This window comes from Pasteurella sp. P03HT (genome assembly GCF_054052285.1).
Genome location: NZ_JBSIUM010000004.1, coordinates 1 through 57,671, shown reverse-complemented (window position 1 = coordinate 57,671; position 57,671 = coordinate 1). Strand labels below are relative to the sequence as shown.

The window sequence follows — 57,671 nt, the reverse complement described above, 5'->3', positions numbered from 1 at the left end:
TGAAAAAGGCATAAAAGGAGTGGTGATCACACGTGTTGCAGCAAAATCTATCGCAGAGCAACGTGGCTTGAAAAAAGACGATATTATTATCGGTGTGAATCGTCAGAAAGTCGAAAATTTAGGTCAATTACGTAAAATCCTTGATACAAAACCGTCTGCTATTGCATTGAATATTATTCGCGGTGAAAATAATTTCTACTTACTTATTCAATAAAGAGTAAATCATAAAATGGGGAGGCATTTGCTTCCCCATTCTTGTACATCAATCATCCATCAAAATAGACTGTACATTCAACAAATTAATATCCCATTCCGAATAAAAATAAAACAATCATCATTAATACTTGTTCTTCAGGAATCTCTTGCCCATTCAATTTCAACGCATTATTTTCAAGCAATAAGGCTAAATTCAGTGATTGTTCATTGGAAACCAATACCCCGTTTTGAATTGCCTCTGCAAATAAAAGTGCAATCGTTTGTTCCGCTGAGACACTGGCTTGTTCTTTTGTCATACCATTTGCTTGGTTTAGCACTGTAAACAAGCGAACTAATGCCTGCTTCTCTAAATGAATATTCATTGCCAATTGCTTGAATAACGCCAAAACTTTGCCTTGTTCTAACAAATTCCAATTACCATTTGCTATTTCAACAATCATATTCCCAGTCAACTCTCCCGCTTCTGAAGTCAATTTCAACGGTTCAATTTGCAATAAAGGATGATTGTCTAAAATGGTTTTAGATAATGCCTCGAGTTGTTCTTCAAAGGCAATGCTCTCAACCTGCTCATTTTCAATTAACTTGAGAAGCTTATTCATTGATGAGCCTTCTATATGTGCTAAGGTAATGTTAGCATCTAGCTGACCAAGCAATTGACCATTTACTAACATTTCAGGTATTTTCGTTACAAGCTCATAGTTTACAAATTGTTCCGTTTTTTTAGTACTCGAGTCCAAAAAAAGATTTCGATATTCCAAATTAAAATCACGACGATTCGGATCCTTTAAAGAAACACGCATATTATCAATCTGCGCGACCTGTTTACCGACAGGAATCCGTTCCCATTCTGATGTCTGCAAATCACTCTCGATTTTAATATTATTCAATGTGATTAACGAGTTGGATGGTTGTTGCTTGGCACGAATCGCGACATTCAACTCATTGATCATCATTTGCGATTTGCCTATCCCCTCATCAGTTAATTGGTCAAAATGTAAGTCAATCCCTTTCCACATTATCTCCGCATCAGCCAACGCCAATTTAGCGGGTGCAATCTGTGCTTTTCCAGTAAACGTCGAATCATAGTGAATCTTAATTTGGCTTTCAAAAGGAAGTTGACCTTGCGCATAATCAAACCATGGTTGTGTTGTTGCATTTTGTACCACACGATCATGACTTGATAACAAGACTGGCATGATGTCAAATTGACGTAAACGATCTAATGGAATTGGACCGTGATAAAGCGTACTTTCAAATGGCACAGTAAATGCTGTATCAGAAAAAGTCCCAACCAACTCATAAGTCACTTTAGAGCTAAACACTCCACGCTCAACATGCAATTTGTCAAACTTAATTTGCTGTTCAGAAGCATCAAGCTCCGCTAACTTTGCATTGACCAACGTTAAACGTTCTTGAATTTTTTCCTCAATAACTTTACCCGTATACCAGCTCGCCCCAGTCCAAACTGCCGCTAGTGCACCAATGACGCTTAACGCCACAAATGATTTTTTCATAAAAAGATCCTAAATAAAATGAAATTAGCATGTGCAATGTACCACAAATCAAGCATAGTATAAAATCTATTCTTTTTTGCTGATGGCCTGGATATCATTCGCTTTCGTCAGCAATGAAATTTTTTTATTTCCCCCCTTGAACTTCCCAACTTTAGCCTCATTTACTACAACACAAACAACTTGACCAAAAATGACCGCACCTCAAGTTACTTATGGAAAATAAAACAAAAATTTTATTTTTAATACTTGAAATGCAAAATTTCGTCCTCATTTTTGAAAAACAAATCGAATTAACGAATTTATAAATTTACTAGGAGAAACAAAATGGGAAAAATTATTGGTATTGACTTAGGTACAACAAACTCTTGTGTAGCCGTAATGGACGGTGGCGCACCACGCGTTATTGAGAATGCCGAGGGTGATCGTACAACTCCGTCAATCATTGCTTATACTCAAGATAACGAAACATTAGTGGGTCAACCTGCAAAACGTCAAGCAGTCACTAACCCGAAAAATACGTTATTCGCAATCAAACGTTTAATCGGTCGTCGTTTCCAAGATGAAGAAGTACAACGCGACGTAAGCATTATGCCATTCGACATCGTTGCAGCTGACAACGGCGATGCTTGGGTTGGTGTAAAAGGCGAAAAAATGGCACCACCACAAATTTCTGCTGAAGTATTGAAAAAAATGAAAAAAACTGCAGAAGATTTCTTAGGTGAGCCAGTAACTGAAGCGGTCATTACCGTACCTGCATACTTCAACGATGCGCAACGTCAAGCAACTAAAGATGCTGGTCGTATCGCGGGCTTAGAAGTTAAACGTATCATCAACGAACCAACAGCAGCAGCACTTGCTTATGGTTTAGATAAAGGTCAAGGCAACAAAACTATCGCAGTTTACGACTTGGGTGGTGGTACATTCGACTTATCAATCATTGAAATCGATGAAGTGGGTGGCGAAAAAACTTTCGAAGTATTAGCAACTAACGGTGATACTCACTTAGGTGGTGAAGACTTCGATAACCGTGTAATTAATTACTTAGTTGAAGAATTCAAAAAAGAACAAGGTGTTGATTTACGTAACGACCCATTAGCAATGCAACGTTTGAAAGAAGCGGGTGAGAAAGCGAAAATTGAACTTTCCTCTGCACAACAAACTGATGTAAATCTTCCATACATCACGGCAGATGCAACTGGTCCAAAACACTTAAACATTAAATTAACACGTGCGAAATTAGAATCACTTGTTGAAGATTTAGTGGCTCGTTCATTAGAACCCGTTAAAGTTGCACTAGCAGATGCAGGTTTAAGCGTATCACAAGTTGATGACGTAATCCTTGTAGGTGGTCAAACTCGTATGCCACTTGTACAACAAAAAGTAGAAGCATTCTTTGGTAAAGCACCTCGTAAAGACGTGAACCCAGATGAAGCAGTTGCTATCGGTGCAGCAGTACAAGGCGGTGTATTAGCAGGTGATGTGAAAGACGTATTGTTATTAGACGTAACCCCACTTTCATTAGGTATCGAAACGATGGGTGGAGTGATGACAACCTTAATTGAGAAAAACACTACGATTCCTACTAAGAAATCACAAGTGTTCTCAACTGCGGAAGACAACCAAAGTGCGGTAACTATTCACGTACTTCAAGGTGAACGTAAACGTGCAGCAGACAACAAATCTTTAGGTCAATTCAACCTAGAAGGTATTAACCCTGCGCCACGTGGTATGCCACAAATTGAAGTGACTTTCGATATCGATGCGGACGGTATTATCCACGTATCTGCGAAAGATAAAGGTACTAACAAAGAGCAAAAAATCACAATTAAAGCATCTTCTGGTTTATCAGATGAAGAAATTCAACAAATGGTACGTGACGCAGAAGCGAACGCTGAAGCAGACCGTAAATTTGAAGAATTAGTTCAAGCGCGTAACCAAGCAGATCATTTAGTTCACAGCACACGTAAACAGTTAACTGAAGTGGGTGACAAATTATCAGCTGATGACAAAGCACCAATCGAAAAAGCGGTATCTGACTTAGAAGCAGCGGCGAAAGGTGAAGATAAAGCGGAAATCGAAGCGAAGGTTCAAGCATTAATTCAAGTATCTGAAAAATTAATGCAAGCATCTCAGCCACAACCTGATGCGCAACCGCAACAAGCACAAAGCGGAAAACCAAATGATGATGTGGTTGATGCTGAATTTGAAGAAGTGAAAGACAACAAATAATTTCACTTTCATAAAAATCTGAAGGGCGTAGCAATACGCCCTTTCGCTCTATCCATAAACGAGCAATTTTTCCTAACCTTGCTTATAAGTGATGTTAGGAAAAATGAATCAGGAGGAACAATGTTTTTAACACTCTATCCCATTGTTCAACAACGCCTTAACAACAAAACTGCTAATGAGGTAATTCCCGCTTTATGGCAAGAAAACGCCAAGTTATTACCTCAAGCGCAACAATGTTATGGTGTTTATTTTAATTATGAGTCGGATTATCAATCTGACTATGATTTTGCAATTGCGACAGAACAAGATGTGAAGACAAACTTTCCTGCTATTGAAATTGAAGATTTAAACTTCTACGAAGTATTTCGTTGTAAGTTAGACGATATTTATCAAACTTGGCAGCTCATTTGGAAAAAAGAGCAGCAAGGTTTGCTAAAGCGTGCTTATAAAGTGGATTTTGAAAAATACGATACTGATAATTCAGTCGCGATTTATATCTCTGTTGTACCACATTGTTAAGCCCCAAAGCGCGGTAAAATTTTTCAAAAATGACCGCACTTGACCTCTCTAAAAATAACATCATAAAAAATATAAGGAAGACACAATGGAATTCGCAACACAATGTTTACACGCAGGATATAACCCGAAAAATGGGGAACCTCGTGTTCAACCCATAGTACAAAGTACGACATTTACTTATGATTCTGCGGAAGAAATCGGAAAGTTATTTGATTTACAAGCGGCTGGCTATTTCTATACTCGCTTGTCAAATCCAACAACAAATGCAGCAGAAGAAAAATTGACCGCACTTGAAGGCGGTGTTGCAACAATGTGTACTGCATCGGGGCAATCAGCGGTATTTTACGCCATGCTCAATATTTTAGAAGCAGGTGATCATTTCATCTCGTCTTCTTATGTCTATGGCGGTACTTACAACTTATTTGCGCATACCTTCAAAAAAATGGGCATTGAAGTGACGTTTGTGGATCAAGATTTACCACTCGAAGAATTGAAAAAAGAAATTCGTCCAAATACTAAAGCTGTATTTGCAGAAACGATTGCCAACCCAGCGTTACGCGTATTGGATATTGAGAAATTTGTTGCACTTGCAAAAGCAGCACAATCACCATTATTAGTGGATAACACTTTTGCAACGCCATATTTCTGTCGTCCAATTGAATTTGGTGCCAACGTGGTGATTCACAGTACATCAAAATATTTAGATGGTCACGCAGTCGCACTTGGTGGTTCAATTACTGATGGTGGTAACTTTGACTGGAATAACGGCAGATTTCCACAATTAAGCACGCCAGACCAAACCTACCACGGTTTAGTTTATACCGAAACATTTGGTCCTGCGGCATATATTGTGAAAGCGCGCGTACAATTAATGCGTGACTTAGGGGCAACACCTGCGCCACAAAACAGTTTCTTACTCAATCTGGGCATGGAAACTTTAGCTGTACGTATGGAACGTCACTATGAAAATGCACAAGCTGTGGCAGAGTTTTTAGAAAAACATCCACAAGTGGCAAAAGTAAGCTTCCCAGGTTTACCTAATTCACAAGATTACACACTAAAACAAAAATATTTACCAAATGGTTTATGTGGCGTGATTTCGTTTGAAGTAAAAGGTGGACGTGAAGCGGCTGCAAAATGGTTAAATGCGCTGAAATTAGTTTCTCGTGAAGTGCATGTGGCGGATATTCGTACTTGTGCATTACATCCAGCGACTTCAACACACCGTCAATTAAGTGAAACAGATCTCCAAAAAGCAGGCATTGCCCCTGGGCTAATTCGTCTCTCTTGTGGTATCGAAAGCCTCAAGGATATCTTAGTAGATTTAGAACAGGCGTTTGACGCAGCAAAATAAGTAGTAAATTATCAGGGTAGATTCTCCTCTACCCTGTATTAAATTAAAGCAATAAGCTCATATTTTTTGAAAAGAAATATCAGCTTATCTCTTTAAAAAACAAAAATAGCACAAAGATCATTCTTGATAAACAAACAACCTTATTTAATTTCAAGCAGTAAATAAACGGAAAAAGTAACTATTATGGCAAAAAAAGATTATTACGACGTTCTTGGTGTTGAACGCAGTGCGGATGAAAAAGAAATCAAACGTGCTTATAAAAAATTGGCGATGAAATATCATCCCGACCGTACGCAAGGCAACAAAGAACTAGAAGAAAAATTTAAAGAAATCCAAGAAGCATACGAAGTGTTAAGCGACAAACAAAAACGCGCTAACTACGACCAATACGGTCATGCTGCTTTTGAACAAGGTGGCTTCGGTAGCGGCGGTTTTGGTGGTGCTGACTTCGGTGATATTTTTGGTGATATGTTCGGTGATATTTTTGGTGGTGGTCGTGGTCGCCAACGTGTCGTGCGTGGTGATGACTTGCGCTATGATCTTGAAATCAGCCTAGAAGAAGCTGTACGTGGCACAACCAAAGATATTCAAATTAATACACTGGCGCATTGTGATACCTGTGATGGTTCTGGTGCAGAAAAAGGCTCGAAAGTAGAAACCTGTCCAACCTGTCATGGCGCGGGGCGTATCCGCCGTCAACAAGGTTTCTTTGTAACGGAACAAGGCTGTCCAACTTGTCATGGAACAGGTAAAAAAATTGAGAAACCTTGTCATACTTGTCATGGTGATGGACGCGTTCACAAGAAGAAAAATCTTTCGGTGAAAATTCCTGCGGGTGTTGATACAGGCAATCAATTACGTTTATCTGGCGAAGGGGCTGCGGGTGAAAATGGTGCACCAAATGGTGATTTATATGTAGTCATTCACGTGCGTAATCACCATATCTTTGAGCGTGATGGCAACAACCTGTATTGTGAAGTGCCGATTAGTTTTACCATGGCTGCCTTAGGTGGTGAAATTGAAGTGCCAACCTTAGATGGTCGTGTCAAACTAAAAATTCCTGCTGAAACCCAAACTGGCAAACTTTTCCGTATGCGAGGTAAAGGTGTCATGTCAACTCGCAGCAGTTATGCAGGTGATTTAATCTGTAAAGTGATTGTCGAAACGCCTGTCAAATTGAATGAAGAACAAAAAGCCTTGCTCCGTCAATTAGAAGAAAGCTTTGAGGGGTCGAATAATAAACCGAAATCATCCAGTTTCTTTGATGGTGTAAAAAGTTTCTTTGATAACTTAGGCAAGTAATTCTCATACAAAATGCACCGCATAGAGATTGATTCAATCCATTGCGGTGCATTTTTATTTCTTAACGGATTAGAGTACAGAAATCGCTTTCACCTGCGCAAAGACAGGTTGATTTATTTGTAAAGCAAGATCTTCAAATGCCCATTTACTGATCGTTGACCAAATGGCTTTATCTCCCACAGTAATTTGCACATCGACGCGATTTTCACGCTCGACAATGTGACTCACCCGCCCTTGTAAAATATTACGGATACTGGTTTTTTCAGGTACGTATAAACTAATAGAAACATCCGAACCTTTAATACAAATACGCTTTTTTTCACCAACCTGACAGGCTTGCTGTTTGATCCAGATTTCTTGGGACATTAAGGATAATGCGGTCATTTTATAGTGTGAATGATGTTGCGAAACGGGTAACAACAGGACCGCACTTTGCTCATCCTCTAGTTTCCAAGGCAAAAAGAGGGGATTTTCCCAGATTGTTTCAAGCAAATCATAGGCCAAGACTTTTCCCTCATCCAATAATACCACGCGCTCAGCTAACCGTAATAACTCGTCAATACTGTGTGTAACATATAAGATCGGAATCTGTATCTCTTTTGACAGCTTTTCAAGATATGTCATTAATTCTCGTTTACGTGGTAAATCTAATGCGGATAATGGCTCATCCATGAGTAAAATTTCAGGGTTAGTTAACAATGCTCGTCCAATCGCCACCCGTTGTTTTTCGCCGCCAGATAAGGTGATCGGGTATCGTTTTAATAAATGACCAATTCCTAATAATTCAACGATATAATGGAATTGCTGAGGATCCACATTCGATGCCCCATACAATAAATTCCCCTTCACGTTATAATGCGGGAACAAACGAGCATCTTGAAAAACATAGCCAACTTTACGCTGGTAAGCAGGAATACAAATATTTTGATGAGTATCCACTAAAACACGCTGATTTAACGAAATACTGCCTTGGTCTAACTTAACTAAGCCACTCACTAAATTAATTAAAGAAGACTTACCTGATCCTGATAAGCCAAAAATCGCTGTTACTCCTTGCGAAGGAATAGAAAGATCCGCCTCTAGCGCAAGCTGACCTAATTGTTTTTTCACTTTAATTTGTAACATAGCCTTGCCCCAATTTTTTCTGCATATTTTTTGCTAGCCATTCGGATAATAGCAAGGAAATCAACGAGAGAATAATCGCAAATACACACAGTCTTGCAGCCTGTTCCTCTGCACCTGGTGTTTGAATAAAAGTATACATTGCTAAAGGAATCGTTTGAGTTTCACCTGCAATATTTGACACAAAGGCGATTGTGGCACCAAATTCGCCCAATGAACGCGCAAAACCTAACACAACCCCCGCCAGCACACCCGGTAAAGAAAGAGGTAAAGTAATAGTGAAAAATACCCGCCAAGCTGATGCGCCCAATGTTTGTGCCGCTTGTTCTAATTTCACGTCGATACTTTCAAGGGATAAACGGATAGCACGTACAACAAGTGGAAAAGCAACCACGGCTGCCGCAAGTACTGCCCCATTCCAACTAAATGCAAACGAAAAATCAAACCAGCTATACAAGTATTTACCAATAAAACCGTTACGTCCCATCGCAACTAATAATAAATAACCAATCACCACTGGCGGTAAAACTAATGGCAAATGAATCACGCCACTGACAAGCGATTTACCATAAAAATTTTTACGTGCTAATAACCATGCCACTAAAATCGCAAACGGCAAGCTCCATAAAATCGCATTTATTGAAACACTCAAGCTTAATTTGACTGCTTGGATTTCCATTGCACTCAGCCCAAAATGAGTAAGGAGTTGACTAAACAAAAATTGATTCCTTTTATATAAACTGAAATGATTAAAAATGTGACCGCACTTTATGTTGACAAAAGAAAGAGGGACGCACAGCTGGCGTCCCTTTCTATTTTATGAAAAATTACTTAACTGCGAAACCATAGTCGGCAAATACTTTTTTCGCCTCTTTGGATTCTAAATAGGTTAAAAACGCGCGCGTTTCTGCATTATCACGATCTTTCAATAATGCAACAGGATACTCGACAGCTTTATATGAACCCGCAGGGAACACACCGACAATTTTCACACCTTTACTCACTTTACCGTCCGTACTGTATACGATACCTAAGGGTGCTTCAGCACGTTCGACTAAAGCAAGCGCAGCACGTACATCTTTACCACGAGCCAATTTTGTTTCTACTTTGTCCCATAGTTTTAAATTTGTTAGTGCTTCTTTGGCATATTGACCTGCTGGTACATGGTCTGGATCGCCTACAGATAAGAAGCTGTCTTTTAACTCAGTTACCCATTCGCCTTTTGCTACATCAACGTCATTAAGTTTACTCGCTTCTGGCGCAATTAATACTAATTCATTACCAACTAACACTTTTTCAGTTGCTTTAACTGTTAACCCTTTTTCTGATAAGTGTTTCATCCATTTTGTATTCGCAGATAAAAAAACATCAGCTGGTGCACCTTCTTCAATTTGTTTCGCTAACGTTGAAGATGATGCGAACGAGAATACTAATTCTTGTTCTGGTTTCATTTTTTTATAGTCTTCTGCAATCTGATTTAACGCGTTCGTCATAGATGCTGCTGCAAAAACAGTGACTTTAGCTTGCGCAGAAACAGAAAAAGCTAAACAAGCAACAGCCAGTGAAGCGGTTATCGTTTTTAATTTGAACATATAAGTTGCTCCATTTATTTGATTAAAAAAACATTATGTAACAAATTATACAATGTTTTAACAAAGAAATGCTATATAAAAAATATGCTTTGTTTTAAAATGTGAGAAACGTCAAAATTTAGCGAAAACTCTGGAGAAAATGATGTTAAACACTGAAATTTTACTCACCATCAAGTTACAACAACAACTTTTTGTCGATCCTAAACGGGTACGTTTATTAAAAGAGATTCAAAAATGTGGATCAATTAATCAAGCGGCGAAAAACGCGAAAGTCAGTTACAAAAGCGCCTGGGATCATTTAGCCGCGATGAATGATATCAGCCCTAAGCCATTATTAGAGCGTAATGTAGGCGGGAAAAATGGCGGTGGCACCGAATTAACCATCTATGCTCAACGCTTATTACAGCTCTATGACCTGTTAGAAAAAACACAAGAAAAAGCCTTTCACATTTTACAAGATGAAAGCTTACCACTTGATAGTGTACTCCATGCTACCGCACGTTTTTCTTTACAAAGTAGTGCGCGTAACCAATTCTTCGGTAAAATTGCCCATCTGCGTCACGAAAACATTCATTGTTTTGTCGACATTGATATTGATGGTTTTCCAACTCCCCTCACAGTTTCTATCACAGAAAAAAGTGCGGTACGCTTAAAACTCACGCCAGGCAAAGAAGTCATGTTGATGATTAAAGCACCATGGATAAAAATTCATCACTCTCCTCCAACAGAAACAGTGCACAACACGTTTCTTGCAAATGTGAAAGAAATGACGGATAAAGGTCAGGTTGAGGAAGTCATCTTAACGCTAGGTAAAGAGAATATTGAATTTTGTGCAACATTGCCCCGCTCAAACCAGGTTAAATTGCACCAAGATGTTTGGATTCACATTGATCCTGAACAAATTATTTTAGCAACACTTTATTAAAAATGATGGCTATCTGAAGAATATTCAAGGCAAAATGTATTTTGCCTTTTTCTTTTATAACGTAATTTCATCAATTGGCTTGCCAAAACTTGGAATGAAGACTTGGATAAAATAATCCATTTCTTGACTATGCCATTGGTGCATCAATTTTTCTAATCGCCCTTTTGCTGCTTTAAATTCCTGGTTACCGTTTTCAAGCTCAAATTGTGCTTTAATATAAGCACAAATTAAATCCGCTTGTTTAACAATATGCTTTTCTTCGGGCGAAAAAACAGTTGAGTTGAGATAAGGTGCAAAAGCGGTCTGTAATGTTTGCGGTAATAACGAAACCAAGTGTAATTCTGCCGCACTTTCAATCTCTTTATAGGCATGCGTAATTTCCGCATTAAAATACTTAATAGGAGTAGGGAGATCGCCTGTAAAGATCTCTGAAGTATCATGATACATCGCCAATACAGCGATCCTATCTGCATTCACTTGTCCTTGGTAAAACTGGTTTTTAATTAACGCTAACGCATGGGCAACAAAAGCGACTTGTAAACTGTGCTCCGCTAAATTTTCTTTTTCAAGATTACGCATTAAAGACCAACGCTGAATCAATCTCAAACGATCTAAACACGCAAAAAAGTGACTGGTTTCAATATTAATTTCTGGCATAACTAGTTACTTGGATATTCCTCAATCACAACAGGTAATTCAATTTGTTTACCCAAACGTAAAATCACAACATTTAATTTAGTATTAGGGCGGGTATTACTAATAACGTTCATCATTTGTGCAGGCGAAATAGCTTCAACGTCTCCCACTTTTAAAATAATATCACCTGCCTGTACGCCAGCTTTGCCCGCAGGACTATCGGGACTGACATTCGTAATTAAAATCCCTTTTTCTACATTCACACCTTGCCCATTATTGAACAAAATATCGCTTTGCACGCCAAAATACCCTCGAATCACCCGTCCATCCCGAATGATTTTTTTCATCACATCATTCGCCAACTCAATCGGGATAGCAAAATTCAAACCTTCCGCAATTTCACTGGAAGTTTTCCCAATACTTAACGTATTAATTCCTATCAGTTCACCTAATGAATTGATCAGTGCCCCACCAGAATTACCACGATTAACTGAGGCATCCGTTTGAATAAAGTTTTGACGACCAACAAAATCCCCAACAGCATTACGCCCGACTGCACTAATGATGCCTTGTGATACACTTTGCCCTAAGTTATATGGATTACCAATCGCTAATGCGACATCACCAACATGCACTTTATGATCTGGGTTTTGCGGTATGATAGAGAGGTTATCAGCACGAATCTTTAAAACAGCAAGATCCGTCAGATTATCTGAACCAATTAAACTGGCATCAAAAATTTGCCCGTTTTGTAATGCAACAACAATCTGATCGGCATTTTGAATCACATGTTTATTCGTCAAAATATAGCCATCTCTTGACATAATCACGCCAGAGCCTAAGTTACCGACTTCCAGTTGATCACGACTATTCGATGAAAAAGATCGGTTATACACATTTACAACTGCTGGAGAGGCAATGCGTACAGCCTCTTTAAATGACATCGGTTCTGGTTGAATCAGATTCAACTGATTTAATCTTGGTAACACAAATAAGATCAAGACTGCACAAACTAAACCAATCAATGCTGAATGAATAAGTTTTTTTAACATTTTGGCTCCCTCACGATCGGATGATAAATAGACTTCACATCCTCCCCGATCTGTTCTATTGAGTGCAATTTCCATTGTGAAGCATCGGCTAATTTAGTCAAATGTGGCAATTTGCATAGTCCTCTTGCCTCATCGCCTAATAATTTCGGTGCGGTATAAATAATTAATTCATCGACTAAATTCGCTTCAATTAACGCTCCCGCTAAAGTCGCCCCTGCTTCAATCCACAAGGTATTAATTTGACGTTGACCGAGCGCAAGCATTAAATTGTGAAGATAATTAGCGTTATCCTCTAAAATAATTTGCTCACAAGATTGTGGATAATCAGATAAATGACGTTCAGATTTACTTACCAACCAAACGGGTGAATCCACTTGAAATAAACGTTGTGTCGGCTGAACTTGATTTTTAGAATCTAAAATCACACGAATAGGTTGGCGCAGATTTTCTTGTTGATATTGTTGCTGAACTTGCTCTGGCAATTGCTCCCAACGGACATTCAACAAAGGATCATCTGCAATCACTGTGCCACTAGCAGACAAAATTGCGGAGGCTTTGGCGCGTTCGATTTGCACATCTTGACGAGATAACTCGCTTGTAATCCACTTGCTTTCGCCATTTGCCAACGCAGTACGTCCGTCTAAGCTCATTGCCATTTTGAGTTGAACAAATGGCTTGCCAGTACGCATCCGTTTTAAAAAGCCACGATTCAACCACTCTGCTTTTTCTTCTAATAAACCGACCGCACTGTCGATCCCTTGTTCTGCTAACATTTGCAAGCCTTTGCCAGCTACTTGTGGGTTCGGATCGCGCATTGCACTCACCACTCTCACCACGCCAGCTTCTATTAAGCCTTTCGCACAAGGCGGGGTACGACCAAAGTGAGAACAAGGCTCTAACGTCACATAAGCCGTTGCGCCTTTGGCTTGCTCACCAGCATCACGCAATGCCATTACTTCTGCGTGCGGTTCTCCTGCTTTAAAATGGAAGCCTTTGCCGACAAGAATGCCATCTTTTACAAGTACACAACCCACTGAAGGATTAGGTGTTGTGGTAAATTGACCTTGTTCCGCAAGATCCAATGCCATTTGCATAAACACGACATCTTGCGCGCTAAACTCGCTCATCTTAATCCCTTAAATTTTCAATTTCTTTACTAAACTGGTTAATATCATCAAAACTTAAATACACTGACGCAAAACGAATATAAGCGACTTTGTCTAATTTTTTTAATTCCTCCATCGCTAACTTACCAACTAATTTGCTCGGAACTTCACGCTCCCCTGTTGTACGTAAACGATGAATAATATGGCTGATTGCTTGTTCCACATCATCGGCACTCACTGGGCGTTTTTCCAATGCGTGTTGAATGCCACGACGTAATTTTTCCTCATTAAATGGTTCTCGCGTGCCGTCATTTTTAATGATTTTTGGAATGATCAACTCTGCGGTTTCAAAGGTGGTGAAACGCTCATGACAATTTCCACATTCACGACGACGGCGTACTTGATAACCATCAGACACCAAACGACTGTCGATCACTTTAGTTTCTTCAGTAGAACAAAAAGGGCAATGCATAGTGTCTCCTAAAAAATAATCAATAAAATGAACTTTATCTTAACAAAGTTTAGATTTATTGACGATGACTATTTCCCTACTTTGCTTAAGATCTGATTCATTCAAACTGCGGTAATTTAAACCCCGCCAATTCGAAAAAAGTGCGGTAGGATTTTGCTTTATTTTCTAAGCTCGCCGGATAGGCTCTTGAGGTAGAAGGTAAGCGATACAAATGCAATTCTCGTCCCGCATAATGAAAGCTGACAAACTGATTAGTTTTCGGCGGCTTAATTTTTTCAGGCAATAAACTCAAAATAGTTTCAGTGGCTTTACCACCTGTGGTAAATAACCAACGGCAATTTGGCACTTCATTCAACGCCGCCACTAAATCAACAGGCTCCACCACCGTTAAAAATTTGTCTGACGCATTATCTTTTTCACGAATGGCACTATGAATGGTCGAACATAACCCAATTCCCCATTCACGCAAAAATGCTTCAATACGCACAGGGTCAAAGCGTTTTTCACCTGACACTTGAAAATACTGAGGATCATTGAAAAACAATAATCCATAAATCCGCCACATATCATTTTGAAAATTTGGATAATGAAAATGCATACAACGTTTATCCTCTTTTGGCGGAAACGTCCCCATCATCATAACTGTTGCTTGCGGCGGAAAAATGGGTGGAAAAGGATGGATTTCAATTATCGGTTCACTCATCATTACATCTCAAAAAAGCAGAAAAAACGACCGCACTTTAAGCCCAAAGTGCGGTAGATTTTTTATAAGTTTTACACAAACACTTAACAAAAAGGGAATGACTTGCATTCCCTTTCATCAATTATAGTGCTTTCAAAATATCATCCACGCGATCTTTTGCATCACCAAAGAGCATTTGGGTGTTGTCTTTAAAGAACAATGGATTTTGTACGCCGGCATAACCCGTATTCATTGAACGTTTGAATACGATAACGTTTTGCGCTTTCCATACTTCTAACACTGGCATACCTGCAATTGGGCTGTTTGGATCGTCCATCGCTGCTGGGTTTACTGTGTCATTTGCACCGATAACTAATACCGTATCTGTATCAGCGAAATCTTCATTAATTTCGTCCATTTCTAATACGATATCGTAAGGCACTTTCGCTTCTGCAAGTAATACGTTCATATGACCCGGTAAACGACCTGCAACTGGGTGAATACCAAAGCGCACATTCACACCACGCTCACGCAATTTTTGTGTAATTTCAGCCACTGGATATTGCGCTTGAGCAACTGCCATGCCGTATCCCGGAGTGATGATCACAGAGCTTGAGTTTTTAAGTAATTCAGCCACTTCTTCCGCTGTGGTTTCGCGATGTTCGCCTTGTTCTTCATCGCTACTTGCAACTGGATCGTTACCAAAACCACCCGCAATAACACTGACGAAAGAGCGGTTCATTGCTTTACACATAATGTAAGAAAGAATCGCACCTGATGACCCCACTAACGCACCTGTTACGATTAACAAGTCATTGCTTAACATAAAGCCTGCCGCAGCCGCTGCCCAACCAGAATAAGAGTTCAGCATTGACACCACAACTGGCATATCCGCACCACCGATGGATGCCACTAAATGCCAACCAAATGCTAACGCAATCGCCGTCATTAATAACACAGGGAAAATATTTTCTGGGCTATTTAAGAATGACACCATTAATAACGCAGAAACAATAATTGCCGCTAAATTCAATTTATGACGATGTGGTAAAGTTAACGCTTTTGAATTAATAATCCCACGTAATTTACCAAACGCCACTACCGAACCAGTAAAGGTTACCGCACCGATAAAGATACCAAGGAATACTTCCACATTGTGGATATTGCTTAATACTTGTTGCTCAGCTAAAAATGCGGCTTGTGCTGCTGCGTCTAAATTTGCTGGCATTGCCGCTTCGTGGTGTAAACCGTAGCTATTAAAGCCAACTAATACGGCAGCTAAACCTACGAAGCTGTGTAAAATCGCCACAAGCTCAGGCATTTCGGTCATTTCAACTTTTAATGCACGTTTGATACCAATGACAGCACCAATCGCCATTGCAATTAAAATCCAAAGTGTCCCTTCTGATTCTGGGCCGAAAATGGTTGCCACTAAAGCGATTGTCATACCGACAATACCGTACCAACAACCTGCTTTTGCAGTTTCGTGTTTAGAAAGACCTGCTAAGCTCATAATGAAAAGTAATGCTGCAACGATATAAGCAGCTTGTACTAAACCTTCAGACATTGCTTACTCCTTAATCTTTTCTAAACATTGCAAGCATACGTTGGGTGACTTTGAAGCCCCCGAAAATATTGATACTTGCGACTAAAATTGCAACAAATGCTAAGATACTAATGAAGAAGTTACCTTGTGCGATCTGTAATAATGCACCAACAATGATGATGCCTGAAATCGCATTGGTGACCGCCATAAGTGGTGTATGTAACGCGTGGCTGACATTCCAAACCACGTAATAACCCACGACACAAGCCAGTACGAATACGGTGAAGTGTGATAAAAATGCTGCTGGTGCAACCGCTGCGATTGCCATAAACAACGCTGCAGCACCTGCCATCACACCATATTTCACACGAGGATCAGCTGATTTTTCTTCTTTTTTCTCTACTGGTGCAGCTTTGGCTTTTTGTGGCTGCGCAGAAACTTTAATTGGCGGTGCTGGCCAGGTGACTTCACCTTCACGAATCACTGTGACACCACGTAACACCACATCTTCAAAATCAATATTGATATTGCCGTCTTTTTCTTTACACAATAATTTGAGTAAGTTGACTAAGTTTGTACCGTAAAGTTGAGAAGATTGGGTTGGCAAACGGCTTGGTAAGTCTGTGTAACCAATGATTTTTACTTGGTTATCTGTCACAACCACTTCACCCGCTTTTGATAACTCACAGTTACCACCTGTTGCAGCCGCTAAGTCCACAATCATAGAACCTGGTTTCATTGATTCAACCATTTCTTTCGTGATTAAACGCGGTGCAGGTTTGCCCGGAATAAGTGCAGTGGTGATAATAATATCCACTTCTTTCGCTTGTTCTGCATAAAGGGCTAAAGCTCTACGGTTAAATTCTTCCGACATCACTTTTGCATAACCGTCACCACTACCACCTTCCTCTTGGAAATTAATCTCAAGGAAACTTGCGCCCATACTCTCAACCTGTTCTTTCACTTCAGGACGAGAGTCAAACGCACGTACGATTGCACCTAAACTATTTGCAGCACCGATCGCAGCTAGACCAGCCACCCCAGCACCAATCACAAGCACTTTTGCAGGTGGCACTTTACCTGCAGCGGTAATCTGCCCAGTAAAGAAACTCCCAAACTCGTGAGCAGCTTCCACAACCGCACGATAACCCGCAATGTTTGCCATCGAACTTAATGCGTCTAATGACTGCGCACGTGAAATACGTGGCACCGCATCCATCGCAAGCACATTAATTTTCTTCGCGGCTAATTTTTCCATCAACGCTGGATTTTGTGCAGGCCAAATAAAGCTAACTAGCGTTGTGCCCTCTTTGATTAACGCAATTTCCGCATCTGTTGGCGCATTGACTTTAAAAATCATATCTGACTGCCAAACCTGCTCTGCTGAGCCAAGTTTTGCGCCTGCTGCTGCAAATGCTTGATCTTCAAAACTCGCTTTAAAACCTGCGTTATGTTCAACTATTACTTCAAAGCCAAGCTTTAAAATTTGTTGCACAGTTTTTGGCGTTGCCGCCACACGACTTTCGTTATCAAGCAGTTCTCTAGGTACACCAATTAACATAATGTTTCCTTCAAATTGATTGATGATAATATTGAGTAAAAGCTTACTCCCCTAAAAGATGACAATAAGTCAAAACGTTCTCACTGTACCACTTATTGTTTTAAAGTTGAAAAAGTTTTTATTGATTATTTAAATAACGTGACATAGGTCGTGGAAAAATTTCTAATAAATTGTAAAAATTACATACCTTTACAAATATGTAAAATATCATTAAGAAATGATTCTTTGATATTCTTGAGGCAAATTATCAATTAAGAGAAATTAATCATGAATAACCTACTATTATTTCCATCTTGCCGAGTAGCATTTGCTGCACTAATACACGATTTAGGAAAATTTACTCAACGAGCAAAATTACCTATTTCTCAAGAACAATTAAATGCGCATAAGCAACTGTATAGCCCTTTTAATTCCGAAAAAGGATTCCATTCTCATATTCATGCAGCATATACCGCATTTTCAATTGATCAGATTGAAAAATTTTTACCAGATTTAATTCAAAATGATCTTTATCCTTTTTCATCAAGACAACAAAATACTCAACAAGAAATCACGGATTCATTAATTAATGCAGCAGCCGCACATCATAAACCAGATACATTTCTTCAGTGGATCATAGCGACAGCTGATCGTGTAGCTTCAGGTTTTGAACGAGAAGAGTTTGACGAATACAATTCTGTGAAAGAAGAGGAAAAAACGCAATTAACTGGGAAAAACCACTATCAAGCACGTTTACTTACGTTATTTGAGCAAATAAATAAAACGAATAAAAACAGCAATCAAGCCTTGGAGTTTTTCTATCCACTAAAAGCGTTAAATCCAACGAATATCTTTCCGCTTGCCAGAAAAGAATGTGAGCCGGCGGATGATGCTAGTGCCCAACAAGAATATTTGACCTTGTGGAATCAATTTGTGGAAGGTTTAAAAGCGATTCCAAGTTCACACTGTCAAAAATGGGACTTATGGCTAGATCATTTTGATACAGCTTATCAATGTGTTACATCGTCTATTCCTTCGGCAACCTTTGGGGTCAAACCAGAAGTTTCCTTGTATGACCACAGTAAAACCACCGCGGCTTTAGCTACCGCACTTTGGCGTTGGCATCAAGAAAATGGCTTAACAGATATAGCACAAGCCAGCCAATTGAAAAACAGAGAAATGAGCTGGAATGAAGAAAAATTTTTGCTGATTCAAGGGGATTTCTTTGGTATTCAAGATTTTATTTTTGCAGGCGGTGCTCAAACCAATAAAAAATCAGCAAAATTATTACGTGGTCGCTCTTTCCAAGTGTCCTTATTTACAGAATTAGCTGCACTTAAAATTTTGCAAGCTTGCCAATTACCAAGCACCAGCCAAATTATCAATGCAGCAGGCAAATTCTTAATTGTTGCACCGAATACAGCGGCAATTAAAGAGACTTTAAAAAATGTGCAAAACGAATTTAACCAATGGTTTATTCAACATACTTACGGCTTAATTGGATTAGGCATTGCGACTCAATCTGCCAGCTGTAATGATTTTATTGGCAATAAATTCAAAATCTTGCAACAAAATCTCTTTTCGCAATTAGAAAAAATTAAGCTACAACGTTTAGATTTAACCGATAGCACCCAAAGCGTTCAAAATGTGCAATATCCTTATGGTGATTGCCAATTAAATAGCTATTTCCCTGCGGATTTTGAAAGTGATGAAGGGCGATACTCCTTAATTTCGGAAGATCAAATCAATATTGGGAAATTATTGACCACCAAAGATCGCATTTTTATTTGCGATCAAAATGCCGATGTGAGCAATACAGGTAAAACCAAAGCGTTAAAAGTGCCTGTGTTTGGTTATAACGTGATATTTACCGACAGAGAAGAAGAAACGGGCAAATTTGGTCAATTAGTAAAAGACAATAAAATTCACCGTTTTTGGGATTTTTCTCTAGCTGAGAATGTCAATTCTCCAATTTGGAATGGTTATGCTCGCCGTTATATAAATGCTTATGTGCCGTTGTTCAATACATTAGATAGTTACACCTCTGAAAAATACCAAAATGTGGAAGAGAACGTGGAAATTAGAGCGATTAAAACCTTTGACTTTATCGCCTGTGAAGATCGTATTTTGGATGATAAACAAAAATATGTTGGGCAAGCCGCACTTATGACTTTAAAAGGTGACGTGGATAATTTAGGTTTGCTTTTCCAACAAGGTTTACAAACGCCAACCTTTGCCAAAATGGCAGCCCTTTCTCGCCAAGTTAACCAATTCTTTAGTCTTTGGCTCCCCGCCTTTTGTGCAGAAAAATACCCAAATACGTACACAGTCTTTGCTGGTGGTGATGACTTTTTCTTAATCGGGCCTTGGTATTCCATTCAAAAACTCGCCACTGAGATGCAACAGGCATTCAATCGTTATGTTGCTAACAACGAAACTATTCATTTTTCTGTAGGAATGGTGATGACAAAAGTAGGTACGCCTGTGCCAACCCTAGGCGAAATGGCAGAAGAAGCATTGGGAAAAGCCAAAGGCATTGATGCAGGCAAAAATGCGATAACCATTTACAAAATTCCTGTGAAATGGGCAGATTGGCATAAATTAAATGAATTGGGAGATAAAATTGAGCGTTTAGCTTCAGACTATAGCTTATCAACTTCCTATTTATATTCTTTAATTCATTTCTGTTATCAAGCAGAAAATAAAGAAAATCTGATTGAAAACACCATGTGGCGAAGTCGTTTTTATTATAAAACTAGTCGCTATGCAGTAGATAAATTAGCTAAAGATGAAAAATCCATTGCCATTAAGCAAATTATTTCTTCCATTGGCGATTTAGGTATTGAGAAATACAAAGCTAAATTCTCAATTCCATTATTTAACTATTTCTATCAAAAACGTAACTAAGAGGTTAATTATGTCTTTACATATTAAGTTTGGTAATGACCGCCCTGACGGTATTTTTTCAGATATTGCGGAACAAGCAGCGGAAAAAATTAAAAAAGATACAAGAGATTCCTCAAAAATTAATAAGGAAAATAATAAAACAACACAATTGCGAAAATTTTATGATGAATTAGCGATGTGGAATGATCGTGTTCAAAAACCACAAACAAAACAAGCAAGAGAGGAAGAGTATAAAAATCTCGAAGCATTTATCAAAATGTTGAAAGCAAAAGTGGCTTATGCCGAGGGCAGAAAACATATTAACTCCAATTTCAGCAGTGTATTTAATGAATGTATCGACCAAGTATCATCAGCTGAAACACTCAGAGAAGCGAAATTGTTTATGGAAGCGGTAATGGGTTATTGCAAATTACTTGAAGTTAAAAATTCATAATAGGGAGTAGAAAATGAAATTAACAAATATTATTGAAATCAATGCAAAATTAGTCTTAAAAACAGGTTTACATATCGGTGCTGGCGATAGCGAAATGCACATCGGAGGTATTGATAATAGCGTCATTAAAAACCCGATTACTAATCAACCCTACATTCCAGGCTCCAGCTTAAAAGGCAAGATCCGGACTTTATTAGAATGGCGTTCTGGTGAAGTAAAAAGAGATCCACTTACCCTAAAAAATGTTCAAAATAGCCACAATGCGGTTGCTGTAAAAAATATCTTACGTCTATTTGGTATCAGTGGGGATACAAAAAATGCAGAGCAAGAAGTGGCTGAAATTGGTGTTTCTCGCCTTTCATTTTGGGACTGTGAGTTAAATCCAACTTGGGCTAAACAAATCAATGAGAACAATCAATCTTTCACCGAAGCGAAAAGTGAAAACACGATTGACCGCATTACTTCAACCGCAGGCAATCCACGTCAAACGGAACGTGTTCCAGCGGGAGCAGAATTTGATTTCAAACTGACGATGCGTCAATTCGAAAATGACAGCGAAGAATTGCTTGAGTTAGTGCTTAAAGGATTGCGTTTATTAGAATTAGATAGTCTTGGCGGATCAGGTTCTCGCGGTTACGGTAAAGTAGAGTTTCAGCAATTAACAGTAAATGGGCAAGAGAGAAAACTTTCTGACTTAGATCCTTTTAAATAAGGGGATAAAAATGAAAACCTATTGTTTTACCTTACAAGTAGAAAGTGCCTTTGGCACGCCTTTAGTGGGCGACACCCTGTTTGGACAAATTTGTTGGACAATTGCCCACACATATGGCGAAACACGTTTAAACGAATTATTAAAAGGCTATCAAGAACAACAGCCTTTTGCGGTGATTTCTGATGCATTTCCCCATCAACATCTGCCATTACCAACCTTGCCGTCTAGCTTTTGGGACAAAGAAGAAGGAGCAGATCGCAAAAAATTAAAGAAAAAACAGTGGATTCAGCAAACCGATCTAGCTAGCCAAACGGTGCGAACTTGGCAAAAATTTGCAAAAGCGGAAGCCGAGTTATTGAAAAAACAAAAACGCAACCAACCGCACAATAAAATCAATCGTCAAACCAGCACCACTGGCGTAGGCGAGTTCGCCCCTTATAGTGCATCGCAAATTTGGTACGAACCGCAAACACAATTAGATCTCTATGTTGTACTGGATGAACAGCGTTTAGAGGTTGCTGAAATGGGGGATATTTTAGAACAGATTGGGCAATTTGGCTTTGGACGAGATGCTAGCATTGGCTTGGGGAAATTTAGTCTAGTGCAACATCAAGAAATCCATTTCCCAACATCAAATAACAGCAATGCTTATTTAACCTTGGCAAATTGTGCCCCACAAAATCTAGGCTTGGACAAAACACGTTGTTTTTACCAAATTACCACTCGTTTCGGTCGTCATGGGGATATTAAAGCCTTGAGCCAAAACCCGTTTAAAAAACCAATTATTTTGGCAAAAGCAGGTGCGGTTTTTACGCCAATGGTCTGGCAGGAACGAGCTTTCTTAGGTAATGGATTAGGCAATATTTCTTATGTTCAAGCCAATGCCGTTCATCAAGGTTATGCCCCTGTTGTGCCTGTGGCGATTGAATTTGATAAATAGGATGAAATGATGAAAGAGTTTATGCAAACCCATCGAATTTTTCTCACACCAATCAGCCCTATTCATATTGGTTGTGGAGAAGATTTCGAGCCTACAAATTATGTAATCGATAACCAAGTGTTGTATCACTTTGAGCCAAGTCATCTTCATTTATCTACAGAGCAAAAGAATGAGCTTTTAAATAAGGCTTACTCGGCAAGATTATTAGAGATTCAACGTTTCTTTTTGAAATACAAAAAAGAAGCGGTCAGCTTTTCCCATTATTTTGCCAATGTGCCACAAGACATTGCTAATAAATGGGAAAATAAAATTGGCAAGGTGGTTCAAAATGAAAAAGACAGAGATGTCATCAATCAGCTTGCAATTGAAAGAACTGCCTACTTGCCTTACAACCATAGTGCTTATATTCCTGGGAGTAGTTTTAAAGGGGCATTAGCAACAGCATTTTTAGATGATGCACATAAAAATAGCCACCAACGGAGAACGTCATCAAGTAACTTAAATAAAGAGTTACTGAAAGACTATATGGGCGAATTTAATGAAAGTAAGTTTAGAACCGTCAAATTTGGGGATTTTGTGCCGAAGCATCCTGTCCATAGCCAAGTTTATTATGCGTTGAATTATAAAAAAGTGCCGACAGAGAAAAAGGGAATGGATAGGGGCATTGCATTACGTCGTGAATGTATCCTTGCTGGTCAATATCGTGCTTTTGAGAGTGAATTATCGCTTTGGGAAAATGAGAAAAATCAATCGACGATTCAACACTATTTCCAAATATTAAATCAATATCACCAACCTATTTTTGAAAAAGAGTGTGAAAGATTGGTAGCTAACCGTTTTGTTTCCCAAGAATGGGTAAGACAAATTAAGGCTTTGTTAGCCAATAAAAATGTGGCGTTAGTTCGTTTAGGAAAAAATGGAGCCGATAGCAAGGTTTACCGAGATCCTAAGTTAACTCAAATAAAAATTATGAAAGGGAAAGGCAAAAACGAATATAAAAGTGAATCAACCACAGTTTGGCTTGCTGGTATGCAAGAAAAACAACTTTCGGATTTGTTGCCTTTCGGCTGGGCTATTTTAGAGCTTAATCAACAAGGAGAAAATATGGAATTAAAACAATGGTGTGATAAACAAGTGAAACCTTCTTTTAATCGCGAAGCGATTTTGACAAAACGTCAAGAGCTTGAATTGGTACATCAGCAACAACTCGCTGAACAACAAGCGAAACAACAAGCGTTAATCGAAGCAGAACAAGCCAAACAGGCTATGCTCAACTCCCTGAATGAAACGCAAAAATCGGTAATGGATTTTGTAGAGAATGTGAATAACACGCGTGAGTTACAAGCGGATACCACAGGTTCAACCATTTTGAAAAATCTCACATCACTAGTTGAAAGTGCGGTAAGTTGGAATGCAAAAGATAAAGCTTTCTTACTAGAACAAATTACGCTGGAGCTCATTAAATCCAAAGTGAAGTTCAATAAAAAAGATAGCGAAAAAAATCTGAAAAAACTCTTTAATAAACTGAGTGTGAATTAATAATGGATGTTATTTCTTTCCCAATTGCTCGCTATCAATTTCATTTTCAGGTAACACAGCCGATTGCGTTGCCTGAATATGCTGGCTCAACTATTCGTGGGGTGTTTGGACGTGCCTTGCGTAAAATCAGCTGTATGACAAAGCTGGCAGATTGTAAAAGTTGCCCGCTTTATCGAACTTGCCCTTATACTAATATTTTTGAAACACCTGCACCAGAATCTCATAACATACAAAAATTCAGCCAAATTCCTAACGGATACATCATTGAACCTCCAGAATGGGGTGAAAAAATTTACCCAATAGGGACAATATTGAAATTTGAGTTAGTGTTATTTGGGCAGCTGATTCAACAGCTTCCATTGATTTCTTTTGCCTTCAAACGTGCCTTTGAATTTAATATTGCTGGAGGCCAAGCAGAATTAGTAGATATTCATCACTACTCACAAAATAGGCGCAGTTATTCGATTTTTGAAAAAAATAAAATCGAGGATCATCAAGCAGAGATCATTTTGTTAGAACAATATCCAACGTCTATTCAATTAGATATTCAAACACCGCTTCGTTTGCAAAAAAACGGTAAAGCGTTGTCTACAACAAAGATTAGCTTAGAGCGTTTCTTAAAAACCTTATTAAAACGCATTGCATTATTAAGTGAATTTCATCATCAACCTTTAGATATAGATTTTGAGCAATTAATATCTCAAATTGAGAATATTCAAGATGAGAAAACTCTCACGTGGAAAGACTGGACACGCTACTCTTCTCGCCAGCAACAAACGATGAAATTAGGAGGCGTCGTGGGACAATGGAATTTGCACAATGTTCCGCCAGAATGGGCGAAATTGCTCTATATAGGACAATGGCTACATTGTGGTAAAAATGCGACTTTTGGGTTAGGTAAATACCAAATTGCAAATTTGTAAAACTGCACTTTATATTCAAGAAGACGATATATTACGTTTTTAAGTGAGGTATTCAGTGACAATATGGTTTATTTCAAGACATCAAGGATCAATTGACTGGATTAAACAGCAAAATATTCAGATTGATCGTTTTGAAAACCATTTAGATGTAAACAAGATTCAATCGGGTGATATTGTGATTGGTACATTGCCTGTTCATCTTGCTGCACAAGTGTGTGAAAAAGGTACTAAATTTTATTTTTTATCGCTTAATGTTACTGCTGAGCAACGTGGTACAGAATTAACTGTTCAACAGCTAAATGAACAAGGTTGCTCACTTCAACCTTTTTTTATTCAAAAATTATAAGGATTTTTTATGCAAAAATATGATGTTCATGTTTGTCTAATTTCAGGTCAAGCAGCCCCTAACTTATTACCCATTTTAGACACTCAATTTAAGCCGAAAAAAGCTGTCTTTATTGTCTCTGAAATGATGAAAGACAAAGCACAATACCTTACGAAAACTTTTGAGAAAAAGGGAATTAAAGTTACTCAATTAAAATTAGAAGATGAATTTGATTTTAGTCAAATGGAAAATCAACTAATTGAATTAGTTAGCCAATATGAAAATGAAAATATTGCACTGAATGTCACTGGTGGAACAAAGTTAATGGCGATTTCAGCACAGCAAGTTTTTTCAATGTCTAGTAAACCGATTTTCTATTTAGATACAGATAAAAATCGCATTATCTTTATTTCTAAAACTGACAATAATGAAATTATTCCAATTCAAGAGCTAAATGTTAAAAATGAACTAGATCTCTATTTCTCAGCTTACGGATTTAAGCTTATTACTAAAAATACAACAATCAAAGAAAAGCTTTCTGACCGTTCAGAAAAATTTATTAGGTTATATGATGATTATAAAAATGATATTCCACTGCTAAATAAATATGCTTCATTATCAGAACGAAGTGGATTCAAAATCGAACTCGAAAACCAAGATACAAAAAATAAATCATTCATAAATTTACTATTAGATTTGTCTGATGAGGGTATTATTAAATATGACGAAGATATCTTTAAAATTGATTTCAAGAATAGAGCAAATAGAGAGTTCTTAAATGGTATTTGGCTTGAAGAGTATACTTATCAAACAATTAAGGACTTAAAAAATATTGATGATATCGCTTTTAGTGTTGATGTAGGAAACCATAAATATCAACTCGACAAGAATGAATACAGTAATGAAAATAAAGGTAATAAAAATGAGTTTGATGTTGCTTTTATTGCTAAAAATAAATTACATATTATTGAATGTAAAACACAAAAGTTAGAGAAAAATAATGGTATAAAAGCAGAAGATATCCTATATAAATTGGAAACATTAAAAGATTATGGAGGTTTGCTCACAAAGAAATGTTTAGTAAGTTATTGCCCAATTCCAGATGCCGTAAAAAACCGAGCCAAAGAATTAAAGATTAAAATTATTCAAGGCAAAGACTTACAACGTTTAAAAAGTAAAATTCAAGAATGGATAGGGGAAAAATAATGCAAGATTACAGTAAAAAAATCCTCCTTTCTGTAACAGGGATGTCCCCAGCAGTAGTTACAGAAACACTTTATGCACTGGTTACAGAAAAAAACTTTATTCCAACAGAAATTCAAGTGATAACCACCATACAAGGTAAAAATAAATTACTTGAAGCTCTGCTAGGAATTGTCGGTGGACGCAAAGAAAAAATAGGTGCTATAGAAGAGTTTATTGCCGATTATGGTGCTAAATATAACTTTGAGCATATTCACTTTGATGAAAGTTGCGTTACTGTGATTGCAGATCAGCAGGGGGAAAAACTACCAGATATTCGTACACCTGAAGAAAATGAGCTTGCTTCGAATCAAATTGTTAAGTTAGTAGGGGAATTATGCCAAAACGAAGATTCTGCAATTCATGTTTCCATCGCTGGCGGTCGTAAAACAATGGGTTTTTTCCTTGGATACGCTCTTTCACTTTATGGACGTAAACAAGATAGTCTTTCTCATGTACTGGTCTCATCTGAATTTGAGAATGTTCGAGACTTCTACTACCCAAAACCTTATAAACACTTTATCAATGATGTAAATGGTCGCGGATTAGATGCATCACAAGGCAAGGTAATGTTAGCTGAAATTCCTTGGGTACGTTTAGGATTAGGAATTCCTGATGCCTTACTAAATAATCAAATTTCATATAGCCAGTCGGTGAGTAATGCTCAACAAATCCTTGAGATACCAACGATCACTTTCGTTGGTAAAATGTCTGAGCGACAAGTTAAATTAGGTAAAAATCTGATTAAGCTAGCTCCAAGAGGATATGCACTCCTACTTTCTTTGGTGATCGCAAAAGAACAACAATGGAAATTTGACTATAACAAAGAAGAAAAAAGAATCATTTCTCTTTACTTGACAGTCTATGAAGTTCTCAAAGGGAACGACTTAAGTATGCAAAAGCGTTTGACTGGTAAAAATTATGAGTTAGAAGATCTCAAAAAAGTCTTATCTGAATCAGCATCTGATATTAACGATAAGGTACGCAAAGCTTTTTCACTAGGTAAATCAGTCAAAGTTCCTTATATTCCCTCAGCTAAAAATGCCTGTTATGAGCTAATGGTTGAGCTAGCTGATATTGATTGCTCTGATATTCAGAGTGAATTAGAACTTCTAATCTAATTTTATAGAAACACAAAGTTCTTTCCTTTCTATACTCTACAAATATGAGGCGTATACAATACGCCTCTCACTTATTTTAATTTTATATATAGCAATACAAATTTATATTTTCTCCTTTTTTTCTACAATCCCTTATTATTTCCTCATATTGTAAAGATTAACTTTAATGAAATAAGAACTACAAATTTACATTTTCAGTTTTACTTATCATTAAAATGCAATTAACAGGAGAAAAGATATGTTCGATTCAATTAAAGAGGTATTACTAGAAACTGTAAAAGAAAACGCTACTGGTGTGCTTCTCACTGCTGTGAGCATTGCTGCGATGTTACTTATTGCTGAAAGCGCAAAATCCCCCTCGGAGAGATAAACTTCCGCACAATATCAAATTGTGTGCTGCAAATTTGTAATTTCAACATCGGCTAAAAATAATCGCTAAATTACACCACCATATTGAACACTAACAAAAAGGAGAAAAATATGTTCGATTCAATTAAAGAGATATTAGTAGGAGCTGTAAAAGAAAACGCTACTGGGGTGCTTCTCGCTGTTGTGGCCATTGCTACGATGTTACTTATTACTGAAAGTGCAAAATCCTCCATTGAGGGATAAACCTATGCACAATATCGAACCAAGTGATGTAAATGAAAATGTATCAACAATAATTACCCACAAAAGCCAGACATATGGAAAGTGAGTTTTTAGTGACATATCAGTTAGATTTTAACAATTATTTTCTATATAATATGAAGAGTTTTTTTTAACAGTAGGAAATAAGTTTTGTATATTTTATTTACAATTAAAGACCCAACCTTGTTAACATTACAAAAAATTGGGAACGCTATTGCTAATATATTGATAAATAATACAAAACATCTATCCTGCAGTCAAAAGACATTGCCCTGTTCCAAAGGGATTGAGACTGAACCAACCCGATTATACTCGAAATCTGTGTTTAGGTCAAAAGACATTGCCCTGTTCCAAAGGGATTGAGACTAAAAAATTTAATCTTATCTTTTTTTAAAGAATAAGTCAAAAGACATTGCCCTGTTCCAAAGGGATTGAGACTGTTACTCATCATAAGTAAGCCCTTGTTTGTGTAAAAGTCAAAAGACATTGCCCTGTTCCAAAGGGATTGAGACTCTAATGTTAATTTAAAGTAGCTTGAGGTTATTTTGTCAAAAGACATTGCCCTGTTCCAAAGGGATTGAGACATCACCATTACAGCTTGAGGTGTAATTTCGACTTTTGTCAAAAGACATTGCCCTGTTCCAAAGGGATTGAGACTCTTCACAAATCAGGTAAGTTCTCTCGAACTCTTTTTGTCAAAAGACATTGCCCTGTTCCAAAGGGATTGAGACAACTCTTGGTTAGCGGTGTGTACTTCTTTAATTACGTCAAAAGACATTGCCCTGTTCCAAAGGGATTGAGACAGATTGAGGGTGTTCTATATAGTCATTGTATGTATGTCAAAAGACATTGCCCTGTTCCAAAGGGATTGAGACACATCAGCGATTCATTACCCATGTCGAGTAGCAGTCAAAAGACATTGCCCTGTTCCAAAGGGATTGAGACTCAAGAAGGGTCCTTTCCTTGACCTACACTTGTTGTCAAAAGACATTGCCCTGTTCCAAAGGGATTGAGACCGAAATCGCCGTTGTATACTTCAGCCAAGTATTGAGTCAAAAGACATTGCCCTGTTCCAAAGGGATTGAGACAATTCAATTTTCCCATCACTTTCTGAATCAAAAATAGGTCAAAAGACATTGCCCTGTTCCAAAGGGATAAAATGGTTACTGATACAAATAAAAATACATATTTGTAAAAAGACTATTTTTTCTATCTCTCATCTAAAATCAGCTTATCATTTACATATATATCAATAAAATGACAATTCGAGAACGTTATTTAATTGCTTACGATATTTCTAATCAGCGTCGCTTAAGTAAAGTACACAAAAAAGTAGAAGCATTTTCTATTGGTGGGCAAAAATCTTTTTATGAATGTTGGTTTACTAAAAACGAATTAACCGTTTTTAAATCTGATATCAAAGAAATTATTGATATTACCGAAGATCGTGTTTTTATCTTTCAGATAAACCCACAGACTGAGCCAATGCTGTTTGGAAAAGCGAAACTTCAATCAATATCTCCCTTTTTAATTATTTAATAATAGTGAGGGTAAATTATGTCTAGTCTATATATCGACCGAAAAGGTGTAGAGTTAAAACTTAGTGGTGAAGCGCTTATTTTTTATGAAAATGAGGAAAGAATAGGCACTATTCCATTAACACCTATCGAGCGAATTTACCTCAAAGGCGATGTAAAATTACAAGCCTCACTTCTCGCTAAACTCGGTGAGAAAAATATTGGTATTATTTGTTTATCGGGACGTAAAAATACGCCAACACTTTTTATGTCTCAGCCTCATAATGATGCGGCAAGACGAGTGGCACAATACGCATTGTCCCAAAATGAAGCATTTTGCCTACAATTTGCGAAAAAAATTGTTTTACTCAAATTGTTAACACAGAAAAATTGGTTATGGCAGGCAAGTAATAAACGATTAGATAAAAAATGCTTACTCGTTCCAAAAGCTCAAGAATTAGATGAGCTTATCAAAAAAATTAATGAGCAAACCAACTTACCATCATTAAGAGGAATAGAAGGGCGAGGTGCTTCTGTTTATTTCACAGCGCTTAGTTTATATCTTCCAGCAGGATTACGATTTGAAGGCAGAAATAGAAGACCTCCGAGAGATCCTTTCAATGCTGTATTATCACTTACTTATACCCTTCTTCATTCTGAAGCTGTGCTGGCGACTTATGGTGCTGGTCTCGATCCTTACATTGGCTTTTTTCATGCATTAGACTTTAGCCGAGAATCCTTAGCTTGTGACTTGATTGAACCGCTTCGACCCTTAGTTGATAATTGGTTGCTTGGCTGTTTTAGACAAGAGATTTTGCGTGAAGAATATTTTTCAACCACGCAAGAAGGCTGTTATTTAGGTAAAACTGGGCGAATTAATTTTTATAAAGAATATGAAAAAATCATCAATAACTGGAGAAAAATGTTAACAGATGCCTGCTATGACTTAAGTAACATTTTAAAACAAAGTTATATTGAGCCTTCACCTCAAAGAAGAAACGGCAATTACTTACAGCCCGCTATTCAAACTGAAAAAAATTGGCAAGTTTTACTTGATCAGTATTACTTTAACCAACGTAATATGTTGGGAGAAATTCCATTTAATTTCTAAGGATAACAATGCACCGCTATTTAGTTGGTTACGATATTTCTGATGAAAAGCGATTAACCAAAATTCATAAGGTGATGCTGAAATATGCTACACCAATACAATATAGTGTTTTCTTATTTGAAGGAAAACTTGCGTTATTGGAAGAATGTATTAGAGACGTTTTTGCAATAATGAACAAAAAAGAAGACGATCTACGAATATATCCGATACCTAACCGAGGTAATCAATGGATTATTGGCAAAACATCACTTCCTGAAGGCATAATTTGGACTGCATTGCCTCATTATTTATTATCCACATCAGCATAAATGCAGAAACGACGCATTTCGATAACTTTCCCTCTCTTCTTAAAAGAAACAAAAGTGCGGTGTTTTTTTCACACATCTTTACTTGCCAAACACAAGAAAATTCCTCAAGATAACGCCACTTTTCTCAAATGATTTATAGGTATTTTCTATTATGCAACTTCCTGCACTTCAATCTGCGACATTGATTCGCCGTTACAAACGTTTTCTCGCTGATGTTCAATTGGATAATGGCGAGGTGTTAACTATTCATTGTGCTAATACAGGGGCGATGACGGGCTGCGGCGAGGCGGGAGATACAGTGTGGTATTCCCACTCTGATAGCCAAACCCGTAAATACCCACATTCTTGGGAGTTAACGCAGCTAAAAAACGGCAAAATGGTGTGTATTAATACTCACCGCTCCAATCAGTTAACTTTCGAAGCATTGCAAAATAAACAGATTAAAGAATTGGCTATGTATGACCAAATTCTGCCTGAAGTGAAATATGGTGAAGAAAATAGCCGCATTGACTTTTTATTGAAAGCGGAAGGCTTACCTGATTGTTATGTTGAAGTGAAATCGGTCACTTTAGTGAAAAACACCATTGGAATGTTCCCTGACGCCGTTACAACACGTGGGCAAAAGCATTTGCGTGAATTAATGGCAATGAAAAAACAAGGGCATCGTGCTGTGGTCTTTTTTGCGGGCTTACACAATGGATTTGATTGCTTTAAGGTTGCAGAATATATCGACCCAGAATATGACAAATTGTTGCGCGATGCCATTCGTAAAGGCATTGAAGTCTATGCTTATGCGGGGGAATTCACCTTTTCTAATGAAAAACCGACCGCACTTTCACTGACAAATTTAGTGCCTTATATTGCTGATAAAAAATTGTTCTAATTATTGAGAATAATTTTCATTAAAATCTATTGACTTTATTTTTGAGAACAATTATCATTTAACCATTCAAACAACAATAGATAATCACTCCAACATTTGAACGCCTCCTCCCCCACAAAGAGGCGTTTTTTTTATGCCAAATTTTCGTCAGAACCACCGCACTTTTTCCTCTTATTTAAAAACAAAGGCAAACTGTGATTGCACAATTTGCCTTTTTAGCAATGACCAACTTCGTTTAATTAGAACGTTGCGGTTAAGCCTAATTTAATCGTTCTACCTGGCGCTGGCATAGAAGATTTAGTCATTGGATCAAGATAATAACGATCCGTCAAGTTAGTCGCAGAAAGTGACACGAGTAAATTCGGATTAATTCGATAATTCACATAAGCATCCACTAAGAAAACTGGCTGCCAGCGGGGGTTATTATTGGTGTTGGCAAACCAACCCGCGTCACGCAATGATTTGTTTCGCGTTTCTTTCACATTGGTGTGATAAACCATTCGCGTGCCTAACTCCAATTTGCGACCCAATAAACGCAGACCTAAATTCGAGGTGATCGAATATTTCGGTAAAATAGTATTTTTTAAATAACCGTTTGCATTACCGCCGTTTACACATTCTGGAAGCGTTTCAAGTTTATTATTTTGAATATATCCACCGTCAGTAATTGCCGAACCTTTATCACAGAATTTATTTCGAATGTTGTAGCTAATGCCTAAATCGCCAAAGAAATTGCCTTGATCGTAACGCGCTTGTAACTCAACACCTTCTAAAATACGTTTATCAAACTGTTTCATTTCTTAAGTTTCATCACGATCAAAAATATTATATGTGGTGTTACGATACCAATTTAAGCGAAAATCTGCACGTTCTAGACTCGGGAAAAATCCACGTAAATCGTGCACATAACCGACTTCAATATTTTTACTGTGTTCAGGTTTACGTTGATAGAACGGCGTTAAAATATCAATTGAATAACCGATTGTATCTTCAAAAATACTTGGCATTCGTTTGGTTTCATCATAACGGGCATAAAGACGTGCATTTGGGCTTAAAAACACTGTTGCACCAAAAGAAGGAGCCCAAGCGTGCGCTTTACGCTCGGCGTTTTTCATTTGCTCCCATTGCGCTGCTGTCAATGGAATACGTTCAGGCTGTGTGGTATCTCCCATATTAACTTCGTATCGATACACTTCTTCACCTGTCAGCGGATGTTTCATTTTTTCTGTTAACATTTGTTTAGTAATACGCCCATCATTGAGCGGAAATGTCTCTGGTGAAAAACGCCCATATTGATCACGCTCCCAATAAATGGTTGTCGCTTCACCTACCCAAGGATCTAAATCTTTTGCACCAACTTCTTCTTCCGTAGGTGCCACATAGCCATTATCTGCTAAATATTTTTCGTGAAAGGCATAAAATGCCTCAGTATCTTTTATAAAAAGCTCGTCGTTAAAATCGCCATTTGGCAGTACATATTTTGGATCGTCCATATGAAGATTTGGATCTTTATCACCATAAAGCTCACTAAATTTATTACGTAATGCGGCCCCTAAATCTTCTTTTTTATTGTAATTGGTATAGTTTTTCATTTGTTCTGGGGTAAAACTGCCGTATGGCTTATAGATACGATAACTTAGTGGTATTCTTCCCGCATAAATGCGATCGTCTGGCGCTAAATTGCGGATTTTTTCCTGCAACCCAATATCTTTGGATTTGTAATGGGTATATTTCATCCCTGCAGTCAACATTAGCCAGTCTGTTGGTGTATATTCAAATTTAAAGCCTGCAGTAAATTCGTTCCGTTTTCCTTTTCGATCGCCTGATTTGGCATCATTATCAGAACGACAGATATTCTCAGTGCCAGCCCCATATTTAGAAGAATCTAAACAAATAAGCTCTGATGCTTCCCAACTTTGACGCGTCATATTGTATTTATCCCATAACGCATACACGTTGGTACTGTCTAAGGTTTCACGACGGTAATTTGCCATTACATCTAAAGTTAATTTCGGATGTAACGCAAAACGGTTGCTGAAAGTCACGCCAAAATGATTATCGCGCGCAAATTGCACCTGTGAAGGTTGGGTATTTAATAGTCCATCAAAATTTGGTGTTGCCTTCCCACTATTAAGATACTCACGAGCCATTTTGTTCACTTCTTCTAATAAAAGCCGTTGGTAATGTGCACGTTTATCCAGTGGTAAGCTGTGCAATACTTGCTCTAGGTTGTCAATACCTTCACGTTCCCCGACAATACTAAACACATCAGAACGCATATAACCCCATTCTTTGTCATAAAATAAGATATCACCAGGCGAACCACCTGATGTATTGGTTTCAGTGCGATTCCATACCGACCAAAAGCCGATTTTTAAATCAATCCATTTATTGTTTTCAGGGTTATAAGCAAAATCTACACTTGCGGTGGTTTGCTTCACATTGGCTAAAGGCCATTCTCGCACCGCACCGTCATCACGGGTAAGTACAGTACCTAAGCGAGAAGGCATAATGTCACCATAATCAATTTTAGAGTGGCGAATATTCGCACTGACACTTGCGGCGTCTGTTAATTTAGCTTTGCCTTTGAGTAACCAAGATTTACTGTGATAAGAGGTATTTGGCACTTCTTTGCCTGGGTGATAAATTTTGGCAATTAACGGAATATAAGGATCATCGGAATTCATCTCGTTAAAATTAGGCGGCTCTGTTAAATCTTCACCATATTTATTGCCACCTTTTTTACCTGAAAAATAATTTCCTTTGGTGCGATATGCATAAGCAGCTAAAGCTTCATAGCCTTCCTCTTTGACTGCCACAGCTAAACGTGCTGCATTATCATTGAAAAATTTATTTCGACTTTGTGAACGGGCTAAAATCTGCTCATTATTTTTGAAGAAAACCGCATATTCGCCCAATTCTGCACTGCCATCTGGGGCTGCAATACGGTAATCTTGCCCAATTGCACTACCTTGATAAGGACGTGCCTTAATAGAGTTATTGGCAGTTTCAGTTTTCAACTCAATGCCCCATTTTTTCCCAGGCTTCACAATATCATCTGCATTCAAGGTTTTCATACGTACTGTACCGCCCGCCCCTGTGCGTAAAGTACGGTCTAAATTTGGACCTTTTTCCACATCCACTTCACTGATTAAAAAAGGATCGAGGTAATTTCGGTTATTGACACCAGAATAGCCACGCCAAATAGTAATCGCTTGCTCGGTGTCATCAACTAACACGGGAATACGCCCTTGCCCCCAAGTGCTACGAATAATCGGGTCAATCGCCCCTCCGTTACGAGCATCACCACTATAGACCCCAGTCACACCACTAATTAAATCTGCCACAGAATGATTATGAAAGGTTTCAATTTCTTTCTTACTTTTATATTCAGTCACTTGATCTTTTAGGAAAACGTTATCTTTACCTGCGATTGCTTTATTTTGAGAAGTCCCCTCTACAACGATCGTCTCTAAATTAGTTGCAGCATAAGATTGAGGAATACTCAATAAAAACAGAAGTAACGTAGTAGCAAGGCTTTTTCCCTTAAAATACAGACTATTATGATTTCTTTTTTTCATAAAATGCTCTCCATAAAATTAAATTACAAATGATAATAGTTATTAATTTTATTGATGATCATTTTTTATGCAATCTAGTAATTTCATTTTTGTGAAGAAAGACACAAATTTTGCTTATCTTTTGTAAGCGTTACCAAAATTGAGTGACTTAATGTTAAGTAAATCGGCAAATATTAATCGTGGATAAAGCCCTGTCTGGTCTTTTCATTTATTGAATAATCACTATAATGTAGAGTTTTATATTGAATAACACAGGATAAAATCATGACGGATATCAATACAGTCCTCGCCGAGCTGAAACGTGGTGTAGATGAAGTGCTTTCAGAAGCGGATTTAATCGAAAAACTAAAAGAAAACCGCCCTTTACGCGTCAAATTAGGTGCTGACCCTACTGCTCCTGATATTCACTTAGGTCACACTGTTGTATTAAATAAATTACGTCAATTCCAGCAATTCGGTCACGAAGTAATCTTCTTAATCGGTGACTTCACGGGTATGGTTGGCGATCCGTCAGGTAAAAACAGCACTCGCCCACCGCTTAGCCGTGAAGATGTTCTACGCAATGCGGAAACTTATAAACAACAAATTTATAAAATTTTAGATCCTCAAAAAACACGTATTGTATTTAACTCAAGCTGGTTAGGTGAATTAGGGACGGAAGGCATGATTCGTTTAACCTCTAACTATACCGTTGCCCGTATGTTAGAGCGTGATGATTTCAAAAAACGCTTTGGTAACAATCAACCTATCGCCATTCACGAATTTATTTACCCATTATTACAAGGTTATGACTCTGTTGCATTAGAAGCGGATATTGAGCTTGGCGGTACAGACCAAAAATTCAACTTACTTGTCGGTCGTGAATTACAAAAATCAGCAGGTCAAAAACCACAAGTGGCTATCACCTTACCATTATTAGTGGGCTTAGACGGTGAGAAAAAAATGTCGAAATCACTTGGAAACTATATTGGTGTAACTGAAGCTCCAAGCGAAATGTTTGGTAAAGTGATGTCGATTTCGGATGATTTAATGTGGGATTGGTACAACTTACTTTCATTCCGTCCATTAATGGAAATTGCACAATTAAAACAAGAAGTAGAAAACGGCCGTAACCCACGTGATGTGAAAGTATTACTTGCGAAAGAAATTATCGCGCGTTTCCATTCAGATGCAGATGCAGAAGCCGCAGAACAAGAGTTTATCAATCGTTTCCAAAAAGGTGCAATTCCAGATGACATGCCAGAGTTTACTTTCGAAGGCGAAATGGGATTAGCAAACTTACTAAAAGAAGCAGGCTTAGTTGCATCCACCTCTGAAGCAAACCGTATGGTTCAACAAGGTGGTGTGAAAATCGACGGTGAGAAAGTTGAAGATACGAAATTAACGATTTCAGCGGGCACTGCTGTTTATCAGGTTGGGAAACGCAAATTTGCACGCGTAACGGTGAAGTAAGCAAAACCTTTCGCAAAATTCACCGTACTTTATCTCAACATGTTACTCTTATGAACAGTCACTGCCCATTTTTCATTATGTTATACAAACAAGCCCTATCTACACAATAGGGCTTTTAAATAAAATGACAAAACCTGCTAAAATCTTGCGGTTAAACCAAGTTTTACCGTACGACCTGGTGCAGGCATGGAAGATCTAGTCATTGGATCAAGATAATAACGATCTGTTAAGTTAGCCCCTGATAAAGTGAGTAACAAGTTCTCATTCACTTGATAATTAATATACGCGTCCACTAAGAAGACTGGAGTCCAACGAGGTACATTGCTATACCCTGGGAAACCTGCTTCAAATAAAGATTTATTGCGTGTATCTTTAACATTGGTGTGATAAACCAAGCGAGTACCTAGCTCCAATTTTTCATCCAATAAACGCATACCTAAATTTGAAGTGATGCTGTATTTCGGCAAAATGGTATTTTTTAAGTAACCATTGGCATTACCGCCATTCACACAAACAGGGTGAATATGATTTCCTCGAATAGAGAAGTCGTTATTAATAATAGCCGACTCTTTATCACAGAATTTATTGCGGATATTGTAGCTAATGCCTAAATCCGCAAAGAAGTTGCCTTGGTCATAACGCCCTTGTAACTCTAGCCCCTCTAAAATACGTTTTTCAAATTGACGCATTTCGTAATTTGCATCACGGTCAAAAACATTTTTGGTAGTATTTTTGTACCAATTTAAGCGAATATCTGCTCGCCTTAACTGTGGGAAGAAACCACGTAAATCATGTACATAACCAATTTCAATATTTTTACTGTGTTCTGGCTTACGTTTATAGAAAGGCGTCAACACTGCTACTGAATAACCAATGGTATCTTCAAATAAACTTGGCATCCGTTTGGTTTCATCATAGCGCGCATAAATCCGTGCATTAGGACCTAAAAATACCGTTGCACTGAATGACGGTGCCCAAGCGTGAGCTTTCCGCTCGGCTTTTTTCATGGCTGCCCATTGTGAATCCGTCAAAGGAATATGCTCGCCTTTTGCTCCTCCCTCAAGTCGATAGCGATAGATTTTCTCTCCAGCTAACCATTTACCCGCGTTCTCAAAATTGCGTGGTATCACTTCCTCATTTTTTCCCGTAATCGGATTTTCAACTAATTCTTTCAAAGTAGCAGGATCAATCTCCCCATTAAAAGTTGGAAACTCCTCTCCAGAATAATTTCCATATTCATTTCTATGCCAGAAAAATTCTTTAACAAGATCATATTTCATTCCTGAACCTTGAGCATTAAAATATTTTTCTTCAAATTCTTTTTCCTCTGCTGATAACTCTGGAAAATTGTTCGCAAGTTTAAATTCCTCGAATCTCGTATCCCTTGCAGCCCGAAAACTAAAACTACACACATTAAGAGCAAAACCTGCTTGCTGACAAATTTCCTCCGTTGTCATACCTTGACTTAATAAAGTATCAAATGTGGGATCTTTTTCTGCAAATTGTTTTGTGAGTTCAATTTGGCGGTTATAAGTTTTTTTATAACGTTCAGCAACTGCCTTATCCGCATCTTCTAGTTCTTTAACTTTCAATAAACTTAATTTAATCACAGAAGGATTTTGAATTGCCTCTTTATTCATGTCCTTAATTTTTTCTTGTAACCCCTTATCTTTCGATTTGTAGTGGGTATATTTCATCCCCGCCGTGAGCATTAACCAATCTGTTGGCATATATTCAAAACGGAAACCCGCATTAAACTCATTACGCGTGCCTTTTCTGGGTGCAGCTTTGGCATCAGTACTGATCCCCACTTTACAAGCATTTGGATTGGTTGGGCTACAATCACCAGACATTGCACCTGGTACTTTATATTTTTCCCATAATCCAAATACGGTTTCCGTTTCGAGGGTTTCACGGCGATAGTTCGCCATCACATCAAGATTTAATCTTGGATGGAGCTCAAAGCGATTACTTATCGTTATCCCCCAATGGTTATCACGCGCAAATTGTGCATATGCTTTTTGCGTATTAAAAATGCCATCTGTGTTTGGAGTTGCCGTGCCTGAATTTAAATAAGCCTCACTTTTTTCTTTCATGAGTTTAACTAACTCTTTTTCCACTTCTTTACGGAAATTAGGATCATCAAAATCGAAATTCCAATCTGGATGCATTTGCATATATTGTGGCCCTACAATGCTATAGGCTTCGTTAATTGCTTCCATACGCATATTGCTATATTGCTGATCAGAGAACAATACATCCATTGGTGAGCCACCCGCTGTATTGGTTAAAGTCTTATTCCACAATGCCCAAGCTCCAATCTTTAAATCAAGCCACTTATTATCTGGTGGATTAAGTTCATAGTTAAAACTGATGGATTTTTGTTTTACATTAGCAAGAGGCCATTCTAGAACTGTACCTAATCCCCCCCAAACTTGACCTAAACGTGATGGCATAATATCGCCATATTGAATATCACTTTGTCTAAAATTCATATTTACATTGGAATAATCATTAATATAGTATTTTCCTTTCAGCAATAAAGATTTAGATTCATACGAGGTATTCGGTGTTTCATATTTCGGATAATAAATTTTCGCAATATAAGGCACATAAGGATCATCACTGTAAAGATTAACATTTCGCTCCATAGGTTTTCCTTCACCATAACGATGTCCCCCTTTCGAACCTGCATAATAATTTCCCTTATTGCGATAAGCATACGCAGCTAAACCCTCAAACTTATCTTGCTTAGTTGCAACGGCAAGACGAACCGCATTATCATTAAAGAACTTATTACGCCCACCGCTACGTGCTTCTTGACGATCATCTCCTTTGAAGAAAGCCGCCCATTCGCCTAATTCAGCTCCACCAAGTTGGCTAACTTTACGATAATCTTCACCAAAAATATAAGGTCCAGGTCGTTTTTTAATTGAGTTATTAGCGGTTTCTGCTTTTAGCTCGATCCCCCATTTATCCCCAGGTTTAACAATATCATTAACAGAGAGTGTACTCATTCTGACTGTCCCTGCCGATCCTGTACGTAAAGAGCGGTTCAAACTTGGACCTTTTTCAACTGAAACCGAGCTAATCAAGAATGGATCAAGGTAATTGCGGTTTGATACCCCAGCATAACCACGCCAAATTGTAATAGATTGTTCTGTGTCATCGACTAAGACAGGAATCCGCCCCTGTCCCCATGCACTACGAATAATCGGATCAATGGCACCACCGTTACGAGCATCGCCACTATAAACTCCCGTGACACCACTAAATAAATCAGAAACCGAATGACCATGGAACGCTTCAATTTCTTTTTTGCTTTTGTATTCTGTCACTTGATCTTTAGTAAACACACTGTCTTTTCCTGCTTGAGCGTTATTATCCCCTTTGCTACCAACCACAATGGTTTCTAGGCTGGTAGCTTGTGCAACAGAAAGATTTAATAACATCAAAAGCAACGTTGTCGCTAAACTAACGCACCTTAATTGGTTTGAGTTTTTGATCTTAAACATACTTAGTCTCCAATTTAATTAAATAATAATCATTATCATTAACATTAAATAAGGGATAATTCTAAGAAATGTACATTTATCATTCAATTATAAAAATGTTATTTTGTGATCTTGAACACACATTTATTTAACAATGTAATAACATTTACAAAATAAAAAAGACCGCACAATGCGGTCTTTTTATAAAGGATGATCAATAATTTAAGCTCAATATTGCGAGACTAAACGCTGCGGATGAATAACATTACGCTCATCTACTAACGCAACCCCCAAGAATTGCTGCTTATCCGAAAACAAGCGAACCTGCCCAATACATGCATTTAGATTATCAAACTTCACGCGTTGACCAAACCCAATCGCTTTGCTCTGCTCTTCTGTTAACATTAAAGCTGGCAACTTAGAAACCGCACTATCAACAGGTAGTAAATGTTGATCAAGTACAGCAAGATCCTGTCGCTCTGCTAATTCTTGTAAACGATTCCAATCCATCATTGCTTCAACAGGATAATCCGCCACGGCTGTGCGACGTAATACCGTCACATGGGCACCGCAACCTAAATACTCACCTAAGTCGTCCACTAGGGTACGAATATACGTTCCTTTTGAGCAATGAACCTCTAAAGTTAAGTATGGTGCCTGATACTCAATAAACTGCAATTCGAAAATCGTAATAGGACGCGCTTCACGTTCAACCGTGATGCCCGCACGTGCGTATTCATACAGCGGTTTACCTTGATGTTTCAGCGCCGAAAACATGGTTGGGACTTGCATGAGATCGCCACGAAAATGTGGCAACGCGGCAAGAATATCCAGCTCGTTCACTTGCACCGCCCGAGTCTCAACAATTTGTCCTTCTGCATCAGAGGTATCGGTTCTTTCACCCAGTTTCGCCGTAACGCAATAACGTTTATCTGCATCTAATAAAAACTGCGAAAACTTAGTTGCTTCCCCCAAACAAATGGGTAACATCCCCGTTGCTAAAGGATCTAATGCCCCAGTATGCCCTGCCTTGTTGGCTTGGAAAAGACGTTTGACTTTTTGCATAATGTCATTCGAACTCATCCCTTGTGGCTTATCGAGCAAAAAAACACCATCAATATCACGTCCGCGCTTACGAGGTTTTGACATTATTTTTCCTCTGATACCGCATCATTTTCATCATCAATATGACGAGCTTGATCTTGGCGGACTACGTTGGTTACTAAGTTAGACATACGCATCCCCTCAATTAAAGAACGGTCATAAACGAAACGAATTTCAGGTACAATACGTAAACGCATTGCTTTACCTAATAAACTGCGGATATAAGGCGATGCTTTCTCCAGCCCTTTCATCCCTGCTTCAATCGCCGCTTCATCATTATCAAATAAAAACGTGACAAAGACCTTGGCATATGCAAGATCGCTTGATACTTCAACATCAGAGACAGTCACCATACCAATACGTGGGTCTTTGACTTCACGTTGTAAAATCACCGCAATTTCCTTTTGAATTTCCTGGGCAACGCGATCACTACGTTTAAATTCTCTTGCCATTTGCTTTTCCTTTCTTGTTCATTAAGGCGTGTATTTTGGCATAAATACCGCATTTTTAACACCGATAACTGAACGTTACGAACCATTTTATCTCAATTGGTATCACATGTTGAGTATGCTTCACGCATTCCAATTGAGCAATGCTAGCGTCTTACTCTCTCGCATCATGTTATCTTGTTCAATATATCTTATAACAAAAAAGCGGATAGCCATGACTATCCGCTCAAAATCTAATTGTCTGACTGACGTTAAATCGTACGTTTAATTTCCACAACTTCAAAGACTTCGATTTGGTCGCCCACTTTCACATCGTTGTAGTTCTTCACGCCGATACCACATTCCATACCGTTACGCACTTCTGCAACGTCATCTTTGAAGCGACGTAATGACTCAAGTTCACCTTCAAAGATTACCACGTTATCACGTAATACACGGATTGGATTGTTACGTTTCACGATACCTTCCGTCACCATACAACCTGCGATTGCACCGAATTTCGGATGACGGAATACATCACGTACTTCAGCAAGACCAATGATTTCTTGTTTGAATTCAGGTTGTAACATCCCGCTCATCGCCGCTTTAATTTCGTTTAATAGCTCATAAATGATTGAGTAGTAACGTAAATCAATGTTTTCTGATTCGATAATACGGCGTGCTGATGCATCTGCACGAACGTTAAAGCCAAGTACGATAGCATTTGATGCTGCTGCTAACGTTGCATCGGTTTCAGTAATACCACCCACACCAGAGCCTACGACTTTGACTTTAACTTCTGAAGTTGAAAGTTCGTTCAAAGATTGGCAAATTGCTTCCACAGAACCTTGTACGTCTGCTTTGACAATCACGTTCAATTCTGCTACATCGCCTTCTGCCATATTGGTAAACATATTTTCCAATTTCGCTTTTTGTTGACGAGCAAGTTTCACCTCGCGGAATTTACCTTGACGGTATAACGCTACTTCACGTGCTTTTTTCTCATCACGAACAACCGTTGCTTCATCACCCGCCGCTGGTACGCCCGAAAGCCCTAACACCTCAACTGGAATTGATGGTCCAGCCATTGCGACTTCTTTACCATTTTCGTTACGCATCGCACGTACACGACCATATTCAAAGCCACAAAGTACAATGTCACCACGATGTAATGTACCCGATTGAACAAGGATTGTTGCCACTGGACCACGACCTTTATCAAGGTAAGATTCAATGACCACACCTGTTGCCATACCATCTTTAACCGCAGTTAATTCCAGTACTTCTGATTGCAATAAGATTGCTTCAAGCAAATCATCAACCCCTGTACCTTTTTTCGCAGACACATACACGAATTGAGTATCACCACCAAATTTCTCTGCAACCACTTCGTGTTGTAATAATTCCGTTTCTACACGCTCTGGATTGGCTTCAGGTTTATCAATTTTGTTTACTGCAACAACAATTGGTACACCTGCTGCTTTTGCGTGTTGAATCGCTTCGATAGTTTGCGGCATCACACCATCATCTGCTGCAACCACAAGCACAACGATGTCTGTGGCTTTCGCACCACGTGCACGCATTGAGGTAAACGCGGCGTGTCCTGGAGTATCTAAGAAAGTGATCATTTTGCCATCTTCAGTTTGTACGTGGTATGCACCGATATGCTGAGTAATCCCACCTGCTTCTCCTGAAGCCACTTTTGCTTTACGAATATAGTCAAGTAATGAGGTCTTACCGTGGTCAACGTGACCCATAATGGTCACAACTGGCGCACGAGTCACTAATTCCGCATCTACATCGCGATCGCTCATGACGGACTCTTCTAATTCGTTCTCTTTACGAATGATAACTTTGTGACCCATTTCTTCTGCAACAAGTTGTGCAGTTTCTTGGTCGATCACTTGGTTAATGGTTGCCATTGCGCCCATTTTCATCATTGTTTTGATCACTTCGGTTGCTTTCACTGCCATTTTGTTTGCCAGTTCAGCCACAGTAATGGTTTCACCAATCACAACATCACGGTTAACCGCTTGTGCTGGTTTAGTGAAGGCTTGTTGTAATGCGCTACCTTTCTTCGCATTTTTGCCTTTACCATTTTTACCATCTTTTTGATTACGACGATTAGATTCACGTTCTGTTTTTGAACTTTCTTCTTCACGTCCGCCTTTTTTCGCTTTAGCCACTTTATTTTTGCCACCACGATTACGGCTTTCTTTACGACGTTCTTCTTCATCTTCTGCTTCACGCGCATAAGTAGAGGTTAAGTGATAATCCGCATAGTCATCACTTGATTCCGAATCTGTATCATCATCACTTAACTCGGCATAACGTTTAGCTTCTTCCGCCGCTTTACGAGCTTGCTCCTCTGCTTTTTGACGCGCTAATTCATCTGCTTTGCGACGTAGTTCCGCTTCTTCCGCGCGACGTTTTTCTTTTTCTGCATCCACTACTTTCGCAGGGGTTACAGCCGCTTGTGCTTTTTTGGCTTCTTCTGCTGCTTTCATTTCTTCGGCTTTTGCTTGTTTTGCTTTTTCCGCTTCAAGACGTGCTTTTTCTTCCGCTTCTTTTTTAGCCTTTTCAGCGGCTAATCTTTCCGCCTCTTCTGCTGCTTTCAACTTCGCTTCTTCTGCACGTTTTGCAGCATCCGTTGGCACAGTACGCTTTTTACGGACTTCCACTTGTACTTCTTTTGCTTTACCACCCGCGGTTGTGCTGACCGTGGTTTTCGTTCTACGCTGTAAACTCAGTTTTTTTGGGGTTGTACCATCTGCTTTTTTTACATCTTCTGTCATCTCTTTTCCTCCCATTACTCACTGAACCAACAGATATTACGTGCTGCCATAATAAAGTCTGCTGCCTGTTCTGCCGTTAATTCTTCAATATCTGCTAAATCATCCACACCTTGCTCAGCAAGTTCTTCCAAGGTTGTAATTTTTTTCTCTGCTAATTTTAATGCGATATGACGATTCATACCGTCTAAGTTCAGTAAGCGTGCTTCAATATGTGCTTGTTTTAACGCTTCTTCTTCTGCCAATGCAGCAGCGGTCAGCGCATTTTTGGCTCTTTCTTGTAATTCTTCAACAAGATCTTCATCTTCCAAACCGTCAATCGCTGTTAACTCACTGACAGAAACGTACGCTAATTCTTCTAACGTTGAAAAACCTTCTTCAATCAGAAGATGTGCAAAATCTTCATCAATCTCTAATGTATTCATGAACAGTTTTAACACTTTATTGTCTTCTGCTTGATGTTTTTCATCTAATTCATCGGTGGTCATCACATTTAATGTCCAACCCGTTAACTGTGTTGCGAGACGAACGTTCTGACCGTTACGACCAATCGCTTGTGCTAAATTTGCTGACTCAACTGCGATATCCATTGAATGTGAATCTTCATCAACAACGATTGAACTAACATCCGCTGGTGCCATCGCGTTAATCACGAATTGTGCTGGATTATCATCCCAAAGCACAATATCAACACGCTCACCACCTAATTCGTTAGTGATCGCTTGTACACGCGCACCACGCATACCCACACAAGCACCTACTGGATCGATACGTTTATCATTGCTTTTTACTGCAATTTTCGCACGAGAACCTGGATCACGAGCCGCACTCTTAATTTCAATAAGTTCTTCACCAATTTCAGGCACTTCAATACGGAATAGCTCAATCAACATTTCTGGCTTAGCACGCGTTACAAATAGCTGGGCACCTTTGCTTTCTGGGCTCACTTTGTATAACACACCGCGGACACGATCGCCTGGACGGAAGTTTTCACGTGGCAACATATCTTCGCGTAAAATCACTGCTTCAGCTTGTTGACCTAAATCTAATACAATATTGTCACGGTTTACTTTTTTCACCGTCCCCGTCACAATTTCACCCTCTTGTGAACGGAACTGTTCAACAATTTTATTACGTTCTGCTTCACGAATCTTTGTGCTAATCACTTGACGCGCGGTTTGCATCGTAATACGGTCGAATGCGACAGATTCAATTTGATCTTCGACATAATCACCTAATTGTACGTTTGGATCTTCAAATTGTGCAGCTTCTAACGTGATTTCTTTCGTTGGATTGGTCACTTCTTCTACCACTAACCAGCGACGGAAAGTATCAAATTCCCCAGTTTTAGGATTAATCACAACACGTACATCAATTTCTTGCTCATATTTTTTCTTAGTTGAAAGCGCTAATGCGCTTTCTAATGCTTCAAAAATTTTTTCGCGTGGTAATAATTTCTCGTTTGATACGGCTTCAGCAGCCAATAAAAGTTCTTTACTCATTGCTCTGTTTGCTCCTGTTAAAATTTAGGAATAATATTGGCTTTCTGAATATTGCCAAACACTAACATTTGTTCTTGACCATCAACAATTAAGGTCAACATATCGTTTTCGATCTTCTCTAATTTCCCTTGCCATTTACGACGATCTAATACAGGAATGCGTAAATGTACGACAATTTCTTGACCGATGTAACGCTGATATTGTGCTAAGGTAAACAAAGCTCGGTCGAGCCCTGGAGAAGATACCTCTAAGTTATATTTATCTGCAATCGGATCTTCAACATCTAAAATCGCACTGACTTGGCGACTCACATCTGCACAATCCTCAACAGTCACGCCACCTTCTTTATCAATATATAAACGCACAGTTAAATATCTGCCTGAACGTTGGCATTCTATCCCCCAAAGTTCACAACCTAAATCTTCAACGGATGCTTGTAATAACGCTTGTAACTTTTGTTCTAACGTTGCCAAAACAAAACCCTCATAATATGGTTTAATGACTCATCATACACTCATCTTTCCATGTGAATGACTATTCATCTCAAATTTTAGACGTAAAAAAAGGACTCGAGAATCCAGTCCTTACATCAAAAAATCCTCATCCAGATACGAAAAAACCCCATCATATTGGGGCTTCTTTACTGAACTGTCTGTAAAGTGGTTGCGGGGGCCGGATTTGAACCGACGGCCTTCGGGTTATGAGCCCGACGAGCTACCAAGCTGCTCCACCCCGCGTCCGAAATATGCGCGTATTATAAAGCGTTCATCAAAAATAGCAAGTTATAATTGTCAATTTTTTAAGTATTATCAAAAATTTTGATAAGTTCAAATTGAGGTTATATTAAAAACGAACACCTGTGCCAACGCCTATACCAACCCCCACGCCACGACTTCCTCCACCAGCATTGAGACTCCCACCGATAGCGCAGCTAGATAACAAAAGACTCATTGCCATTACCATCATCACATACTTTTTCATACTACTTCCCCTTATTCAGTTGAGCAGACATATTGTCAAATAAACGATAAATTGCAATTAAATCGGTTTTTGCAATCGGCTTAAATGGTAACAAAAGATAATACACAAAGCGATATCGACGCAAGATTGTACAAACACGTTGCCAGACTTGTGGATCTCCTAACGCCGTATACAAGCCGATCACGTTTTGTACCTCGTGATCTGAAATCACTTTTGCACGACACAATCCATGCAAAAAAATTAATACATCACGCGCTTTGTCTCCCACAAGATTATCTTTATGGTAGACATGTGCCTCAAAATCTAAGAACGTCACCTCGCCATTACGCCATGCGATATCACGCAGTGCAGGACGACCATGAATTAATCCTTTATGATGCAAATCAATCAGGGCTTTCGTACAATCAGATAAAATCGTTCTTTTTACACTGTCTGATACCTCAGGATCCTCTTTCCAATTGATTGCTGTTCTTCCTGCATCGTCTAATACTAAAAAGTCTTCATCATACAACATCACTTGAGGCACAGGTGCCTGTACAGATTCAAAATACTGTAAGGTTTCAATTTCTTGTTGAAAAGACTTTTTAGGATTAGGTTTTAATAATTTCCAAATAAGACTCAAATGTTCAGGTTGTTTTAACCAAAAACGCCGATTTTGGTATTCAAAACAATAAATCCTTGTTCCTTTATGAGTATTAACCAAGGATCTAACATAGTCCTCAAAAGAGGGATCTATCGATTCCACATTTTTTCCTTTTCTTTAAATAAGAAAGTGCGGTCAATTTGAACCGCACTTTGTGTTGATTATCCGATTTTACTTTTTGATTAAGCTAAGTTTACTGACTTTATCGCCAGACAATTGGCAGTCCATGGTATAGTATTGGTTACCATTTAAGCGTACTGTTGCACGAATACTGTTTGCCGTAACGACTGCATTGTCAGGGCTACGGAAAACGCGATGAGTTTGTACAACTTGCTGAATCTTCGCAATACACAAATAATTCACTTTTGCATCATTTCCTGTATTAATCCGCCCAACGCTGCCATCTGCTTTGTTATAACCTAAGATTTTGTATAGTTTTTTACTTTGCGCCAAGAGTGCTTGTTGTTTTTCCATACTAGGCTCGACTTTTTGACCATGCACATTCACTGCGGCAGTCATTTTTGACATATTATCAAATTGGTAAACACCGCTTTCATCTTGAACGACATTAATTTTGCCAGCTTGGTAAAAAAATTGAGTCACTTTTCCATCTTTTTTGACTTTAATTAATTCTGGCTGCGCACTTAAATATGCAACATATTGCTCATTATTGTGTACATATTCAAAGGTTTTCAACGCGGCAGCTTTTTGCTCTAGGCTTGCAAGATCTACCCCCAGTGTTTTTGTCGCCACTTCCGCGGAAACCACAGGCGCATGTTGTGGGATAATTTCAGATAAATGGCTACAAGCAGACAAAGCCAATACAGATGAGAACAGTAAAGCGTGAGTAGAAAATTGACGCATAAAGTTTCCTTAAAAAATCGAAAAGACTGACTAATTTTAACAAACTTTAAACTATTTTTGAATAAAAATACCACTAAAAGAAGAATTTACTGCCATTTTCAACTTTCAAATAAAAAAATAACGAGGCATAATGCCTCGTTACACTCTCTTTTTTATTTCGTTAAAAATAACGCAGCTGCACCACGCACACCACCTGAATCACCGTATTTCGCTTTTTTAATCAGAGGCACTTTTGCACTACGCAATAAATGAGCAGGTAAGGCTTTTGGTAAGGCTTCATAAAGATAATCAAAATTCGATAAGCCCCCACCTAATACCATTACATGAGGATCCAATGCAGTGATAATATTTGCTATCGATACCGCACAAAGTTCAACAAAAAGTTCAACAAATTTGACCGCACTTTTCTCTCCCGCATAAAAACGTTGGATGATCTCTTTGGCACTTAATGCTTCACCTTGTAAATCACGATATAACATTTCAAAGCCACGACCAGACAAATACGTGTCTAAACAAGCATGGTTGCCACAACCACAAGCGTAAATTGGTGCTTTATCCCAGCCAAGTAATTTAAGAGCATGATAATTTAATTGTGTATGACCAAGTTCGCCTGCCATTCCAGTTTGACCTGAGTGTACTTTACCATTAAAAATCAGCCCGCCTCCAAAGCCTGTGCCTAAAATGAGACCAAGAACACAAGGATAGTCTTTATTTTCCTCATCCCATGCTTCTGATAACGCAAAACAGTTCGCGTCATTCTCTGCACGCACTTCACGTCCAAGGCGCGCTGATAAATCTTTCACAATAGGTTGATGATCTGCAGCAGGAATATTCACAATTTCAGCTATGCCAGTAGAGGGATTCACGAACCCAGGAATCCCTAAGCCTACTGTACCTTTGCAGTGAAACATGTCATCTGCTTTTTTCACTAAATTCTCAATAGTATTGAGCCATTCTTCATAACTCTTTTTAGGTGTTTCAACTCGTTCACTATAAAGTTTTTCTAGCTTCTCATTAAATACAGCAAGCTCAATTTTTGTACCGCCAATATCAAATCCGTATAACATATTCACCTCACGATAAAAATCATCTTGATTTTAACGACTTTGTCATTTTTATTTCTTGATAAAAATCGCCTTTTTTTGCAAAAAAGTAAAAATTCCCCAATGCACACCAAATGCAATCAAAGTACTCACCAATAAATCTATTGGATAATGCATGCCAAAACGTAAGCGGCTAAACAACATTAATAGTGCCCAAACCGCAGTTGTGCTTACTAGCAATTTCGCAGACAAGGTTCGAGCCCCGAGTAATTGCACAAACCCCACTGCCAGCATTAACCAGGTTGCAGCAAAAATCGTATGACCAGATGGGAAAGCATAACCGACTTCTTTCTCATAATGATCTTTTAGCCATACGGGTGTGTCCGCTTTCTCTTGATAAAATTGCTCAACGACTTGAGAACGTTGTTCTCTCTCTTGCGCATAAAAGCGTTCAACATTTATACCTAATTCTTGTGCAACATACACTACATAAGGACGTGGTTCTGAAAACATATTCTTCAAACCACTCTTTATTCCTTGTGTCAAGATCACAGCAAATGCCATCACAATAATACTGATCACCCATTGTTTCTTATTTGAAAATAAAGGCCAAAACAAAAGAGGAAAAATTGCACAGGTGATCATGGCATAAGGCACACTTCCCGTTTCTGTTAAAATATAGAGAGGATAATCATAGGGCGTCATTAAATCATTGTTATTCCACTGCCATGCAAAAATCCAAGCAAAAAAAGGGACAATACAAAGTAATAAGGTATATAATGACAATCTTTTTAACATGTTTATAACCATAACATTGAAAATCTGAAAGAATTGCATTCTATCAGATAAAATGTAAAAGAATAAGGATTGATTATGGCAAAAATTCAACGCGTCACCGAAGCCAATTTGCCAACAGAATTTGGGGTGTTCAAAATCGTCGGATTTGAATTTCCTGATACGAAAAAAGAACATGTGGCACTGGTTTTGGGGGATATCGAAAATACAGACGAGCCGATCCTTGCTCGTATTCATTCAGAATGCCTAACAGGTGATGCCTTACATAGCTTAAAATGTGACTGTGGTTTCCAGCTAGCAGCTGCATTACGTCAAATTAGCGAAGCAGGAAGAGGGGTATTGCTCTATCATCGGGAAGAAGGGCGTGGCATTGGGTTAATAAACAAAATTAGAGCATATGCGTTACAAGATCAAGGCATGGATACGATTGAGGCAAATCTCGCTTTGGGATTTGCTGCTGATGAACGTAACTTTGAAGTCTGTGCCGATATGTTCGATTTATTGGGGGTAAAAAAGATCCGTTTACTCACTAACAATCCCAATAAAATTGAGACCATGCGAAAATCGGGAATTAACATCGTAGAACGCGTTGCCCTTAATGTTGGTGAAAATCGTTACAATACTGAATATTTGGATACAAAAGCCAAAAAAATGGGACACTTTATTGTACATAACCAGCAAAAACATCTCCTTGAATGTCCTTACTGTTCTGAAGAAGTCCCGACTCAAAACAAATAATGATAAGTTGCCCACTGATACCGTGGGCAATCTATGGATAAAACCGACCGCACTGTTATCTCACTTTTCTAATAACCTACTTTACGATACAGGTCCTTACTGTACAACACCCCTGTCGGATTATTGTTCTGATAACCCGCAATACTGGAGTGAATAAAAATTGGCATCGTTTCTTGAAAGAGCGGTAACACTACGTAATCTTGTTGTAATTTATTTGCTATTTCATGATATAGCTTTTCACGTTCAAGTGGTGTTTGAACAGATAATGTTGCTTCAGCTAATTTATCCACATCTACATTACGATACCCCATTTTATTATCAGGGGAATGAGAATAAAACAAATATAAAAATGCCATAGGATCAGAATAATCCGCGCACCAGCCAGAGCGAATTAACTGAAAATCCCCCGTCGCCCTTTTAGCCAGGAGTTGTTGCCAGGAGACAGGTTCAGCACTTACACGAATCATGTCAGATTGTGACCACATTTGAATTAAGCGTTGTGCAATACTGGCATGTACCGTCCCTTGATCGTAAGTCAATTTTAGCTGCAAAGGTGAAGTTTCTGTGATGCCATGTTGTTTTAATATTTGCTCCACTACCACAGGTTCCCATGCTGATTCAGAAATCATTTGCATTGAATCAGGCAAAAAATGGGGGGTTGCCCACATCTGTGGGACCACCTCTTGCACGATACGTTGACTCGAAATCATCGAGGTTAACGCTTGACGCACCGCTTTTTTTTGCAATAGTGGATCATTGAAATTGAACTCATAGTAGTAAGTACAAAGTTTAGGAAAATAATGCAGATCATGCTGAGTTTGCTGTGATTCAACCACAATATCCATTTCTGAAATAGGCTGTGATGGGGCTATTTTTTTATAATCAACAAACTTAAACGCCGCCTGCTGATTTGCCCAATAATGCACATTTTTTTCTAAATGAATACGATCACCCTGTTGCTGCATCACTCGATATGCACCATTTCCGATAAATTGTTCTGTCACGGATTGGTAACGTGGTAATAATGCCACATGCGCAAGCATCGCGGGTAATTGTGGAGTGGCTTTATCCAATTGAATACGCAAAATCGTAGGCTCAACCGCTTCTACCCCTAATTTTCCTACAGGCATTTCACCTGCCAATACCGCACGACTATTCACCACATTCAGAAAAGTGAAATACGATCTTAACGGGTTGTCTGTCTCAACTAACTGTTGCCAACTCAAGACAAAGTCCTGTGCAGTAACCGCTTCCCCATTTGACCATTTGGCATTATCACGCAAGATAAACAACCAGGTTTTATAATCTTCCGTCTCCCAACGTTCAGCCACAGCAGGAATCACCTGACCATGTTTATCATAAGCCGTTAGCCCCTCCAAAACATCTTGTAAAAACGTCGCCTGTGCCGTATTCATCGCTTGGTGAGGGTTAAAAACTAAATCGCTATATACACCACGGGTTAATAATTCCCGAGAAGGTACTTTCTCACTTTGCATCGTCTCTGGAGTAGGTGTTTTTTCAATGGTAACGACTTGTTGTGAAGGTTCACAGGCGGCTAGAGATAAAATAAGAAAAACGAAGACCGCCGTTTTTAACGCTAACACACGGCTTATTCTTGAGAGAGGTATTCTTGAAAAGAAGGCAAAATAATTATGGCTAAACATTGAATCAATTCCTACAAAATAATCGGTATTATACAAACAATGTCTAGCCAATACTAACTATTGCTTCGCGGTTTTAATCCAAAAGAAGAAAAACCAATATTTTGTTAATAACACTAAGATGATAATGGTACGTCCAACTACACTTGGTGTGAAATAAAACCCAATCGATAACATGATCGTCGCAAATAAGAGAATCCAAAATTTTGATTTTTGAGTTAATGAACGATCTTCTTTAAAAGATTTAAGATGTTTGTTATAGAGCTTAGTTTGCATAAACCAGTTATGTAAACGATCAGACCCTTTTGCAAAAAAGAATAACGTGAGTAATAAAAAAGGCGTCGCTGGGAGCAAAGGAAGCATGATCCCTAACACGCCTAATCCAAGAAAAATAAAGCCTAATAAAATATAAATTGGTTTCATAACGATCCTTTTGAATAAAAACGATTATCAATTATCTACAATTTTTTCGCTTTTTCAAGCTGGATATTATAAAATTTTGCCCCATATAATGAAAATCACATTTATTTGAAAGGAATATCATGACAAATCCATTATTGACTTTTTCTGGTTTACCTCCATTTTCGCAAATTAAACCAGAACACATTCAACCTGCAGTTGAACAATTGATCCAAGAATCACGTACAACAATAGACTCCTTAGTTAAACAATCGCACTTTACTTGGGATAACTTTATTCTGCCATTGACGGAAATAAATGATCGCTTTAATAAAGCGTGGTCTCCTGTCTCTCATCTCAATGCGGTAAAAAATAGTCCCGCACTGCGTGAAGCATATCAGGCTTGTTTACCTTTACTTTCCGAATACAGTACTTGGGTAGGTCAACATGCTGGCTTATACCACGCTTATCAACAACTCAAGAATAATCCAGAATTTGACACGTATGATGTTGCGCAGAAAAAAGCAATTGAAAATGCACTTCGTGATTTTAAACTCTCGGGTATTTCCTTACCTATTGAAAAACAAAAACGTTATGGCGAAATTTCTGCGCGCCTATCTGAATTAAGTGCACAATTTAGTAATAACGTCCTTGATGCCACAATGGGTTGGGATAAAGTGATTGAAGATGTCACGCAATTAAAAGGTTTACCCGAGTCTGCATTGCAAGCCGCAAAACACTCGGCAGAAAGTAAAGGATTAACGGGCTACCGCTTTACTTTAGAAATCCCAAGCTATTTACCAGTCATGACTTACTGTGAAAATCGTGAATTACGTGAGGAAATGTATCGTGCTTTTGTTACTCGAGCGTCTGAACAAGGACCTAATGCAGGCAAATGGGATAATACTGCAATTATGGAAGAAACATTAGCATTACGTGTTGAGCTCGCTAAATTACTGGATTTCAGTACCTATACTGAACTTTCTCTTGCCACTAAAATGGCGGAAACACCACAACAAGTTCTCGACTTTTTAGATAATCTCGCCGTACGTTCAAAAGCACAAGGAGAAAAAGAACTGGCTGAGTTAAACGCATTTTGCCAAACTGAATTTAACGTTCATACGCTTGAGGCATGGGATATTGCTTTCTATAGTGAAAAACAAAAACAGCATTTATATGCTATAAATGATGAAGCACTACGCCCTTATTTTCCAGAAAATCGCGTGCTCTCAGGACTGTTTGAACTCATTAAACGTCTCTTCAATATTCATGCGGTTGAACGTTTTGATGTTGATACCTGGCATAAAGATGTCCGCTTCTTTGATTTAATAGATGAAAATAACCAAGTCAGAGGGAGTTTCTATTTAGATTTATATGCTCGTGAGCACAAACGAGGTGGCGCATGGATGGATGATTGCATTGGGCGTCGTCGCAAAGCGGATGGGACTATTCAAACTCCAGTAGCCTACCTTACTTGTAACTTCAATGCGCCTATTGGCGATAAGCCTGCTTTATTTACACATGATGAAGTGACCACATTATTCCACGAATTTGGTCATGGTATTCATCATATGCTTACACAAATTGAAGTCGCGGATGTTGCTGGCATTAATGGTGTACCATGGGATGCCGTCGAACTACCTAGCCAGTTCTTAGAAAATTGGTGTTGGGAAGCCGACGCACTGGATTTTATCTCTGGTCACTATGAAACAGGCGATCCTCTACCAAAAGAAAAATTAGAGCAATTGTTAAAAGCTAAAAATTTCCAAGCCGCGATGTTTGTATTACGTCAATTGGAATTTGGTCTATTTGACTTCCGTTTACATCACTATTTTGATCCTGCAAAACAAAATCAAATTTTAATGACGTTAAATGAAGTAAAACAACAAGTTGCTGTTATTAAAGGCGTGGAATGGGCACGTACACCGCACAGTTTTAGCCACATCTTTGCTGGCGGTTATGCAGCAGGCTACTATAGCTATCTTTGGGCCGAAGTCTTGTCTGCTGATGCCTTCTCTCGTTTTGAAGAGGAAGGAATTTTTAATCAAGAAACAGGAAAAGCCTTTTTAAATGCGATTCTTTGTCGTGGGGGGGCTGAAGAGCCAATGACGTTATTTAAACGTTTCCGAGGTCGTGCGCCTCAGCTTGATGCGCTATTAAGACATAAAGGTATTGCGAATTAATTGATTCACAAATACACAAAAGACCGCATGGATATCCAGTGCGGTCTTTTTTTATTTTATATTGTGAATTAGCTTAACCAGCCTGCTTGTTGCGCAATAAATAATAAAGTAAATGACGTTAAATAGAACAAACCAATTAAAGATAACCAGAATAAGCCACCTTTCACTCTATGCTCACCTTTTAAAACAAGAGAAAGATTTAAGTAAGCAAAGACTGGGGTTGAAACAAACGACGCAATCATGGCAAATTTCAACATTGGTCCCACGGCATTGTTAAAATAGAAAATAATCGCTAATCCTGAAATTGCTGCAAGAGTGATAGCAATATTCAAGAAACTAGGACGACTTTCTTGTTTGCCTAAAATTAAACGCAAGCTTTCAACGTTAGTACGGGAATAACCATCAATTACCGTAATTGTCGTACCAAACATACACATGAAAGCGATGAATGCAATTAAACCTCTTGCCCATTCACCAATCGTTGAAGAATACATATTAATGAGCTGAGCAATATATTTTCCTCCCACCATTTGGACGGTTTCACTCGAACCATGTTGAACTAACGCCCCTAATGCTAAGAAAACTAATGCTAAAAGTGCGGTACCAATATAACCGACATTAAAGTCCCAAATCCCATCTTGGTAAGACACTTTTGATACACGACGTTTTGCAATTACCCACATTGAGTTGATCGCAGAAATTTCAATTGGCGCAGGCATCCAGCCCATTAATGCCACAATAAACCCTAAAGCAGCAAGGTTCCAAGGACTTGCGCTCACATAATCAGCAGGCGCCACACCTTGGATGCCATTACGACCTAACGCGATCACAACTGCCGCAACCGTTGTAATTGTTAAAGCAATCATAATCAATTTCGATAAGCCATCTAATAAACGATATTTACCTAATAACAAAATTAATGTACTGACACCAATCACGACAAAACTTAGTGTCGGTACAGGAACTTGGACAGGTAAGACGAACGTTAAGATGGCAGCACATAAAAGCCCTACAGCTGCGGTATTGATAACTGTTGCAAAAACATTCATCAAAAAGAATACCCATAAATACACTTTTCCTTTTTTCAAATAACCTTGTAATAAGGTCTCTCCAGAGTCTAAAGTATATTGCACACCAAAACGGAAAAATGGGTATTTAAAGAGGTTCGCTAAAATGATAATGATAGCAAGTTGCCAGCCATAAATAGCACCAGATTGTGTTGAAGCGATAATATGTGAGCCACCTACTGCAGCAGACGCCATTAAAATCCCAGGTCCTAATGCAGCCAACTTTGTGTGCCACGTTGATTGTTCAAATTGTTGAGTTGTTTCTGTCATAATTGATTCCAAAAGTCATTTTATTATTAATATAAACATTGAATGTAACAATGTTTTAACAATATCGTATATTTGTTATTGTCAGTCAACAGAACAAAAAATAAACAAAAAAGAATTTAACTCTGAATATAATTGGCTATTTAGTATAAAAAACCAAATTACGACAAATTGTTACCCCAAATGTGTTGTTGTACAAAATACAGGCTGGAATAAAATAAATTTGAAAAAATATCAAAACCAAAGAGAAAAGCATTGAAATAAAGGCAGAAGGTAGAA

General features: G+C 38.5%; 51 protein-coding genes, 1 tRNA gene and 1 CRISPR repeat array (1 of these 53 running past the window's edge). Of the genes, 24 read left to right on the top strand and 28 right to left on the bottom strand.

From position 1 onward, the window contains the following. Nucleotides 1-214 carry the end of a Do family serine endopeptidase gene (locus tag ACWIT3_RS04555; protein ID WP_046338579.1) on the top strand. Its footprint begins 1,166 nt before the window's first position, so only the last 214 of its 1,380 coding nucleotides appear in the window; its start codon lies beyond the left edge, outside the window; its stop codon occupies nucleotides 212-214. 85 nt (nucleotides 215-299) lie between these two features. Here the strand turns inward: ACWIT3_RS04555 and ACWIT3_RS04550 are convergent, their stop codons facing one another. Further along, nucleotides 300-1,730: a YdgA family protein gene (locus tag ACWIT3_RS04550; RefSeq protein WP_457161618.1), complete on the bottom strand. Its 1,431-nt coding sequence runs from the start codon at nucleotides 1,728-1,730 to the stop codon at nucleotides 300-302. 324 nt (nucleotides 1,731-2,054) lie between these two features. On the opposite strand from ACWIT3_RS04550, the gene dnaK reads away from it, so the two are divergent. From dnaK to dnaJ, 4 genes are all read left to right on the top strand, one after another. Continuing rightward, nucleotides 2,055-3,959, top strand: coding sequence for a molecular chaperone DnaK (gene dnaK, locus ACWIT3_RS04545; RefSeq protein WP_457161617.1), 1,905 nt, complete (start codon nucleotides 2,055-2,057; stop codon nucleotides 3,957-3,959). 120 nt (nucleotides 3,960-4,079) lie between these two features. Then, nucleotides 4,080-4,478 carry a GyrI-like domain-containing protein gene (locus tag ACWIT3_RS04540; protein ID WP_457161616.1) on the top strand — a complete coding sequence of 133 codons (399 nt, stop codon included), beginning with the start codon at nucleotides 4,080-4,082 and terminating at the stop codon, nucleotides 4,476-4,478. Between the two features lie 85 nt (nucleotides 4,479-4,563). Further along, the gene (locus ACWIT3_RS04535; protein ID WP_457161615.1) at nucleotides 4,564-5,832 is read left to right on the top strand and encodes an O-acetylhomoserine aminocarboxypropyltransferase/cysteine synthase family protein; all 1,269 of its coding nucleotides are present in this window, start codon (nucleotides 4,564-4,566) and stop codon (nucleotides 5,830-5,832) included. Nucleotides 5,833-6,015: 183 nt separating this feature from the next. Further along, nucleotides 6,016-7,134, top strand: a complete 1,119-nt coding sequence (gene dnaJ, locus ACWIT3_RS04530) for a molecular chaperone DnaJ (protein WP_457161614.1) — start codon at nucleotides 6,016-6,018, stop codon at nucleotides 7,132-7,134. Nucleotides 7,135-7,203: 69 nt separating this feature from the next. Here dnaJ and modC read toward each other — a convergent pair whose 3' ends face one another. From modC to modA, 3 genes are all read right to left on the bottom strand, one after another. Next, entirely contained in the window at nucleotides 7,204-8,259 is a 1,056-nt protein-coding gene (modC, locus tag ACWIT3_RS04525; protein WP_457161613.1) for a molybdenum ABC transporter ATP-binding protein ModC, read from the bottom strand. After that, nucleotides 8,246-8,935 carry a molybdate ABC transporter permease subunit gene (gene modB / locus ACWIT3_RS04520; RefSeq protein ID WP_457161724.1) on the bottom strand — a complete coding sequence of 230 codons (690 nt, stop codon included), beginning with the start codon at nucleotides 8,933-8,935 and terminating at the stop codon, nucleotides 8,246-8,248. Before modB ends, modC begins: the two co-directional genes overlap by 14 nt. Before the next feature lie 148 nt (nucleotides 8,936-9,083). After that, nucleotides 9,084-9,848 (bottom strand): molybdate ABC transporter substrate-binding protein, encoded by a 765-nt coding sequence (gene modA / locus ACWIT3_RS04515; protein WP_457161612.1) that lies wholly within the window; start codon nucleotides 9,846-9,848, stop codon nucleotides 9,084-9,086. Nucleotides 9,849-9,990: 142 nt separating this feature from the next. Between modA and ACWIT3_RS04510 the strand changes: the two genes are divergently transcribed. Next, nucleotides 9,991-10,773 (top strand): TOBE domain-containing protein, encoded by a 783-nt coding sequence (locus ACWIT3_RS04510; RefSeq protein ID WP_457161723.1) that lies wholly within the window; start codon nucleotides 9,991-9,993, stop codon nucleotides 10,771-10,773. Between the two features lie 54 nt (nucleotides 10,774-10,827). On the opposite strand, the gene yfbR is transcribed toward ACWIT3_RS04510, so the two are convergent. The 7 genes from yfbR to pntA all read right to left on the bottom strand — a co-directional run bounded on the left by yfbR (nucleotide 10,828) and on the right by pntA (nucleotide 17,828). Next, on the bottom strand, nucleotides 10,828-11,430 hold the full coding sequence (gene yfbR, locus ACWIT3_RS04505; RefSeq protein ID WP_457161611.1) for a 5'-deoxynucleotidase: 603 nt from the start codon (nucleotides 11,428-11,430) through the stop codon (nucleotides 10,828-10,830). A 2-nt stretch (nucleotides 11,431-11,432) separates the two neighbouring features. Next, nucleotides 11,433-12,461 carry an outer membrane-stress sensor serine endopeptidase DegS gene (gene degS, locus ACWIT3_RS04500; RefSeq protein WP_457161610.1) on the bottom strand — a complete coding sequence of 343 codons (1,029 nt, stop codon included), beginning with the start codon at nucleotides 12,459-12,461 and terminating at the stop codon, nucleotides 11,433-11,435. After that, a complete protein-coding gene (gene ribD / locus ACWIT3_RS04495) occupies nucleotides 12,455-13,588 on the bottom strand; it encodes a bifunctional diaminohydroxyphosphoribosylaminopyrimidine deaminase/5-amino-6-(5-phosphoribosylamino)uracil reductase RibD (protein ID WP_457161609.1) in 1,134 nt (377 codons plus the stop codon). Before ribD ends, degS begins: the two co-directional genes overlap by 7 nt. Before the next feature lies 1 nt (nucleotide 13,589). After that, complete coding sequence (gene nrdR, locus ACWIT3_RS04490) at nucleotides 13,590-14,039, bottom strand: transcriptional regulator NrdR (RefSeq protein WP_457161608.1); 450 nt, start codon at nucleotides 14,037-14,039, stop codon at nucleotides 13,590-13,592. 97 nt (nucleotides 14,040-14,136) lie between these two features. Further along, the gene (locus tag ACWIT3_RS04485; protein WP_457161607.1) at nucleotides 14,137-14,745 is read right to left on the bottom strand and encodes a DNA glycosylase; all 609 of its coding nucleotides are present in this window, start codon (nucleotides 14,743-14,745) and stop codon (nucleotides 14,137-14,139) included. A 118-nt stretch (nucleotides 14,746-14,863) separates the two neighbouring features. Continuing rightward, entirely contained in the window at nucleotides 14,864-16,288 is a 1,425-nt protein-coding gene (pntB, locus tag ACWIT3_RS04480) for a Re/Si-specific NAD(P)(+) transhydrogenase subunit beta (protein ID WP_457161606.1), read from the bottom strand. Nucleotides 16,289-16,298: 10 nt separating this feature from the next. Next, the gene (gene pntA / locus ACWIT3_RS04475) at nucleotides 16,299-17,828 is read right to left on the bottom strand and encodes a Re/Si-specific NAD(P)(+) transhydrogenase subunit alpha (protein ID WP_457161605.1); all 1,530 of its coding nucleotides are present in this window, start codon (nucleotides 17,826-17,828) and stop codon (nucleotides 16,299-16,301) included. 267 nt (nucleotides 17,829-18,095) lie between these two features. Here pntA and cas10 point away from each other — a divergent pair, with 267 nt between their 5' ends. The 15 genes from cas10 (at nucleotide 18,096) to sfsA (ending at nucleotide 32,398) form a co-directional block, all read left to right on the top strand. Next, on the top strand, nucleotides 18,096-20,714 hold the full coding sequence (cas10, locus tag ACWIT3_RS04470; RefSeq protein ID WP_457161604.1) for a type III-A CRISPR-associated protein Cas10/Csm1: 2,619 nt from the start codon (nucleotides 18,096-18,098) through the stop codon (nucleotides 20,712-20,714). A 10-nt stretch (nucleotides 20,715-20,724) separates the two neighbouring features. Beyond that, complete coding sequence (csm2, locus tag ACWIT3_RS04465; protein ID WP_457161603.1) at nucleotides 20,725-21,147, top strand: type III-A CRISPR-associated protein Csm2; 423 nt, start codon at nucleotides 20,725-20,727, stop codon at nucleotides 21,145-21,147. Between the two features lie 13 nt (nucleotides 21,148-21,160). Then, nucleotides 21,161-21,859: a type III-A CRISPR-associated RAMP protein Csm3 gene (csm3, locus tag ACWIT3_RS04460; RefSeq protein WP_457161602.1), complete on the top strand. Its 699-nt coding sequence runs from the start codon at nucleotides 21,161-21,163 to the stop codon at nucleotides 21,857-21,859. A 10-nt stretch (nucleotides 21,860-21,869) separates the two neighbouring features. After that, a complete protein-coding gene (csm4, locus tag ACWIT3_RS04455; RefSeq protein ID WP_457161601.1) occupies nucleotides 21,870-22,799 on the top strand; it encodes a type III-A CRISPR-associated RAMP protein Csm4 in 930 nt (309 codons plus the stop codon). 6 nt (nucleotides 22,800-22,805) lie between these two features. After that, complete coding sequence (locus ACWIT3_RS04450; RefSeq protein WP_457161600.1) at nucleotides 22,806-24,338, top strand: RAMP superfamily CRISPR-associated protein; 1,533 nt, start codon at nucleotides 22,806-22,808, stop codon at nucleotides 24,336-24,338. A 2-nt stretch (nucleotides 24,339-24,340) separates the two neighbouring features. Continuing rightward, nucleotides 24,341-25,261: a CRISPR system precrRNA processing endoribonuclease RAMP protein Cas6 gene (gene cas6, locus ACWIT3_RS04445; RefSeq protein ID WP_457161599.1), complete on the top strand. Its 921-nt coding sequence runs from the start codon at nucleotides 24,341-24,343 to the stop codon at nucleotides 25,259-25,261. 55 nt (nucleotides 25,262-25,316) lie between these two features. Beyond that, nucleotides 25,317-25,607: a CRISPR-associated protein Csx16 gene (csx16, locus tag ACWIT3_RS04440; protein ID WP_457161598.1), complete on the top strand. Its 291-nt coding sequence runs from the start codon at nucleotides 25,317-25,319 to the stop codon at nucleotides 25,605-25,607. A 9-nt stretch (nucleotides 25,608-25,616) separates the two neighbouring features. After that, complete coding sequence (locus ACWIT3_RS04435; RefSeq protein ID WP_457161597.1) at nucleotides 25,617-26,792, top strand: Card1-like endonuclease domain-containing protein; 1,176 nt, start codon at nucleotides 25,617-25,619, stop codon at nucleotides 26,790-26,792. Further along, complete coding sequence (gene csm6 / locus ACWIT3_RS04430) at nucleotides 26,792-27,949, top strand: CRISPR-associated ring nuclease Csm6 (protein WP_457161596.1); 1,158 nt, start codon at nucleotides 26,792-26,794, stop codon at nucleotides 27,947-27,949. The genes ACWIT3_RS04435 and csm6 overlap by 1 nt, the downstream gene beginning before the upstream one ends. Before the next feature lie 238 nt (nucleotides 27,950-28,187). Beyond that, nucleotides 28,188-28,319 (top strand): hypothetical protein, encoded by a 132-nt coding sequence (locus ACWIT3_RS04425; RefSeq protein ID WP_457161595.1) that lies wholly within the window; start codon nucleotides 28,188-28,190, stop codon nucleotides 28,317-28,319. A gap of 110 nt (nucleotides 28,320-28,429) precedes the next feature. Beyond that, complete coding sequence (locus ACWIT3_RS04420) at nucleotides 28,430-28,561, top strand: hypothetical protein (protein ID WP_457161594.1); 132 nt, start codon at nucleotides 28,430-28,432, stop codon at nucleotides 28,559-28,561. 274 nt (nucleotides 28,562-28,835) lie between these two features. Then, a CRISPR array of direct repeats spans nucleotides 28,836-29,741; the repeat unit is 37 nt; unit sequence GTCAAAAGACATTGCCCTGTTCCAAAGGGATTGAGAC. Nucleotides 29,742-29,836: 95 nt separating this feature from the next. Beyond that, nucleotides 29,837-30,118, top strand: coding sequence for a CRISPR-associated endonuclease Cas2 (gene cas2, locus ACWIT3_RS04415; RefSeq protein WP_457161593.1), 282 nt, complete (start codon nucleotides 29,837-29,839; stop codon nucleotides 30,116-30,118). Between the two features lie 18 nt (nucleotides 30,119-30,136). Then, a complete protein-coding gene (cas1, locus tag ACWIT3_RS04410; RefSeq protein ID WP_457161592.1) occupies nucleotides 30,137-31,207 on the top strand; it encodes a CRISPR-associated endonuclease Cas1 in 1,071 nt (356 codons plus the stop codon). Nucleotides 31,208-31,215: 8 nt separating this feature from the next. Beyond that, a complete protein-coding gene (gene cas2, locus ACWIT3_RS04405) occupies nucleotides 31,216-31,515 on the top strand; it encodes a CRISPR-associated endonuclease Cas2 (RefSeq protein WP_457161591.1) in 300 nt (99 codons plus the stop codon). Nucleotides 31,516-31,666: 151 nt separating this feature from the next. Beyond that, a complete protein-coding gene (gene sfsA, locus ACWIT3_RS04400; RefSeq protein ID WP_457161590.1) occupies nucleotides 31,667-32,398 on the top strand; it encodes a DNA/RNA nuclease SfsA in 732 nt (243 codons plus the stop codon). Nucleotides 32,399-32,637: 239 nt separating this feature from the next. On the opposite strand, the gene ACWIT3_RS04395 is transcribed toward sfsA, so the two are convergent. Together ACWIT3_RS04395 and ACWIT3_RS04390 are read right to left on the bottom strand one after the other, a co-directional pair. Continuing rightward, nucleotides 32,638-33,195: a hypothetical protein gene (locus ACWIT3_RS04395; RefSeq protein WP_457161589.1), complete on the bottom strand. Its 558-nt coding sequence runs from the start codon at nucleotides 33,193-33,195 to the stop codon at nucleotides 32,638-32,640. A 3-nt stretch (nucleotides 33,196-33,198) separates the two neighbouring features. Beyond that, nucleotides 33,199-35,979 (bottom strand): TonB-dependent receptor domain-containing protein, encoded by a 2,781-nt coding sequence (locus tag ACWIT3_RS04390; protein ID WP_457161588.1) that lies wholly within the window; start codon nucleotides 35,977-35,979, stop codon nucleotides 33,199-33,201. 264 nt (nucleotides 35,980-36,243) lie between these two features. Between ACWIT3_RS04390 and tyrS the strand changes: the two genes are divergently transcribed. Next, nucleotides 36,244-37,431: a tyrosine--tRNA ligase gene (gene tyrS, locus ACWIT3_RS04385; RefSeq protein ID WP_457161587.1), complete on the top strand. Its 1,188-nt coding sequence runs from the start codon at nucleotides 36,244-36,246 to the stop codon at nucleotides 37,429-37,431. Nucleotides 37,432-37,568: 137 nt separating this feature from the next. Here the strand turns inward: tyrS and ACWIT3_RS04380 are convergent, their stop codons facing one another. The 12 genes from ACWIT3_RS04380 to ACWIT3_RS04325 all read right to left on the bottom strand — a co-directional run bounded on the left by ACWIT3_RS04380 (nucleotide 37,569) and on the right by ACWIT3_RS04325 (nucleotide 51,092). Next, nucleotides 37,569-40,946, bottom strand: coding sequence for a TonB-dependent receptor domain-containing protein (locus ACWIT3_RS04380; protein WP_457161586.1), 3,378 nt, complete (start codon nucleotides 40,944-40,946; stop codon nucleotides 37,569-37,571). A 207-nt stretch (nucleotides 40,947-41,153) separates the two neighbouring features. Then, nucleotides 41,154-42,074, bottom strand: coding sequence for a tRNA pseudouridine(55) synthase TruB (truB, locus tag ACWIT3_RS04375; protein WP_457161585.1), 921 nt, complete (start codon nucleotides 42,072-42,074; stop codon nucleotides 41,154-41,156). Next, on the bottom strand, nucleotides 42,074-42,481 hold the full coding sequence (gene rbfA / locus ACWIT3_RS04370; RefSeq protein ID WP_457161584.1) for a 30S ribosome-binding factor RbfA: 408 nt from the start codon (nucleotides 42,479-42,481) through the stop codon (nucleotides 42,074-42,076). Before rbfA ends, truB begins: the two co-directional genes overlap by 1 nt. 248 nt (nucleotides 42,482-42,729) lie before the next feature. Beyond that, nucleotides 42,730-45,252 carry a translation initiation factor IF-2 gene (gene infB, locus ACWIT3_RS04365; RefSeq protein WP_457161583.1) on the bottom strand — a complete coding sequence of 841 codons (2,523 nt, stop codon included), beginning with the start codon at nucleotides 45,250-45,252 and terminating at the stop codon, nucleotides 42,730-42,732. Nucleotides 45,253-45,266: 14 nt separating this feature from the next. Continuing rightward, complete coding sequence (gene nusA, locus ACWIT3_RS04360; RefSeq protein WP_457161582.1) at nucleotides 45,267-46,751, bottom strand: transcription termination factor NusA; 1,485 nt, start codon at nucleotides 46,749-46,751, stop codon at nucleotides 45,267-45,269. 17 nt (nucleotides 46,752-46,768) lie between these two features. Then, on the bottom strand, nucleotides 46,769-47,224 hold the full coding sequence (rimP, locus tag ACWIT3_RS04355) for a ribosome maturation factor RimP (protein WP_457161581.1): 456 nt from the start codon (nucleotides 47,222-47,224) through the stop codon (nucleotides 46,769-46,771). Between the two features lie 187 nt (nucleotides 47,225-47,411). Next, nucleotides 47,412-47,488: transfer RNA gene (locus ACWIT3_RS04350), tRNA-Met, on the bottom strand. 106 nt (nucleotides 47,489-47,594) lie between these two features. After that, nucleotides 47,595-47,732, bottom strand: coding sequence for a hypothetical protein (locus ACWIT3_RS04345; protein WP_457161580.1), 138 nt, complete (start codon nucleotides 47,730-47,732; stop codon nucleotides 47,595-47,597). 1 nt (nucleotide 47,733) lies between these two features. Beyond that, a complete protein-coding gene (locus ACWIT3_RS04340; RefSeq protein WP_457161579.1) occupies nucleotides 47,734-48,477 on the bottom strand; it encodes a protein kinase family protein in 744 nt (247 codons plus the stop codon). Nucleotides 48,478-48,546: 69 nt separating this feature from the next. Next, a complete protein-coding gene (locus ACWIT3_RS04335; RefSeq protein ID WP_457161578.1) occupies nucleotides 48,547-49,239 on the bottom strand; it encodes a hypothetical protein in 693 nt (230 codons plus the stop codon). Nucleotides 49,240-49,391: 152 nt separating this feature from the next. Next, nucleotides 49,392-50,306: an N-acetylglucosamine kinase gene (gene nagK, locus ACWIT3_RS04330; protein WP_457161577.1), complete on the bottom strand. Its 915-nt coding sequence runs from the start codon at nucleotides 50,304-50,306 to the stop codon at nucleotides 49,392-49,394. 48 nt (nucleotides 50,307-50,354) lie between these two features. Next, nucleotides 50,355-51,092 (bottom strand): phosphatase PAP2 family protein, encoded by a 738-nt coding sequence (locus ACWIT3_RS04325; RefSeq protein ID WP_457161576.1) that lies wholly within the window; start codon nucleotides 51,090-51,092, stop codon nucleotides 50,355-50,357. Between the two features lie 63 nt (nucleotides 51,093-51,155). Between ACWIT3_RS04325 and ribA the strand changes: the two genes are divergently transcribed. Then, nucleotides 51,156-51,815, top strand: a complete 660-nt coding sequence (gene ribA / locus ACWIT3_RS04320) for a GTP cyclohydrolase II (protein WP_457161575.1) — start codon at nucleotides 51,156-51,158, stop codon at nucleotides 51,813-51,815. A 68-nt stretch (nucleotides 51,816-51,883) separates the two neighbouring features. Here ribA and ACWIT3_RS04315 read toward each other — a convergent pair whose 3' ends face one another. Continuing rightward, nucleotides 51,884-53,479 carry a peptide ABC transporter substrate-binding protein gene (locus tag ACWIT3_RS04315; protein WP_457161574.1) on the bottom strand — a complete coding sequence of 532 codons (1,596 nt, stop codon included), beginning with the start codon at nucleotides 53,477-53,479 and terminating at the stop codon, nucleotides 51,884-51,886. Nucleotides 53,480-53,536: 57 nt separating this feature from the next. Further along, nucleotides 53,537-53,899 carry a YbaN family protein gene (locus ACWIT3_RS04310; protein ID WP_457161573.1) on the bottom strand — a complete coding sequence of 121 codons (363 nt, stop codon included), beginning with the start codon at nucleotides 53,897-53,899 and terminating at the stop codon, nucleotides 53,537-53,539. A 119-nt stretch (nucleotides 53,900-54,018) separates the two neighbouring features. On the opposite strand from ACWIT3_RS04310, the gene prlC reads away from it, so the two are divergent. Then, nucleotides 54,019-56,058: an oligopeptidase A gene (gene prlC, locus ACWIT3_RS04305; protein WP_457161572.1), complete on the top strand. Its 2,040-nt coding sequence runs from the start codon at nucleotides 54,019-54,021 to the stop codon at nucleotides 56,056-56,058. Nucleotides 56,059-56,126: 68 nt separating this feature from the next. Here the strand turns inward: prlC and ACWIT3_RS04300 are convergent, their stop codons facing one another. Continuing rightward, nucleotides 56,127-57,395, bottom strand: a complete 1,269-nt coding sequence (locus ACWIT3_RS04300; protein WP_457161571.1) for an NRAMP family divalent metal transporter — start codon at nucleotides 57,393-57,395, stop codon at nucleotides 56,127-56,129. Nucleotides 57,396-57,671 lie beyond the last annotated feature (276 nt).

Coding starts and splice junctions, on each gene's coding strand:
- ACWIT3_RS04550 (WP_457161618.1), bottom strand. CDS start 1,730: ATGAAAAAATCATTTGTGGCGTTAAGCGTCATTGGTGCACTAGCGGCA.
- dnaK (WP_457161617.1), top strand. CDS start 2,055: ATGGGAAAAATTATTGGTATTGACTTAGGTACAACAAACTCTTGTGTA.
- ACWIT3_RS04540 (WP_457161616.1), top strand. CDS start 4,080: ATGTTTTTAACACTCTATCCCATTGTTCAACAACGCCTTAACAACAAA.
- ACWIT3_RS04535 (WP_457161615.1), top strand. CDS start 4,564: ATGGAATTCGCAACACAATGTTTACACGCAGGATATAACCCGAAAAAT.
- dnaJ (WP_457161614.1), top strand. CDS start 6,016: ATGGCAAAAAAAGATTATTACGACGTTCTTGGTGTTGAACGCAGTGCG.
- modC (WP_457161613.1), bottom strand. CDS start 8,259: ATGTTACAAATTAAAGTGAAAAAACAATTAGGTCAGCTTGCGCTAGAG.
- modB (WP_457161724.1), bottom strand. CDS start 8,935: ATGGAAATCCAAGCAGTCAAATTAAGCTTGAGTGTTTCAATAAATGCG.
- modA (WP_457161612.1), bottom strand. CDS start 9,848: ATGTTCAAATTAAAAACGATAACCGCTTCACTGGCTGTTGCTTGTTTA.
- ACWIT3_RS04510 (WP_457161723.1), top strand. CDS start 9,991: ATGTTAAACACTGAAATTTTACTCACCATCAAGTTACAACAACAACTT.
- yfbR (WP_457161611.1), bottom strand. CDS start 11,430: ATGCCAGAAATTAATATTGAAACCAGTCACTTTTTTGCGTGTTTAGAT.
- degS (WP_457161610.1), bottom strand. CDS start 12,461: ATGTTAAAAAAACTTATTCATTCAGCATTGATTGGTTTAGTTTGTGCA.
- ribD (WP_457161609.1), bottom strand. CDS start 13,588: ATGAGCGAGTTTAGCGCGCAAGATGTCGTGTTTATGCAAATGGCATTG.
- nrdR (WP_457161608.1), bottom strand. CDS start 14,039: ATGCATTGCCCTTTTTGTTCTACTGAAGAAACTAAAGTGATCGACAGT.
- ACWIT3_RS04485 (WP_457161607.1), bottom strand. CDS start 14,745: ATGATGAGTGAACCGATAATTGAAATCCATCCTTTTCCACCCATTTTT.
- pntB (WP_457161606.1), bottom strand. CDS start 16,288: ATGTCTGAAGGTTTAGTACAAGCTGCTTATATCGTTGCAGCATTACTT.
- pntA (WP_457161605.1), bottom strand. CDS start 17,828: ATGTTAATTGGTGTACCTAGAGAACTGCTTGATAACGAAAGTCGTGTG.
- cas10 (WP_457161604.1), top strand. CDS start 18,096: ATGAATAACCTACTATTATTTCCATCTTGCCGAGTAGCATTTGCTGCA.
- csm2 (WP_457161603.1), top strand. CDS start 20,725: ATGTCTTTACATATTAAGTTTGGTAATGACCGCCCTGACGGTATTTTT.
- csm3 (WP_457161602.1), top strand. CDS start 21,161: ATGAAATTAACAAATATTATTGAAATCAATGCAAAATTAGTCTTAAAA.
- csm4 (WP_457161601.1), top strand. CDS start 21,870: ATGAAAACCTATTGTTTTACCTTACAAGTAGAAAGTGCCTTTGGCACG.
- ACWIT3_RS04450 (WP_457161600.1), top strand. CDS start 22,806: ATGATGAAAGAGTTTATGCAAACCCATCGAATTTTTCTCACACCAATC.
- cas6 (WP_457161599.1), top strand. CDS start 24,341: ATGGATGTTATTTCTTTCCCAATTGCTCGCTATCAATTTCATTTTCAG.
- ACWIT3_RS04435 (WP_457161597.1), top strand. CDS start 25,617: ATGCAAAAATATGATGTTCATGTTTGTCTAATTTCAGGTCAAGCAGCC.
- csm6 (WP_457161596.1), top strand. CDS start 26,792: ATGCAAGATTACAGTAAAAAAATCCTCCTTTCTGTAACAGGGATGTCC.
- ACWIT3_RS04425 (WP_457161595.1), top strand. CDS start 28,188: ATGTTCGATTCAATTAAAGAGGTATTACTAGAAACTGTAAAAGAAAAC.
- ACWIT3_RS04420 (WP_457161594.1), top strand. CDS start 28,430: ATGTTCGATTCAATTAAAGAGATATTAGTAGGAGCTGTAAAAGAAAAC.
- cas2 (WP_457161593.1), top strand. CDS start 29,837: ATGACAATTCGAGAACGTTATTTAATTGCTTACGATATTTCTAATCAG.
- cas1 (WP_457161592.1), top strand. CDS start 30,137: ATGTCTAGTCTATATATCGACCGAAAAGGTGTAGAGTTAAAACTTAGT.
- cas2 (WP_457161591.1), top strand. CDS start 31,216: ATGCACCGCTATTTAGTTGGTTACGATATTTCTGATGAAAAGCGATTA.
- sfsA (WP_457161590.1), top strand. CDS start 31,667: ATGCAACTTCCTGCACTTCAATCTGCGACATTGATTCGCCGTTACAAA.
- ACWIT3_RS04395 (WP_457161589.1), bottom strand. CDS start 33,195: ATGAAACAGTTTGATAAACGTATTTTAGAAGGTGTTGAGTTACAAGCG.
- ACWIT3_RS04390 (WP_457161588.1), bottom strand. CDS start 35,979: ATGAAAAAAAGAAATCATAATAGTCTGTATTTTAAGGGAAAAAGCCTT.
- tyrS (WP_457161587.1), top strand. CDS start 36,244: ATGACGGATATCAATACAGTCCTCGCCGAGCTGAAACGTGGTGTAGAT.
- ACWIT3_RS04380 (WP_457161586.1), bottom strand. CDS start 40,946: ATGTTTAAGATCAAAAACTCAAACCAATTAAGGTGCGTTAGTTTAGCG.
- truB (WP_457161585.1), bottom strand. CDS start 42,074: ATGTCAAAACCTCGTAAGCGCGGACGTGATATTGATGGTGTTTTTTTG.
- rbfA (WP_457161584.1), bottom strand. CDS start 42,481: ATGGCAAGAGAATTTAAACGTAGTGATCGCGTTGCCCAGGAAATTCAA.
- infB (WP_457161583.1), bottom strand. CDS start 45,252: ATGACAGAAGATGTAAAAAAAGCAGATGGTACAACCCCAAAAAAACTG.
- nusA (WP_457161582.1), bottom strand. CDS start 46,751: ATGAGTAAAGAACTTTTATTGGCTGCTGAAGCCGTATCAAACGAGAAA.
- ACWIT3_RS04345 (WP_457161580.1), bottom strand. CDS start 47,732: ATGAAAAAGTATGTGATGATGGTAATGGCAATGAGTCTTTTGTTATCT.
- ACWIT3_RS04335 (WP_457161578.1), bottom strand. CDS start 49,239: ATGCGTCAATTTTCTACTCACGCTTTACTGTTCTCATCTGTATTGGCT.
- nagK (WP_457161577.1), bottom strand. CDS start 50,306: ATGTTATACGGATTTGATATTGGCGGTACAAAAATTGAGCTTGCTGTA.
- ACWIT3_RS04325 (WP_457161576.1), bottom strand. CDS start 51,092: ATGGTTATAAACATGTTAAAAAGATTGTCATTATATACCTTATTACTT.
- ribA (WP_457161575.1), top strand. CDS start 51,156: ATGGCAAAAATTCAACGCGTCACCGAAGCCAATTTGCCAACAGAATTT.
- ACWIT3_RS04315 (WP_457161574.1), bottom strand. CDS start 53,479: ATGTTTAGCCATAATTATTTTGCCTTCTTTTCAAGAATACCTCTCTCA.
- ACWIT3_RS04310 (WP_457161573.1), bottom strand. CDS start 53,899: ATGAAACCAATTTATATTTTATTAGGCTTTATTTTTCTTGGATTAGGC.
- prlC (WP_457161572.1), top strand. CDS start 54,019: ATGACAAATCCATTATTGACTTTTTCTGGTTTACCTCCATTTTCGCAA.
- ACWIT3_RS04300 (WP_457161571.1), bottom strand. CDS start 57,395: ATGACAGAAACAACTCAACAATTTGAACAATCAACGTGGCACACAAAG.